The organism is Pantoea sp., assembly GCF_028283705.1.
Classification (GTDB): domain Bacteria; phylum Pseudomonadota; class Gammaproteobacteria; order Enterobacterales; family Enterobacteriaceae; genus Pantoea.
Window position 1 is genome coordinate 1 of record NZ_JAPWKD010000021.1, and the last position, 57671, is coordinate 57671.

47 protein-coding genes, 4 tRNA genes, 1 other RNA gene and 2 pseudogenes are annotated in these 57671 nt (G+C 53.1%); 29 read left to right on the forward strand and 25 right to left on the reverse strand.

Going from position 1 to position 57671, the window contains the following annotated elements:
* A pseudogene (locus PW844_RS18540) lies at positions 1 to 126 on the reverse strand (ArsC family reductase); the annotation flags it as partial.
* A 225-nt stretch (positions 127 to 351) separates the two neighbouring features.
* Here PW844_RS18540 and katG point away from each other — a divergent pair.
* Together katG and ypfM are read left to right on the forward strand one after the other, a co-directional pair.
* Positions 352 to 2517, forward strand: a complete 2166-nt coding sequence (gene katG / locus PW844_RS18545) for a catalase/peroxidase HPI (RefSeq protein ID WP_299455019.1) — start codon at positions 352 to 354, stop codon at positions 2515 to 2517.
* Between the two features lie 369 nt (positions 2518 to 2886).
* Entirely contained in the window at positions 2887 to 2946 is a 60-nt protein-coding gene (gene ypfM / locus PW844_RS29480; RefSeq protein WP_139810981.1) for a protein YpfM, read from the forward strand.
* A 99-nt stretch (positions 2947 to 3045) separates the two neighbouring features.
* On the opposite strand, the gene acrD is transcribed toward ypfM, so the two are convergent.
* The 3 genes from acrD to narQ all read right to left on the reverse strand — a co-directional run bounded on the left by acrD (position 3046) and on the right by narQ (position 8708).
* On the reverse strand, positions 3046 to 6162 hold the full coding sequence (gene acrD, locus PW844_RS18550; RefSeq protein ID WP_299455022.1) for a multidrug efflux RND transporter permease AcrD: 3117 nt from the start codon (positions 6160 to 6162) through the stop codon (positions 3046 to 3048).
* A 196-nt stretch (positions 6163 to 6358) separates the two neighbouring features.
* Positions 6359 to 6991: a response regulator gene (locus tag PW844_RS18555; protein WP_299455025.1), complete on the reverse strand. Its 633-nt coding sequence runs from the start codon at positions 6989 to 6991 to the stop codon at positions 6359 to 6361.
* A gap of 31 nt (positions 6992 to 7022) precedes the next feature.
* Entirely contained in the window at positions 7023 to 8708 is a 1686-nt protein-coding gene (gene narQ, locus PW844_RS18560; protein ID WP_299455027.1) for a nitrate/nitrite two-component system sensor histidine kinase NarQ, read from the reverse strand.
* 239 nt (positions 8709 to 8947) lie between these two features.
* On the opposite strand from narQ, the gene PW844_RS18565 reads away from it, so the two are divergent.
* The 8 genes from PW844_RS18565 to nudK all read left to right on the forward strand — a co-directional run bounded on the left by PW844_RS18565 (position 8948) and on the right by nudK (position 16190).
* A complete protein-coding gene (locus tag PW844_RS18565) occupies positions 8948 to 9220 on the forward strand; it encodes a YdgH/BhsA/McbA-like domain containing protein (protein ID WP_299455030.1) in 273 nt (90 codons plus the stop codon).
* 275 nt (positions 9221 to 9495) lie between these two features.
* Positions 9496 to 10998, forward strand: a complete 1503-nt coding sequence (gene ansP / locus PW844_RS18570; RefSeq protein WP_299455032.1) for an L-asparagine permease — start codon at positions 9496 to 9498, stop codon at positions 10996 to 10998.
* Between the two features lie 189 nt (positions 10999 to 11187).
* Positions 11188 to 11661 (forward strand): ferredoxin-type protein NapF, encoded by a 474-nt coding sequence (gene napF, locus PW844_RS18575; RefSeq protein WP_299455035.1) that lies wholly within the window; start codon positions 11188 to 11190, stop codon positions 11659 to 11661.
* Positions 11648 to 11932, forward strand: coding sequence for a chaperone NapD (locus PW844_RS18580; RefSeq protein ID WP_299455038.1), 285 nt, complete (start codon positions 11648 to 11650; stop codon positions 11930 to 11932). The genes napF and PW844_RS18580 overlap by 14 nt, the downstream gene beginning before the upstream one ends.
* Complete coding sequence (gene napA, locus PW844_RS18585) at positions 11923 to 14409, forward strand: nitrate reductase catalytic subunit NapA (RefSeq protein WP_299455041.1); 2487 nt, start codon at positions 11923 to 11925, stop codon at positions 14407 to 14409. Before PW844_RS18580 ends, napA begins: the two co-directional genes overlap by 10 nt.
* A gap of 11 nt (positions 14410 to 14420) precedes the next feature.
* Positions 14421 to 14852 (forward strand): nitrate reductase cytochrome c-type subunit, encoded by a 432-nt coding sequence (gene napB, locus PW844_RS18590; protein WP_299455044.1) that lies wholly within the window; start codon positions 14421 to 14423, stop codon positions 14850 to 14852.
* Between the two features lie 8 nt (positions 14853 to 14860).
* Positions 14861 to 15445, forward strand: a complete 585-nt coding sequence (gene napC / locus PW844_RS18595; RefSeq protein ID WP_084876245.1) for a cytochrome c-type protein NapC — start codon at positions 14861 to 14863, stop codon at positions 15443 to 15445.
* Between the two features lie 166 nt (positions 15446 to 15611).
* Positions 15612 to 16190 carry a GDP-mannose pyrophosphatase NudK gene (gene nudK, locus PW844_RS18600; RefSeq protein WP_299455048.1) on the forward strand — a complete coding sequence of 193 codons (579 nt, stop codon included), beginning with the start codon at positions 15612 to 15614 and terminating at the stop codon, positions 16188 to 16190.
* Positions 16191 to 16236: 46 nt separating this feature from the next.
* Here nudK and PW844_RS18605 read toward each other — a convergent pair whose 3' ends face one another.
* Both PW844_RS18605 and PW844_RS18610 read right to left on the reverse strand, forming a co-directional pair.
* The gene (locus PW844_RS18605) at positions 16237 to 17796 is read right to left on the reverse strand and encodes an OTU domain-containing protein (RefSeq protein ID WP_299455051.1); all 1560 of its coding nucleotides are present in this window, start codon (positions 17794 to 17796) and stop codon (positions 16237 to 16239) included.
* Between the two features lie 53 nt (positions 17797 to 17849).
* A complete protein-coding gene (locus PW844_RS18610; RefSeq protein ID WP_299455053.1) occupies positions 17850 to 22568 on the reverse strand; it encodes a hypothetical protein in 4719 nt (1572 codons plus the stop codon).
* 458 nt (positions 22569 to 23026) lie between these two features.
* On the opposite strand from PW844_RS18610, the gene PW844_RS18615 reads away from it, so the two are divergent.
* Positions 23027 to 24100 carry a DUF1176 domain-containing protein gene (locus tag PW844_RS18615; RefSeq protein ID WP_299455056.1) on the forward strand — a complete coding sequence of 358 codons (1074 nt, stop codon included), beginning with the start codon at positions 23027 to 23029 and terminating at the stop codon, positions 24098 to 24100.
* Here PW844_RS18615 and ampH read toward each other — a convergent pair.
* The 3 genes and pseudogenes from ampH to tal all read right to left on the reverse strand — a co-directional run bounded on the left by ampH (position 24097) and on the right by tal (position 28436).
* Positions 24097 to 25234: pseudogene (ampH, locus tag PW844_RS18620) on the reverse strand (D-alanyl-D-alanine-carboxypeptidase/endopeptidase AmpH). The gene PW844_RS18615 and the pseudogene ampH overlap by 4 nt on opposite strands.
* Positions 25235 to 25412: 178 nt before the next feature.
* Positions 25413 to 27413: a transketolase gene (tkt, locus tag PW844_RS18625; protein WP_299455059.1), complete on the reverse strand. Its 2001-nt coding sequence runs from the start codon at positions 27411 to 27413 to the stop codon at positions 25413 to 25415.
* Positions 27414 to 27485: 72 nt separating this feature from the next.
* Positions 27486 to 28436: a transaldolase gene (gene tal / locus PW844_RS18630; RefSeq protein ID WP_299455061.1), complete on the reverse strand. Its 951-nt coding sequence runs from the start codon at positions 28434 to 28436 to the stop codon at positions 27486 to 27488.
* A gap of 366 nt (positions 28437 to 28802) precedes the next feature.
* Between tal and maeB the strand changes: the two genes are divergently transcribed.
* On the forward strand, positions 28803 to 31082 hold the full coding sequence (gene maeB / locus PW844_RS18635) for an NADP-dependent oxaloacetate-decarboxylating malate dehydrogenase (protein WP_299455063.1): 2280 nt from the start codon (positions 28803 to 28805) through the stop codon (positions 31080 to 31082).
* Between the two features lie 77 nt (positions 31083 to 31159).
* Here the strand turns inward: maeB and hemF are convergent, their stop codons facing one another.
* Together hemF and amiA are read right to left on the reverse strand one after the other, a co-directional pair.
* Positions 31160 to 32077 (reverse strand): oxygen-dependent coproporphyrinogen oxidase, encoded by a 918-nt coding sequence (gene hemF / locus PW844_RS18640; protein ID WP_299455065.1) that lies wholly within the window; start codon positions 32075 to 32077, stop codon positions 31160 to 31162.
* Positions 32078 to 32112: 35 nt separating this feature from the next.
* Positions 32113 to 32973 carry an N-acetylmuramoyl-L-alanine amidase AmiA gene (amiA, locus tag PW844_RS18645; RefSeq protein ID WP_299455068.1) on the reverse strand — a complete coding sequence of 287 codons (861 nt, stop codon included), beginning with the start codon at positions 32971 to 32973 and terminating at the stop codon, positions 32113 to 32115.
* A gap of 210 nt (positions 32974 to 33183) precedes the next feature.
* On the opposite strand from amiA, the gene PW844_RS18650 reads away from it, so the two are divergent.
* From PW844_RS18650 to PW844_RS18700, 11 genes are all read left to right on the forward strand, one after another.
* Positions 33184 to 33609 carry a GNAT family acetyltransferase gene (locus tag PW844_RS18650; RefSeq protein ID WP_084876235.1) on the forward strand — a complete coding sequence of 142 codons (426 nt, stop codon included), beginning with the start codon at positions 33184 to 33186 and terminating at the stop codon, positions 33607 to 33609.
* On the forward strand, positions 33610 to 34071 hold the full coding sequence (locus tag PW844_RS18655) for a DUF2919 domain-containing protein (protein ID WP_299455077.1): 462 nt from the start codon (positions 33610 to 33612) through the stop codon (positions 34069 to 34071).
* Between the two features lie 64 nt (positions 34072 to 34135).
* Complete coding sequence (locus PW844_RS18660; protein WP_299455080.1) at positions 34136 to 34750, forward strand: RpoE-regulated lipoprotein; 615 nt, start codon at positions 34136 to 34138, stop codon at positions 34748 to 34750.
* A gap of 101 nt (positions 34751 to 34851) precedes the next feature.
* Positions 34852 to 35748, forward strand: coding sequence for a Dyp-type peroxidase (locus tag PW844_RS18665; protein WP_299455082.1), 897 nt, complete (start codon positions 34852 to 34854; stop codon positions 35746 to 35748).
* 193 nt (positions 35749 to 35941) lie between these two features.
* Positions 35942 to 36958, forward strand: a complete 1017-nt coding sequence (locus PW844_RS18670) for a sulfate ABC transporter substrate-binding protein (protein WP_299455084.1) — start codon at positions 35942 to 35944, stop codon at positions 36956 to 36958.
* Positions 36958 to 37791: a sulfate/thiosulfate ABC transporter permease CysT gene (gene cysT, locus PW844_RS18675; RefSeq protein WP_299455086.1), complete on the forward strand. Its 834-nt coding sequence runs from the start codon at positions 36958 to 36960 to the stop codon at positions 37789 to 37791. The genes PW844_RS18670 and cysT overlap by 1 nt, the downstream gene beginning before the upstream one ends.
* Positions 37791 to 38663: a sulfate/thiosulfate ABC transporter permease CysW gene (gene cysW / locus PW844_RS18680; RefSeq protein ID WP_299455088.1), complete on the forward strand. Its 873-nt coding sequence runs from the start codon at positions 37791 to 37793 to the stop codon at positions 38661 to 38663. The genes cysT and cysW overlap by 1 nt, the downstream gene beginning before the upstream one ends.
* Entirely contained in the window at positions 38653 to 39741 is a 1089-nt protein-coding gene (gene cysA / locus PW844_RS18685; RefSeq protein WP_299455091.1) for a sulfate/thiosulfate ABC transporter ATP-binding protein CysA, read from the forward strand. Before cysW ends, cysA begins: the two co-directional genes overlap by 11 nt.
* Positions 39742 to 39813: 72 nt before the next feature.
* Positions 39814 to 40695 carry a cysteine synthase CysM gene (gene cysM / locus PW844_RS18690; RefSeq protein WP_299455093.1) on the forward strand — a complete coding sequence of 294 codons (882 nt, stop codon included), beginning with the start codon at positions 39814 to 39816 and terminating at the stop codon, positions 40693 to 40695.
* A 123-nt stretch (positions 40696 to 40818) separates the two neighbouring features.
* Complete coding sequence (locus PW844_RS18695) at positions 40819 to 41499, forward strand: response regulator transcription factor (protein WP_084876226.1); 681 nt, start codon at positions 40819 to 40821, stop codon at positions 41497 to 41499.
* A complete protein-coding gene (locus PW844_RS18700; protein WP_299455095.1) occupies positions 41496 to 42857 on the forward strand; it encodes an ATP-binding protein in 1362 nt (453 codons plus the stop codon). The genes PW844_RS18695 and PW844_RS18700 overlap by 4 nt, the downstream gene beginning before the upstream one ends.
* Positions 42858 to 42915: 58 nt before the next feature.
* Here the strand turns inward: PW844_RS18700 and crr are convergent, their stop codons facing one another.
* The 3 genes from crr to ptsH all read right to left on the reverse strand — a co-directional run bounded on the left by crr (position 42916) and on the right by ptsH (position 45606).
* On the reverse strand, positions 42916 to 43419 hold the full coding sequence (gene crr, locus PW844_RS18705) for a PTS glucose transporter subunit IIA (protein WP_084876224.1): 504 nt from the start codon (positions 43417 to 43419) through the stop codon (positions 42916 to 42918).
* Between the two features lie 42 nt (positions 43420 to 43461).
* The gene (gene ptsI / locus PW844_RS18710) at positions 43462 to 45189 is read right to left on the reverse strand and encodes a phosphoenolpyruvate-protein phosphotransferase PtsI (protein ID WP_299455098.1); all 1728 of its coding nucleotides are present in this window, start codon (positions 45187 to 45189) and stop codon (positions 43462 to 43464) included.
* 159 nt (positions 45190 to 45348) lie between these two features.
* Positions 45349 to 45606, reverse strand: a complete 258-nt coding sequence (ptsH, locus tag PW844_RS18715; RefSeq protein WP_007889063.1) for a phosphocarrier protein Hpr — start codon at positions 45604 to 45606, stop codon at positions 45349 to 45351.
* Positions 45607 to 45716: 110 nt separating this feature from the next.
* On the opposite strand from ptsH, the gene PW844_RS18720 reads away from it, so the two are divergent.
* A complete protein-coding gene (locus PW844_RS18720; protein WP_299455122.1) occupies positions 45717 to 45992 on the forward strand; it encodes a hypothetical protein in 276 nt (91 codons plus the stop codon).
* Between the two features lie 3 nt (positions 45993 to 45995).
* On the opposite strand, the gene cysK is transcribed toward PW844_RS18720, so the two are convergent.
* On the reverse strand, positions 45996 to 46967 hold the full coding sequence (gene cysK / locus PW844_RS18725; protein ID WP_299455125.1) for a cysteine synthase A: 972 nt from the start codon (positions 46965 to 46967) through the stop codon (positions 45996 to 45998).
* 140 nt (positions 46968 to 47107) lie between these two features.
* Complete coding sequence (gene cysZ, locus PW844_RS18730; RefSeq protein WP_299455127.1) at positions 47108 to 47866, reverse strand: sulfate transporter CysZ; 759 nt, start codon at positions 47864 to 47866, stop codon at positions 47108 to 47110.
* Between the two features lie 228 nt (positions 47867 to 48094).
* On the opposite strand from cysZ, the gene zipA reads away from it, so the two are divergent.
* The 3 genes from zipA (at position 48095) to PW844_RS18745 (ending at position 51388) form a co-directional block, all read left to right on the forward strand.
* Positions 48095 to 49075 carry a cell division protein ZipA gene (gene zipA / locus PW844_RS18735; protein ID WP_299455130.1) on the forward strand — a complete coding sequence of 327 codons (981 nt, stop codon included), beginning with the start codon at positions 48095 to 48097 and terminating at the stop codon, positions 49073 to 49075.
* Between the two features lie 74 nt (positions 49076 to 49149).
* Positions 49150 to 51168, forward strand: coding sequence for an NAD-dependent DNA ligase LigA (ligA, locus tag PW844_RS18740; protein ID WP_299455132.1), 2019 nt, complete (start codon positions 49150 to 49152; stop codon positions 51166 to 51168).
* 1 nt (position 51169) lies between these two features.
* Positions 51170 to 51388, forward strand: coding sequence for a DUF3820 family protein (locus PW844_RS18745; RefSeq protein ID WP_084876217.1), 219 nt, complete (start codon positions 51170 to 51172; stop codon positions 51386 to 51388).
* Positions 51389 to 51418: 30 nt separating this feature from the next.
* Here PW844_RS18745 and PW844_RS18750 read toward each other — a convergent pair whose 3' ends face one another.
* A complete protein-coding gene (locus PW844_RS18750; protein WP_299455139.1) occupies positions 51419 to 52423 on the reverse strand; it encodes a bile acid:sodium symporter family protein in 1005 nt (334 codons plus the stop codon).
* A 99-nt stretch (positions 52424 to 52522) separates the two neighbouring features.
* On the opposite strand from PW844_RS18750, the gene PW844_RS18755 reads away from it, so the two are divergent.
* Positions 52523 to 53443, forward strand: a complete 921-nt coding sequence (locus PW844_RS18755) for a LysR family transcriptional regulator (RefSeq protein ID WP_299455142.1) — start codon at positions 52523 to 52525, stop codon at positions 53441 to 53443.
* On the opposite strand, the gene PW844_RS18760 is transcribed toward PW844_RS18755, so the two are convergent.
* From PW844_RS18760 to PW844_RS18785, 6 genes are all read right to left on the reverse strand, one after another.
* Positions 53440 to 53790: a FlxA-like family protein gene (locus PW844_RS18760; RefSeq protein ID WP_299455144.1), complete on the reverse strand. Its 351-nt coding sequence runs from the start codon at positions 53788 to 53790 to the stop codon at positions 53440 to 53442. The genes PW844_RS18755 and PW844_RS18760 overlap by 4 nt on opposite strands.
* A 154-nt stretch (positions 53791 to 53944) precedes the next feature.
* A non-coding RNA gene (locus tag PW844_RS18765) (RtT sRNA) lies at positions 53945 to 54081 on the reverse strand.
* Between the two features lie 31 nt (positions 54082 to 54112).
* A tRNA-Lys gene (locus PW844_RS18770) sits at positions 54113 to 54188 on the reverse strand.
* Positions 54189 to 54192: 4 nt separating this feature from the next.
* Positions 54193 to 54268, reverse strand: a tRNA-Val gene (locus PW844_RS18775).
* A gap of 41 nt (positions 54269 to 54309) precedes the next feature.
* Positions 54310 to 54385 (reverse strand) — tRNA-Val (locus PW844_RS18780).
* 38 nt (positions 54386 to 54423) lie between these two features.
* A tRNA-Val gene (locus tag PW844_RS18785) sits at positions 54424 to 54499 on the reverse strand.
* A 273-nt stretch (positions 54500 to 54772) separates the two neighbouring features.
* Between PW844_RS18785 and gltX the strand changes: the two genes are divergently transcribed.
* The gene (gene gltX, locus PW844_RS18790) at positions 54773 to 56194 is read left to right on the forward strand and encodes a glutamate--tRNA ligase (protein WP_299455147.1); all 1422 of its coding nucleotides are present in this window, start codon (positions 54773 to 54775) and stop codon (positions 56192 to 56194) included.
* A gap of 60 nt (positions 56195 to 56254) precedes the next feature.
* Here gltX and PW844_RS18795 read toward each other — a convergent pair whose 3' ends face one another.
* Both PW844_RS18795 and PW844_RS18800 read right to left on the reverse strand, forming a co-directional pair.
* Positions 56255 to 56608, reverse strand: a complete 354-nt coding sequence (locus PW844_RS18795) for a YfeC-like transcriptional regulator (RefSeq protein WP_084876212.1) — start codon at positions 56606 to 56608, stop codon at positions 56255 to 56257.
* Between the two features lie 111 nt (positions 56609 to 56719).
* Positions 56720 to 57508, reverse strand: coding sequence for a formate/nitrite transporter family protein (locus PW844_RS18800; RefSeq protein WP_299455151.1), 789 nt, complete (start codon positions 57506 to 57508; stop codon positions 56720 to 56722).
* Between the last annotated feature and the right edge of the window lie 163 nt (positions 57509 to 57671).

Here is a 57671-nt window from a genome sequence, read left to right on the forward strand (position 1 = left end):
CAACAGCGCATCGTCCACGCCATCTACGCGGTAATCATGGAAACGATAATCAATGCCGGAAGCGTCTAAATATCGGCGAGCTTTTTTAATGGTGTCACAATTTTTAATGCCGTAGAGCTGGAACATAGTATTTGACTACTCTTTTAGCGTGAAGATGAAATGCGCGATCGGCCAGGGATTGTAACAAGGTTGCCTGAGGGGATGACAGTGTTCTGTGATCGCACCAGGTAATTAAGCGCTTGTCTGTGACTGTAATAAGCTAATAACTATCAAATCGTTCGATAGAAATGAATATTACCTATTAATTGATGTGTTTTAACCTAGTCGCAAATTAAAAAAGCGGAGAGCAACATGAGCAATTCTAACGAAACAACCCCGTCAGCAGCCAAATGCCCCTTCCATCAGGGCGCCGATTTGCCTGCTGCGGGTGGCGGAACCAACAACCGTGACTGGTGGCCTAACCAGCTGCGTGTCGATTTACTCAATCAGCATTCCAATCGTTCGAATCCCCTCGGTGAAAACTTCAACTATCGCGAAGCCTTTAGCCAGCTCGACTACTTTGCCCTGAAAGCCGACCTGAAAGCGCTGCTCACCGACTCTCAACCCTGGTGGCCTGCCGACTGGGGTAACTATGCCGGTCTGTTTATTCGTATGGCCTGGCATAGCGCAGGGACCTACCGTATGACTGATGGTCGCGGCGGTTCCGGTCGCGGTCAGCAGCGCTTTTCGCCTCTGAACTCCTGGCCGGATAACGTCAGCCTGGATAAAGCGCGCCGCCTGCTGTGGCCGGTGAAACAAAAATATGGTCAGAAAATTTCCTGGGCCGACCTCTATATCCTGGCGGGGAACGTGGCGCTGGAAAACGCCGGTTTCCGCACCTTTGGTTTTGGTGCCGGACGTGAAGATGTCTGGGAGCCGGATCTCGATGTGAACTGGGGTGATGAGAAAACCTGGCTGAGCCATCGCCATCCGGAAGCGCTGGCGAAAAATCCGCTCTCCGCGACAGAAATGGGCCTGATCTACGTTAACCCGGAAGGTCCGAATGCCAGCGGCGATCCGGCTTCTGCCGCTCCGGCTATCCGTGCCACCTTCGGTAATATGGGCATGGACGATGAAGAAACCGTGGCGCTGATTGCCGGTGGTCATACGCTGGGTAAAACCCACGGTGCCGGTGCAGCCAGCCATGTCGGTGCTGAGCCGGAAGCGGCTCCGCTGGAATCACAGGGCTTCGGCTGGCAAAGCAGCTACAACAGCGGTGTCGGTGCGGATGCCATCACTTCCGGTTTGGAAGTGGTATGGACACAAACCCCGACCCAGTGGAGCAACTACTTCTTCGAGAACCTGTTCAAATACGAGTGGGTTAAAACGCACAGCCCGGCAGGCGCTATCCAGTATGAAGCGGTTGACGCCCCGGAAATCATTCCAGACCCGTTTGACCCGGCGAAAAAACGTAAGCCAACTATGCTGGTGACCGACCTGACGCTGCGTTTTGATCCTGAATTCGAGAAAATCTCGCGTCGTTTCCTGAATAATCCGCAGGCGTTTAACGAAGCCTTCGCCCGTGCCTGGTTCAAACTGACCCACCGCGATATGGGGCCGATTGCACGTTACTTAGGCCCGGAAGTACCGAAAGAAGCGCTGATTTGGCAGGATCCGCTGCCGACGCCGTCGCATAACCCGACGCCCGCTGACATCGATAATCTGAAAGCGGCGATTGCCGATGCCGGTCTGTCGGTAGGTGAGCTGGTATCAGTTGCCTGGGCTTCAGCTTCAACCTTCCGCGGTGGTGATAAACGTGGTGGTGCCAACGGTGCCCGTGTGGCGTTAGCGCCGCAGAACAGCTGGGAAGTCAATGCCAGCATTCAGCCTGCGTTGAACAAATTGATCGCTATCCAACAGGCATCCGGTAAAGCTTCACTGGCCGATGTGATTGTGCTGGCGGGCGTTGTCGGTGTGGAGCAGGCAGCACAGGCGGCTAATGTGGCGGTGAAAGTGCCGTTCACCTCGGGCCGCGTGGATGCCACTCAGGAGCAAACTGATGTGGAAGCCTTCGCGCTGCTGGAACCGGGCTATGATGGTTTCCGCAATTACCAACGTGCTGGTACCACTCAGGCGGCAGAAACGCAGCTGATCGATAAAGCACAGCAACTGACGTTGACCCCACCAGAACTGACTGCGCTGATTGGTGGTTTGCGTGTACTGGGTGCCAACTTTGATGGTAGCGAACATGGCGTGTTTACCAGCCGCAAAGGTGTGCTGAGCAACGATTTCTTCGTCAATCTGCTGGATATGGGCAATGAGTGGAAATCGGTTGATCAGGCGAAAGGGCTGTATGAAGGTCGTGAGCGCAGCAGCGGTGCGGTTAAATTCAGCGCCACCCGTGCCGATCTGGTGTTCGGTTCTAACGCCATTCTGCGCGCGCTGGCGGAAGTGTACGCCAGCAGCGATGGCCGTGAGAAGTTGGTCCATGACTTCGTCGCGGCCTGGACCAAAGTAATGAATCTTGATCGTTTCTAAGTTGTAAATCGGGCTTCCGGGAGCGATCCCGGAAGTCTTTTTCCTGATATTGCGCGATAAATCGCGCCGTTACGGATTCTGGCAAAACTCTTGCCGTTTAGTACCAGTAACCGCTTTCATTAGCCCCGTGAATAATTGCCCGCCGCACCATAAGCCTGATCAGAATCTTCCCAATCGAAAAATTGTGCTACGCGTTGTCACCAGGAATTTTCTTCCGCTACGTTAGGGGGTTGCTGAAATGTGCGTCAGTACGCAATTTGAGCAAATTACAGCTTTTGCCAGCTTTTGCCGATACAGATAACAGGTGGAAGCGTATTCACCTGTAGAAAAAAACGGCGTACACTCGGCGGCACAATAAGAGAGGGTATTATGGTTGACACTGAACTGGGGAACTGGAAAGAATTTATTGACGCGATGTTACGTAAGTAACCCGCGAAGAGAAAAGCAGGGCAAATCCCCAACTTGCTGTAATTCTTACCAAACAAAAATAAGGCAGCCATTAATCAGGCTGCCTTAATTTTTTATCGCTTAATCATGCGGCTTGTCTTTCAGCGGGAAGCGGCGACGCACCAGTACAAAGAACAGCGGCACAAAGAAGATCGCCAGTACGGTCGCGGAAATCATCCCGCCCATCACCCCCGTCCCCACCGCGTGCTGGCTGCCGGAACCGGCACCCGCGCTGATTGCCATGGGCAGCACACCAAAGATAAACGCCAGTGAGGTCATCAGGATCGGGCGCAGGCGCTGGCGTGAGGCCTCCAGCGTGGCTTCAATCAATTCACGTCCTTTGCTGTTGATCTCGTTAGCGAATTCGACAATCAGAATGGCGTTCTTCGCCGACAAGCCAATCACCGTCAACAGCCCGACCTGGAAATAGACATCGTTTTCCAGCCCGCGTAGCCAGGTGGCGATCAGCGCACCCACCACGCCGAGTGGCACCACTAGCATCACCGAGAACGGAATGGACCAGCTTTCGTACAGCGCCGCCAGGCTCAGAAACACCACCAGCAGTGAGATAGCATATAACGCCGGAGCCTGCGAACCAGAGAGTCGTTCCTGATACGAGGCACCGGTCCACTGGAAGCCGATGCCGAGCGGTAACTGGCTGACCAGCTTCTCCATCGCATCCATTGCCGTACCACTGCTGACGCCGTTTGCAGCTTCACCAATAATCTCCAGCGAGGAATAGCCGTTATAGCGCTCCAGTCGTGGAGACCCCACTTCCCAGTGGCTGGTGGCGAAGGCAGAGAAAGGCACCATAGTGCCGCTGCTGTTGCGCACATACCATTTATTGATGTCATCCGGCAGCATGCGGAATTCCGGCGCCGCCTGCACGTAAACTTTCTTGATGCGACCCCGGTCGATAAAGTCATTCACATAGGTTGAACCCCAGGCCGTGGTCAGGGTGTCATTGATGGTATCCACTGAGACGCCCAGTGCCTGCGCTTTGCGCTGGTCAACATCAATCTGCAACTGCGGGCTGTCGTCCAGACCGTTATGGCGCACGCGGGATAATGCCGGATCGCGGGCCGCTTCGCCCAGTAATTTATCACGCATCGCCATCAGGGCTGTATGACCAATCCCGCCATGATCCTGTAGTTCGAGGTCGAAACCCGATGAACTGCCAAGACCGGTAATGGCGGGCGGGCTGCTGGCGATAACGTTGGCTTCTTTGATTTTACGGAAAGCCTTAGTGGCGCGGTCAATGATGGCAAAGGCGGTGCGATCGGCACCAGGGCGTTCGTCCCAATCTTTCAGGCGGATAAACATACGTGCCACGTTCTGACCGTTACCACCTGGACCGGCACCGATAGTGGAAAACACCGACAGGACATTATCTTTTTCGGCGGCCATATAATAATTCTCCACCTTCGCCACCACCTTAGAGGTTTGTTCGAGAGTGGCCCCCGCCGGGAGTTGTACCTGGGTCAGGAACACGCCACGATCTTCCTGTGGCAGAAACGAGGTCGGCAGGCGGATAAACATAAACGCCATCAGGCCAATGATCGCCAGGTAGAGCAGCATCCAGCGACCACTTTTTACCAGAATACGCGCCACACCACGTTCATAACGTCCAGCGTTGGCGTTGAAGTGGCGGTTAAACCAGCCGAAAAAGCCACGCCGACCGTGATGTTGACCTTTTTCGAGCGGTTTAAGCAGGGTGGCACAGAGCGCAGGCGTGAGGATCAACGCCACCAATACCGACAAAATCATCGCGGAAACGATAGTGATGGAGAACTGACGGTAAATCGCACCGACGGTGCCACCAAAAAAGGCCATCGGCACAAACACCGCCGATAACACCAGCGCAATACCGACCAGCGCCCCTTGAATCTGTCCCATCGATTTACGCGTTGCCGCACGTGGCGAGAGACCTTCCTCGCTCATGATTCGCTCGACGTTCTCTACCACCACGATGGCATCATCCACCAGCAGACCAATCGCCAGCACCGTGGCAAACATGGTGAGGGTGTTGATACTGTAACCACAGGCATACAGCACGGCAAAGGTACCTAGCAGTACCACCGGTACGGCGATAGTGGGGATTAACGTTGCCCGGAAGTTTTGCATGAACAGATACATCACCAGGAACACCAGCAGAATCGCTTCCAGCAGGGTTTTCACCACGTCGGTGATCGAGGCTTTAACGAACGGGGTGGTTTCATAAGCGACTTTCGCCTCCAGCCCGTGTGGGAAGTACTGCGACAGCTCGGCAATGCGGGCGCGTACCAGTTTGTCGGTATTCATCTCATTGGCGCCGGAGGCCAGTTTAATGCCGAGACCGGAGGCAGCCTGGCCGTTGTAGCGACTGAGATAGTCATATTTCTCAGCCCCCATGGCCACATCCGCAACATCGCCCACCGTCACCACCGAACCATCGGCATTGGTTTTTAGTGTAATGGCTTTGAACTGTTCCGGGGTTTGCAGCATTGACTGGGCATTGACCGTGGCGTTAAGCGCCTGTTTTTCCACTGAGGGCAATCCGCCCAACTGGCCGACAGCCACCTGAGCGTTCTGAGATTCAATGGCGCTGACGACATCATCCGTGGTCAGCGCATACGCGTTCAGCTTGTTCGGGTCGAGCCAGATACGCATGGAATATTGCGAGCCGTAGGCATCGACTTCACCGACACCATCAATACGGCTGAGCGGATCTTCAATGTTACTGGCGACATAATCTGAAATATCCTGTTTGTCCATACTTCCATCGGTAGAAACAAACGCAATCATCAGGATGTTGCTGTCACCGGTTTTATTCACCGTTACGCCCTGGGATTGCACCGCCGATGGCAACTGTCGCAGAGCGGTTTGTAACTGGTTCTGCACCTGCTGGCGTGCTTCGTCCGGGTCTGTACCCGCAGTAAAGGTCAGGGTGATTTGTGCCTGACCGGTGTTGCTGCTGTTCGATGACATGTACATCAGATTGTCGATGCCAGTCATGTTCTGCTCGATCACCTGAGTCACGGTGTTTTCCAGCGTTTCGGCTGAGGCACCGGGGTAATTGGCGGTAATGCGCACGTTAGGTGGCGCGAGGTCGGGATACTGCTCAATCGGCAGGGCGATAATCGCCAGCGTACCGCATAAGCAAAGTAGAATCGCCAGAACCCAGGCAAAAATGGGGCGGTCGATAAAAAAATTCGACATGGAACCGACACTCCTCAGCTGCGTATTTTTTACTTTTATTATCAGAAGCGTGAACCCTGCTCGGGTTCACGCTGGCGGAGTGGAAGCGCTATCCTGGGACATCTCCTGCCGCAGCTTACTCTACGCGGCGCAAATTAGAGAATCGTGGAGAAATTATGGAGAAAGTGTAAATCTCCCGACGGATTTTTGAGATGTGCTAGACATTGCGGCTTTCCAGCCAAAGCACAGTGGCAGCCACGCGCGAGCGCACGTCCAGCTTGCGCAGCATATTACGGATGTGCACCTTCACCGTTTCTTCCGAGATGTGCAGGGTGCTGGCAATCTCTTTATTTGACAATCCACGTGCCACTTCCTGCAACACATCCAGTTCGCGTTCGGTTAACAGACGGAATGGGTTAGAACTGTGGGGGCGGTTAGCCAGATATTCAACGACCACCTCGCTGAACACATTTTCACCTTGTGCGCCGCGCAAAATTTGCTGCAGCAGCTGCTCGGGTTCACTGTCTTTCAGTAAGTAACCGTCGGCACCAGCATCGACCATGGCGTAGATATCATTACGGGCATCTGAGACGGTGAGCACCAGGATGCGTGCTGAGATGTCCTCATTACGCAGTGCCTTCAGCGTATCCAGCCCCGACATCCCTTTCATATTGAGATCGAGCAGAATGACGTCAGGTGCCAGGCGGCGCGCCTCTGCCAGCGCCTCGGTGCCATTATTGGCCTCGGCGACCACCTGTAACTTCGGCTCCAGAGCCAGTAACTGGCGAATGCCACGGCGCATAAGGGGGTGGTCATCAACGATCATAATTGTCAGAGTTTGCAGGTCCATATTCTCTCCAATAAACGGTCCATGTAGCCTGTTATTCCAGCAGGTGCATCGGGCGTGGCGGGAAACGTAATGTTACCCGTGTGCCGTGTTCCTGCGGGGTAATCAGCAGCGTGCCAGACAGGCGCGCTGCTCGTTCTGCCATTATTGTCAGGCCATAGTGGCCTGGCGGTTCTTCCGTACTGCGTATACCTTTGCCATCATCTTCAATCGTTAACAGATGGTCCTCATCGGCAACACGCTGGTAGCGAATCGTAATCTGCTGTGCTCCCGCATGGCGGATCGCATTGAGCAGTGCTTCGCGGGCAATCTGCAACACATGCACTTGCTGCTGTGCATCCAGGCTCTGCAATCCGGGTTGATAATCAAACTGGATTTCCGCCTGGGATTGCTCCTGCAGGGGGACGATCATGGCCTGCATCGCGGCCACCAGATCGGCCTGTTCAATGGTCAGACGGAAAGTGGTCAGCAGCTCGCGCAGTTGCTGATAGGCATCAGCCAGCGCGCGATCAAATTCGCTGATGATACTTTGCGCCTCTGGCTGGCTGCCATCAACCGTTCGTCGCAGCAGAGTAAGCTGGATGCGCAGAAAGGAGAGTGACTGCGCCAGCGAATCGTGAAGTTCGCGCGCGATGGTGGCACGTTCCTCGATCAGCAGCATTTGCTGATATTGCTTCTGCGTTTGCCAGATCCACAGGGCGCGCGCCAGCATATTGGCAAGGCTTTGCATTAATTCATCGGAAGCGGGCTTAACCGATTGCCAGCGCAACTCCCCGAGCAGCTGTTCATCCTGCTGCAATGCCAGATGTTGCCATACCAGTGACTCATCACTGCTTCCGGCCTGAAAGGTCAGATTTTCGCTCTCCAGCACCACCACGCGGAAACCTTCGCGTAACTTAAGTTGCTGGAGCAGCCCCTGAAAAACATCAGGGTCGAGCGCGCTGCTGGTGAGGATCTGTGAGCTTTCATACAGCAACGACAGCATCCGATTAGCCTGTGTCAGGCTCTCGGTTTTCTCCTGCACCGCATCTTCCAGCAGACGATAATGTGACTGTAAACGCGATGCCATCCCGGTGAAAGCCTGCGCCAGCACACCGAGTTCGTTGGGTTGATCCACCGGTAAGGGCGGAAAACTAAACCGGGTTTTCTCAACATACTGGCTGGCGGTGACCAGCGAATCCAGCGGACCGACCACATTGCGGCGAATAAAACGGATGGTCCACAGCGCCAGCCCGACAATCGCCAGAAAGCCAGACAAACTGCTGGCAACCACCAGGTGCATTTTCAGCTCGGCATAATGTTGCACCGCCAATACAAAACGATTGATTTCACCCACATAGCTCGCCACTTGTTGTTGATAAACCTGCAGGTGTTGCGGCTGTAAGCGCTGCTGTAACTCTGGCCAGCTGTCCCGCAGGTAGTGATAACGATTAGTGACTTCAGCCGGTACCCAGGGGCGATCCAGACCGCTTAATGCCGGTGACTCCAGTGTCTGCTGATAGAGCTGGATATGATGTTCCAGCTGTTGCGGATCGCGTGCGCTGTCCCAGGCGAGGCGATAAACCTGCATGCGTAGTGAGCCAGCCGCATTGACTGTCTCGGCATCGCGCAGGCTGCTGGAAAGGGTCATCAGCGCCAGCCCGGAGGTGAGAAGCGAAAGCAGTACAATGGCGCTGAGTGCGCGAGCAATGGTACGTGTTACGGGACGTTTCACTATCACGATTAAAAACCCTGTTAAGAACGCGGGATTATAAAGCAGTGCAACCGCATCGGCGACGATATCTCGCCACATCAGGTTACTCTTTGTGCAAAAAGTAACCATTCTTTACCTTTCCCTGGATGAATCTGAGATGGCGGGCGAAATATTAAACAAATTTACCGCTGGCTCAATCTGGTTTGCGTTCGCGGGTTAATACTTTAGGGGTAGTCATTTTCCCAGAAAAACACAGGAGCATCCCCATGAAGACACGATATGCCGTTCTGGCTGGTGCACTGCTAGCCACCTTAAGTTTCAGTAGCCTGGCCGCCACCGCATTGAACGCGGAGCAGGCACAAAATATGCAAAGTATGGGCAGCGTTTCCGTCAGTGGCGTGAGTGGTTCGCTCGACGATGCCACCCGCCAGCTGTCGCAAAAAGCCACTGAGATGGGTGCCAGCCATTACCGTGTTATCGGTGTGCAAAATCCTGGCGACTCCAGCATGTGGAGTGGCACTGCCGAGATTTACCGTTAATTTCCCTCAGGTTTTCTCCCTGTAGCAACCCCGACCGGCCAGATCCTTTGGCCGGTTTTTTTGTGCACGACAACGGATAATTGCAAATCATCCCGTGCAGACTAGCGGTATATTTTGCTTCATTCATGCAGAACGGGTAGGATTCATCGCCGTAATTTCCCGGTTGGTTGTGTGGCATCGTTCTGCCCCCTGCTTCCGGGTGTTACCCCATTTCGCACCGCGCTACGCAAACGTTTGGTAAGCGGTGATTGATGGTCAGGACAAACAGGAAAGCTATGAAACCTACTAAAAAAACCGCAGCCGAACAGCGCGCTGCGAAACGACGCTGGCTTAATTCCCACGACACCGGTTACCACAAAGCAATGGGTAATCGTCAGGTTCAAATGATTGCTATTGGTGGCGCTATCGGTACCGGTCTGTTTTTAGGTGCAGGTGCGCGTCTGCAAATGGCGGGGCCGGCACTGGCGCTGGTGTATCTGGTGTGCGGTATCTTCTCTTTCTTCATCCTCCGTGCGTTGGGCGAACTGGTATTACATCGTCCTTCCAGCGGTAGCTTCGTCTCCTATGCACGTGAATTCCTTGGTGAAAAAGCGTCTTATGTGGCGGGCTGGATGTACTTTGTTAACTGGGCGATGACCGGGATCGTAGATATCACGGCTGTCGCACTGTATATGCATTACTGGGGCGCGTTTGGTGACGTACCGCAGTGGGTATTCGCCCTGGGTGCACTGGCCATTGTCGGCACCATGAACATGATCGGCGTGAAGTGGTTCGCCGAGATGGAGTTCTGGTTTGCGCTGATCAAGGTGCTGGCGATTGTGGTCTTCCTGATCGTTGGCGTGGTGTTCCTTGGCAGCGGTAAGCCGCTGGATGGCAATGCGACCGGCTTCCATTTGATCACCGATAATGGCGGCCTGTTCCCGCATGGTCTGCTGCCCGCGCTGGTGCTGGTGCAAGGGGTGGTGTTTGCTTTCGCCTCGATCGAGCTGGTCGGCACCGCTGCCGGTGAATGTAAAGACCCGAAAACCATGCTGCCGAAAGCCATCAATAGTGTGATCTGGCGTATCGGTCTGTTCTACGTTGGTTCGGTGGTGCTGCTGGTGCTGCTGCTGCCGTGGAATGCTTATCAGGCGGGGCAAAGCCCGTTCGTGACGTTCTTCTCCAAACTCGGTGTGCCCTATATCGGTAGCGTGATGAACATCGTGGTACTGAGTGCTGCACTCTCCAGCCTGAACTCAGGTCTGTACTCCACCGGTCGTATTCTGCGTTCTATGTCGATGGGCGGCTCGGCACCGAAGTTTATGTCGAAGATGAGCAACCAGCAGGTGCCCTTCGCGGGTATTCTGGTCACCATCGCCGTTTACGTCGTCGGTGTGGTGCTGAACTACTATGTTCCGTCGCAGGTGTTTGAGATCGTACTGAACGTGGCATCACTGGGCATCATCTCTTCGTGGGGATTCATTGTGGTTTGCCAGATGCGTCTGCGCAAAGCTATCAAAGAAGGTAAAGCGGAAGATGTCAGCTTTAAATTGCCATGGGCACCAGTCACCTCGTGGTTGACGCTGCTGTTCCTGGTCAGCGTGCTGGTACTGATGGCGTTTGACTATCCGAACGGTACCTACACCATCGCATCCATCCCGTTGATCGCGGTTATACTGGTACTGGGCTGGTTTGGCGTGCGTAAGCGCGTCAATGAAGAAGCGCTGAAAGCGCATGATCACCATCATGAGGGTGAGGAAGAAGTTTCGCGTACATTAGCAGAAGATTCTCCACGCTAAGTTTTTTGATGTGACAGTGCAATGGGCCGTCCAGTGGGACGGCCTTTTTTTTGCTCATTTCTCAGCCATGCGATCAATCGTGCGGCGATTTGATCCCGCATCGGGAATTACACCTTTCGAGTGATATAGCCCTCTTTAGTGTCAGGTTATTTTACGCATCTTACTTTTTACTCCGAAACAGGTGTTCAAATGGTGCTGTCACGACGCGAATTCTTTACCGGACAGCGCAAAGCTGTCACGGGGGCGATCGCGCTGCCCTGGTGGCGTCATCAGGCAGGTTGTGATGGATGTGGCCGCTGTGTGGCTGCCTGCACCACGCAAATTGTGCAGCTGGCGGCAGGCGCGCAGCCACAACTCAGCTTTCAGCATGGCGAATGCACCTTCTGTGGTGCCTGCGCAGATGCCTGCCCGCAACCGTTGTTTCATCCACGCGATCATCAGCCGTGGCAGCAGCGCATCCATATCAGTCGCGATTGCATCACCTTTCAGGGCGTTAACTGCCGCAGTTGCCAGGAAAGTTGTGAACAGCAGGCGATTCGCTTTCGTCTCACCGCCAATGGCATCGCCCAACCGGAAACCATGCCGCAGCTTTGCACTGGCTGTGGCGCATGTATCGCACCTTGCCCGGTGTCAGCCACAGGATTAGATCATGAATACAAATAACAGCTGGCACGTCTGTGGCCTGGTGATTCAGGCACGCCCAACGGTCGTTGCTGCGGTCAGCCAGACGCTGCTGACGTATGCCGATAGCGAGATCGCCGCACAAGACGCGGTACGCGGCACATTGGCCGTCACCCTTGGTGCCGCCGACAGCGCGACGCTGCTGCGCAATATTGAAGCCACCCGCAACATTCCCGGCGTGCTGGCGGTGTCTCTGGTGTATCACCAGCAGGACGAATTTGAACAACCCGCAAAGGAAGCATTATGCAACTAAGTCGTCGTGATTTTATGAAGGCCAACGCGGCGGCGGCTGCCGCGACTGCTGCTGGATTAGTGATTCCCACCGTAACCAAAGCGGCCACTGCGCTCGCCGCGCCCATTCGCTGGGAAAAAGCGCCTTGTCGTTTTTGCGGCACCGGCTGTGGTGTGCTGGTGGGCACCCAGGATGGCCGGGTGGTTGCCTCTCAGGGCGATCCGCAGGCGGAAGTTAACCGCGGGCTTAACTGTATCAAAGGCTACTTCCTGCCAAAAATCATGTACGGCAAAGATCGTCTGACTCAGCCACTGTTGCGCATGACCGATGGCCGTTTCGATAAAAATGGTGAGTTCACGCCGGTCAGCTGGGATCAGGCGTTCGACATCATGGAAGAGAAGTTCAAGGCAGCGCTGAAAGCGAACGGGCCGGAATCGATCGGTATGTTCGGCTCCGGCCAGTGGACGCTGTGGGAAGGTTATGCCGCCTCAAAGTTAATGAAAGCTGGCTTCCGCAGTAATAACCTCGATCCGAACGCACGTCACTGTATGGCGTCGGCGGTGGTGGGCTTTATGCGCACTTTCGGTATGGATGAACCGATGGGCTGCTACGACGATATCGAGCAGGCCGATGCCTTCGTGCTGTGGGGATCTAACATGGCCGAGATGCACCCGATCCTCTGGTCGCGATTAACCGCGCGCCGCCTCAGCAATGAAAACGTCAGAGTCGCGGTGCTTTCCACCTATCGTCATCGCAGCTTTGAGCTGGCCGACAACGGCATGGTGTTCACGCCGCAAACCGATCTGGTGATCCTCAACTTTATTGCCAATTACATCATCCAGAACGGCAAGGTGGATGAAACCTTCCTGCAAAACCATGTGAATTTGCACCGGGGGGCGACCGACATCGGTTATGGCTTGCGTCCGACCGATCCCCGCCAGGCGAAGGCGAAAAACCCGGACAGCGGTGACTCAACCCCGATCAGTTTCGATGAATACGCGAAATTTGTCTCTGAATATACGCTGGAAAAAGCCAGTGAAATGAGCGGGGTGGAGAAAGATCAACTGGTGATGCTGGCTGAGCTGTATGCCGACCCTAACGTCAAGGTGGTGTCGTACTGGACTATGGGGTTCAACCAGCATACACGCGGCGTGTGGGCCAACAATCTGGTTTACAACCTGCATCTGCTGACGGGCAAAATCTCGCGTCCCGGCACCGGGCCTTTCTCACTGACCGGGCAGCCATCAGCCTGTGGTACCGCACGCGAAGTCGGCACCTTTTCCCACCGTCTGCCTGCCGACATGGTGGTGACCAACGACAAACATCGTGCACTGGCAGAAAAACTGTGGAAGCTGCCAGCGGGCACCATCCCGGCGAAAGTGGGTTATCACGCAGTGGCGCAGGATCGTGCACTGAAAGATGGCAAGATCAATGCCTATTGGTCCATGTGCAACAACAATATGCAGGCCGGACCGAACCTGACTCAGGAACGTATGCCGGGCTGGCGTGATGAACGTAATTTCATTGTGGTGTCCGATCCTTATCCGACTGTCAGCGCGCTTTCCGCCGATCTGATTCTGCCGACCGCCATGTGGGTAGAGAAGGAAGGTGCCTATGGAAACGCTGAACGCCGTACGCAATTCTGGCATCAACAGGTTAAAGCGCCGGGTGAAGCAAAATCCGACCTGTGGCAGCTCGTCAACTTTTCCAAACGCTTCCGCGTGGCGGAAGTGTGGCCGGAAGAATTGATCGCCCGGCAACCGGAGCTGCGCGACAAAACGCTGTATGACGTGTTGTACGCCAACGGCCAGGTCAATCAGTTCCCGCTGAGTGAAGTCGCGGATGATCAACTCAACGATGATGCGCGCACCTTCGGTTTCTATCTGCAAAAAGGGTTGTTCGAAGAGTACGCCAGTTTTGGTCGTGGTCACGGTCATGATCTGGCTCCGTTCGATACCTATCATCAGGCACGGGGTCTGCGCTGGCCGGTCGTTGATGGCAAAGAGACACGCTGGCGTTATCGCGAAGGGCATGACAGCTATGTCAAAGCGGGGGAGGGGGTGCGCTTCTACGGTAAGCCGGACGGTAAAGCGACCATTTTCGCCCTGCCGTATGAGCCGCCTGCTGAATCGCCGGATGCTGAATACGATCTGTGGTTCTGTACTGGCCGCGTGCTGGAACACTGGCACACCGGCACCATGACGCGTCGTGTCCCGGAGCTGCACCGCGCCGTGCCGCAGGCGCTGCTGTATATCCATCCACTGGATGCTAAAGCGCGCGGTTTGCGTCGTGGCGAGAAAGTGCGCGTGGTATCACGTCGTGGTGAAGCCCTGGCCACCGTCGAAACCCGCGGCCGCAACCAGCCACCGCAGGGACTGGTGTTTACGCCTTTCTTCGATGCCGGGGTGCTGGTGAACAACATCACGCTGGACGCCACCGATCCACTGTCGAAGCAAACTGATTACAAAAAATGCGCCGTTAAGCTGGTGAAAATTTAAGGCAGGATGCAATGAAACCTCTTATCACATTTCTCTCATTGGCCGCCCTGATCCTGGGCGGCACGGTCTGGGCCGCGAATGGCGTAGACCTGAATCAGTCACCCGAGGTAACGGCGACGCAGCAGGGTACGATCCATCAGCCCAAAGAGCAGAGCCGCAAGCCGCTGAATTATGTCAATCAACCACCGGTGATCCCGCACAGTGTGGATGGCTATCAGGTGACAAAAAACATCAACCGTTGCCTGCAATGCCATGGCACGCAGAGCTACCTGACCACGGGTGCGCCACGCGTCAGCCCGACACACTTTACTGACCGTGATGGGTTAGTCAGCAGTTCGGTATCACCGCGTCGCTACTTTTGTCTGCAATGCCATGTTCCGCAAACCGATGCCAAACCGGTGGTAGAAAATACCTTCCGCCCGGCTGAAGGCTTTGGGCAGTGAGGTTAGCGATGAAACAGATGATTATCCGAATCTGGCGCTGGTGGCGGCGACCCAGCCGCCTGGCAATCGGCACCTTGCTGCTGATTGGTTTTGCTGGTGGCATCATTTTCTGGGGTGGTTTTAATACCGGGCTGGAGATGACTAACCGCGAGCAGTTTTGTATTGGCTGCCATGAAATGCGCAATAACGTCTATCAGGAGTATATGCAGACGGTGCACTACAACAACCGTAGCGGCGTGCGTGCCACCTGCCCGGATTGCCATGTGCCACACGAGTGGGGACCGAAGATGTGGCGTAAATTACAGGCCAGTAAAGAGGTTTACGCCAAGGTGTTCGGCATTGTTGATACGCCCGAGAAATTTGAAGAGAAACGTCTCGAACTGGCGCAAAACGAATGGCGCAGGATGAAGAACAACAATTCGCAGGCCTGCCGTAACTGCCATAACTTTGAATATATGGATTTTACCGCGCAGAAGACCGTGGCGGCGAAGATGCATACCAAAGCGGTGGAGGAAGGTAAAACCTGTATCGATTGCCACAAAGGTATCGCCCACCATTTACCGGATATGAAAGAGGAAAAGAACGGGTTTTAATCTGTGATTCCTTTTGACCGCGCGATAGAACGCGTCGCTGCCCAGTTCAACGGTCCGTAGCGGCGCGATTTATTGCGCGTTTTGACTGTTAATACAATTAAGATAGTTTTCCCGCTGGCTTCGGCCTATCATGCCAGGCTCCCTCGAAATTTGCTGTGGAGTGGTCATGCCGTTAAAGATCAACATCATCAAAGAGAAGTTGCTGTCAGAAAATTGGTTTGTACTGCGCAACTTTACCTACGAAATCACCCGCAACAATGGCGAAGTGCTGCGCCACAAACGTGAAGTCTACGATCGTGGCAACGGTGCCACTATCCTGCTGTATAACCGTGAAAAAAACAGCGTGGTGTTGATACGCCAGTTCCGTATCGCCACCTACCTTAATGGCAACCAAAGCGGTGAGCTGATTGAGGCCTGCGCCGGGTTGCTGGATGATGACACCCCAGAAGATTGCATCCGCAAAGAGGCGATTGAGGAGACCGGCTATCAGGTAGGCGAAGTAGAAAAACTTTGGCAGGCTTACATGTCACCGGGTGGCGTCACTGAAATTGTGCACTTTTTCGCGGCGGAATATAGCGAGGCGCAACGCACGAATAACGGCGGCGGCGTAGAGGACGAAGAGATCGCGGTACTGGAGCTGCCTTTTCCGGAGGCGATGGCGATGGTGAAGAATGGTCGTATTTGTGACGGAAAAACCATTATGTTGCTGCAACATGCGCAGATAGCGGGCTGGCTCAAAGCCTGATGGGGAAAATAAAAGCAGGGAAGATTCCCTGCTTTTGTCATAATAATTACTGGGGATGATGTTCATCCAGAAAATTAAAATAAACTAAATTCTGTTGTAGCACGGTGTTGTACCAATCCCGATGAGCATCGGTAGATTCCTTATCCGCTAACTCATATAAGTGATCCAGCGGAAAGTTTGTAATGAATAATTCTCGTGGGTTAATCGGATAGTCGGTGTGGAATTTACTGATCAATTGCCGCGGCAGATAATTCCCCTGCCACATAATGATTTTTTGAGCTTCATGGACCATCGCATACCAGTTATCTATATGTTTTTTAAAATAAATAAGTTCACCCGCCCCCTCAAGTTCTTCATTATCAATAAAGGAAACTCGTTCATCGAATTTAGCTAAGAGTTCTAAATCCATGCAGAAGGTGGAACCCTCTTTTGTAGTACAGGGGATGCCATTGAGTGAACCATAGTTATCAGGTAGTGGATTCTTGTTTTTAGCAATGAATACCTCGGTCGTTTTATTCAGATCACGGGAAGAATAACCTAAATTTTGCAGGTCTCTGCTGCTCAGTTTTTTTAAAACTGTCTCTGGTTCAGCAATGCCACCAACCAGAACACGGATTAAGTCATTTTCGCTACCACTGAACTTGCTCCAGTCCATAAGTTTTTTCTCAGCAGTGGCTTTGATCGACTCCCATAATGTAATAAATCTTTTATTTTCTGCATAATACTCTACATTCTCCTGTTCAGTGGCAGCGTAATCTTTATATTCGTCCCAGTTTTCTTCAATATGTCGGGCGGTTCGCTCCCTGACTTCTGCGTAATTTTCTTCATCATTACTCATGGCCAATGCAATAGCGCGGAATAAGCAATTCCCGTCATTTTTAACATCGATGGTGCTTTCTCTGCGACCGATAAGCTGATAATGTTCATGCCCCTCTTTTCTGACCCGGCGCAGACGTATTATCCGCATTGGATCATCAGTTTGCCCAATCGTATAAAGATAAACTCGATTATCCCGTGCCGTGTTATCTTCAACATCCAACTGGACATTGTACTCACTCGCAACACCATAAATGGCCAGGTCCATGCCATTATTGTTCCAGTACCCATCAGTTCGGATATTTTTCAGTGTTGTTGCTTTTATTTGTTCCGCTTCATTGCCAGAAAGTGCAGCACCATCATTTTTTTTGCTGGCGGAAATAATTGATTTTTTGATAATGGATTTTCTTGCGGTGTTTTTTAGTATGCTACTAACCGTTGTCTCTCCGACATGTTCAGAGGTGTTTTTAACTTTTTTGGTTGGTTCACTGAAGGCTTCAAAAAACAACTTAGGCATGGGGCGTTTAATGGCATCCTCTGGTTTGTATGGTAAGTTTTGCTCATGACGCAGAGACTGGAAATCAGGCACTTTAACTCTTGACCTGGGGTGTTGAGAACCCAGGCCTGATGAACGATTCGACAATAACGTTGTAGTATGCCGATTATCAGATTGTAAAACACGATTGGTGACATGAGTAATTGTGGGGAGTTTTTTAGTTATTTCATTATTATGTTGATGCAGCGTGGATATCGCACTTTTTCGGTAAGATTCTATACGGGTACTTAACATATCAATCTCCATATTAAATAATAAGCTGCTTAGGTTGCTCTGGATATAAGGTATCAATGCTCATTATCTGTCGTTTGTAGACCCAATAATATTTTTGTACGAATTGGAAAGTTAGAGTGTTGTGTAGATGGCCCTGGCTGATCTGGTGGCGGCATAGAGTATGAGGTTGTTATGGCATTCAGCACATTATCAGCCTCACTGAGTATCGGGGGGGGCAATCGTTTGGTAGCAGGATGATCTATGACACCCCGAATATCGGGTCCAGGTGAGACGACGGTTGATTTATAAGTGGAGGCACCGAGAGACTGAATTCGTACCGGGTTAAACCTTCCTGTACTATCATGCTGTAATACCAGCGTCTTCCCTGTGACGGCCTCTTTTAGCATCGCTGAAGGTATTATTTGTGCAATGCTACCCTGGTTGCCAATATTCCCCGGTTGAGTGTCCAGAGGCTGGCCAGAGCGTTCGGAATCTTTACCTGGTTTATATAAATGACCGCGTTTTTTGTCATCTATTACAATGATTTTTTTACCCGTTGATGCGGAGGCTGCGCTAATAATCGCACTTTGTAATGGCTGAACTGAAGGTTTATCTCGATGCAAATTTCTCGGGCGGTGCTGTGTGAGCAGTCGCAGTGAATCTTCAACGCGTATACACCAGGCATTATTCTCACGTTGACGTATGAGTGCTCCCTGTTTTGTTGCTAAATCCTGTGCTTGTACGGCAGGATTGAACTGTTCACGTGGATGATGAATTTTTTTCATGGCCTGAATGGCTGAAGATACGTTAGCACTAACTTCTTTGTGGCTGACCGGTTGCCGGAATTTTTCGGAATAATGTTGCAGGCTGAATGCATGCATGGGTGCATTACAGAGTGGAAACTCAGGGGGGTGGCTCGGCATATTATGCATATAACTGCCTTTTTGGATATCCATAGCTGAGATTATTTCAACATCGTAACGTTCGGTGATGGTGGCAACCGTTGCGTTTCCAGAGCCTTCATTGGGTATTGTTAGTGGTTGTACATCCAAAAGTGGAGTGAATTGAATATGCTGTATCTGAAACTCAGGACAGTATTTCTCCCGGATTAATTCATTTATTTTTTTATAATCAATATATCCATATTTATCAATAATGTCGCAGAGTTTGAACCTGATCATTGTGAGGCCTGGGTTTGATGACTGAATATTTTCTGTTTCAGCCTCTTCACCCGTGGGATAAGAAATGGTGGTAGTGCGTGTTTCTGTGACGTTGGTGTTGATATAAACAAAGACCGGTCTGTGCATTTCTATCCAGTAATTGGAACACTGCGAAAGAGCAAAGAAAAATATTTCCCATTTTCGGGCTAATCTTTCATAGTGATCTTCAGTGTTGGCTCTATCTATCATTTTTTCATAGTCATTTTGTGCATCATTTTCTTCGCAGTCAGCCCGATACATAGCCATATCATATTCTGCCTGTGTGGAAAATAATCCCAGGTTTGCAGCGGTATATGCCTGAATGGCTTGATCCAGTTCCTCCTGAGCAATGATTTTTTTATCCTCAGCATTTATTTCATCCTCCCGCCAGGTCAATGCATCGGCCAGGAGAGGCTCAAGTAAGGTAATAGAATAGAGTAGAGAGTCAGAAATATGGTTTTTTTGATTCGTGGACTGGATGAATTTCCTGGAACTTTCAGTATTGATTCCTCCCATGTCCTCCAGAATAAAATACTCCAGCAAATCTGCTTCAGTAAGTTTTTGCCCTGTTTTGGCAATGCGTGAAGGGATTCCTCTTTCATAAATGTCATCAACAATTTTCCGATAAATCTCGCCAGACGATAATTTGATTTCCTGACTTTGTAGATTTCTGAAAAAATTGAGGCATTTTAGTAAGTAATTTACATGGTTGTTTTCATCACTCGATATTGTTCTCCGTAGATCACAGAAAATTTTACTAATGTCTTTACAATGATCTTCCCCGCCTTTCGCCAGTAACGTTAGTAACTCTTTCCTGACATGAGCAAACTGATCTTCGGTAAATTTCTGACCGATGAGTTTATCATCTTTGCCGTTGCCAGTTTTACAAAGATCTTGTAAAACAAGACGTGGAATCGCTCCTTCTATAAGCTTGCAGGCTGTTTTAGTATAACGATCTCCCTCTTTAATGCCTGGATCGAAAGCGAAAAGTGCCGCATCCAGTTCAGTGGTGATTAAGCCATTTATCTGGGTAATCAACCCGTTGGTCAGTGCGTTGAGAAAATCATGAGGCTGAGCGGTGCCGGTATCTGTGGGTAATTCCAGAACATCGGCCGCTGCGAAAGATCTTTTCAGTATCAAAGAAAGAATCTGGCAGATACGCTCCTCATTGGTGACATCAGCAGCAATGGATTCGCCCAGAGTTTTAATGATATTTTTCTGGCAGTCAGAATCTACCCTGATACCCATTCCCGCAGCTTTAACAAAAAAATCACGGGTTGTAGTTTGCGGGTAGGTTGACAGAGATTTTTGGATTTCTGCCAGTTCCTGCGTTACTGGTGAGGTTCCATTGTTGATTAATGTTTCCATTTCATCACTGGAAAATAGTTCTTTGATAGCCCGTTGAATCTCCAGCTCAGATTCAAGAGTGAATGGATTGTTTTCCATCAATGCCAGGGCGACATTCACGTATATTGCAATTTCGTAGCTAATATCTGCGTTAGCAACTAATTCATTCAATCGATTAATATGTGCATGTGCTGAAAATGTTTCATCCAGCATCTTATCGAGAAATTTATGTAAAATGTAGAAATGGTCAATTTCTTTGACCAGTGTTTCAGTCAGCAGAGTATTGTGCGTTATCGCATGGTACTTAAAAAAATGAGACGGACGCAGTGCATTGTTCTGAAGATCAAAAGATAATTTTTCGGACAATAAATTAAGGGTTGTCGCAATATCGACTTTGAATTGCGGCAATTTGATATCTGGGTCGATATATCTGTTACGTGATAGAAGGAAATCCATCACTATTTCTTTGATTTGTGTTTGCTGCTCTGCGGAGATATTCAGTTTATCGATCAGATACGGATCGAGATGCAAGCCTTGCTGATAACGCTTTTCTAATCTGGCAGGGTTCAGCGCGCTGACGATGTTTTCTTCAATGTTTAGCAGGAATTCGCTGATGGGAGGGATGTCGTAAACATTGGTTCCGGTTACTGCCAGTAATAGCCGTTCCCGCATTCTCCAGTTGAGGGCGGGAGGAAGAAGGCGACTGATTGCCAGCATGATACCGCGATCATAACCACTGCCCATGTTGTGTTGGTGTGCGGCGAAAAACGCATCGACTTCCTGCGGGTCAGGATAATAACTCCTCATCAACTGATATAATAACGTTGTATCGGCGATGTTTTCCGCAATCACCTGACTGGCATCCAGCATCGAAGCCATACAAATAAAGTCATAGCATTCATTTGGATTATATAGCAAATTAGGTGATACCTGTTCTGCTATTTCATGAAGGTCTATATCATTAGCAACCATATCCTGAAAGTTATCATCTCGGGTCATTAATGATTTAAAGGTCGTGTCAACACCAGTATTTTGTAATCGATCCAAAGCATTGAAAAAAAGATCCTGATACAGAATATGGACTTCACCAAACTCGACTCGGTTTTCAATACGACCTTTTAGATCATTGAGTATCCTGGGTATCCGATACAATATATTGAAGCTCTCACTGATGCGGTTAAGTATCGTTCCATGTTTCAGCCTCTTCAGTTCTGCACGATTCTCTTTATATTCGGTGAGCAAATCATCGATTTCATTTTTTAATACATCAAGCTTAAATAGGGTTGGTAAGTTGTTTAACTCCCGCCATAACTCGCAGCCACTGACGGTTTCATTCAATACTTCCTGTAATCCTAAATTATTAATAAGTGAATCAATTACCTCACCGGTGGTTTTACCGTCATAGTCGATTTCGCACAATTGATGAAAGTATTTTGTCTCGATGGGAGCACAAAGCAGCTGCAATTTATCCAGAAAATCCTTTTGTGTGCTATTAAGGACCGTAAAGAATTTGTTGTTGTTAGTGGATAGCATTTCCCTGACTTCATTTTCAATGTCTGTCCATAGATCAAATTGAGTTAAGAAAGTTTCCAGATGGGGGTTACCCAGGATAAACTCCCATAATCTGCGATAATTTTGTCTGTGCCCACAGATTGACGATAATGATAAGACATCATCCCAAAACACATCTAAGTGATTTGTTTGTCTGTCGGCACAAACAGCGGAGACGGTGTTAAAGAGTCGTTTTAATTTTTCATTATCTGTTTTTGCTAATTTTTTATTGATGATTTTTTTATTTCTTTCCCAGGAATATTTTGCTTTCTGACGTATCTTTTTTCTCAATCCTTCTTTCTTATTCGAAATGTCATCACACTGACTGGCAAATCTTCTGATGTGATATGAATTTGATTCAGCCAGCTGCTCGGTGAATGTGGGTAGTTGTTCGATGAGTCGCTCATTATCACGAAACTGTTGAATAACCTGTCTCGCTGAAATATCAGAGCATTTACTGGGTTGCGGATGATATATCGTTTTTTTAGACCGGATTGGTAGTTTTATACGAGCAGGTAACAGGCTATTGGGTTGTGCTAAAGATACACCCAAGGAAGACATCGGTCGGTTAATAAGGTCCCGCGGGGCAGAGAGATTGCTTATTGAATTTATATTGGTGGAAATTTCCTTTCTGCATATTTGTTGAGTGACTGGAGGTTTGATTGTGAGGGTATTAACTGCGCTGCTACTTAGCATGTTTCATCCTTGTCCCTGATGATAGATTGTTACTCTGGCACTCTTTCCCTGCCAAATAATTAAAGGAGGGAATTCTGCCATCCCTTGATCACAATGTTTTTTTACCCGTGCCAGTAGGATAATGAAGTGATGTTGATACTGCGACTGAGCCAAACTTATTTATCGTAACATATCAATTTATGACGTTTTTGTGACGACGGCGGATATTCTCAATAATCAGCGTCACGAAAATGAGGATCTTCTGCATCAACCCGGGCAATTGTGCGACAAATCCGATTGAGCAGAATTCATTCGCCAAGGATGATGGCTGCTCAGTTTTATCCGCACAGATCGCTCAAAGCGACGTCTTTATCGGCAGTTAGCACCGCTTTTCGGGCCAGGTCACAGATTAGGTCCGGTGTCAGCGTTGTCATTGCGCTATCATCTTCTCTCTAAGAATTTGGGGATCGGTTTTTTAGATGTCGTATTGGATGAAATCGCTGCTTTTATTGCTTTTTCTTTTTGCTGCGGGAGTGCAGGCGGATCCACTGCAAAAGTCATTTTCTGACTGGCAGCTGACCTGTAACAATGCGGCTTTTTGTGTAGCTCGCAGTTTTCCTGGTGATAATGGATTGGTCATGACAATATCGCGGCACGCTGGCGTGAACGATCGCCCGTTGCTACGTATCGACTACGGCAGTGCTTATAGCGGTGAATTGCCGGGTGCTCCGTTGCAGGACAATTTGCTGCTGGACCAGCGACGGCTGAAACCCGATCTCAAAAACTGGAGCGTAGAGCCGCACCATCTGGCGACCAGCAATGCCATCGCCATTGATGAATTTCTGGCGCAGACGCTGGATGCCGATACTCTCCAGCTCACCTGGCAAGCCAAAGCCTCTATCTCGCTGCACGGCATGAAAGCCGCGTTGCTGCTGATGGATGACGTGCAGGGCAGGGTGAACGGTTTAAGTGCCTGGGTGAAACGCGGCGACCGCGTCATATGGGATGTACCGCCACAACCGCCATTGCCCCGTCTGCCCGACCCCTTACCCCAGCCTGCGGCACTCACCCGTGATGAAACCAGTGGGTTGATTGATTACGGCACCTGGCGCATCAACACCGATAGTTGCTCACTTGATCCGATACGACGAGAAGTCAGCGTTGCACCGCTGACAGACAGTAAAGCGCTGTTGCTCATCAGCTGCGAAACCGGGGCCTACAATGTTATCGATCTGGCATTTGAAGTGACGCGCAGCCAACCGTATGTGGCGCGTGGTCTGACCCTCACCCTGCCGTTTACTCCCCCCTCACGCACGGATAATCAGCTGGATTTGGTGAATGCGGAATACGATGCCAGCAGTGGCTTACTTTATACTTTCAGTAAGGGACGTGGTCTGGGCGATTGCGGTACGGCGACACGCTGGCAGTTTGATGGCAGTGAATTTGTGCTGGCGGAGTATGCGGAAGAAAAAACCTGTGATGCCTGGCACAGCAGTGACGACTGGCCCACCCTGTGGGTCAGCCAGTCGCAAAATGCACCACAATCGCGTTAACGCATCACCTGCACCATCATCGGTGAACCGCTCTGGTTACCCACCAGTTCGGCCAGCATATCGTTGACGCCATCGCTCATCGGCGTGAAGCGCGTCAGCGGCGAACGCGTCACCACCACGAACACCCCAACATTATGCTGCGGCACCATCGCCATATAGGTGATGAAACCACCACCGCCGCCGGTTTTCTGAATGATGCCCGGGTGGCCGTTTTTCGGTCCCATATAGACCCACCCCATGCCCAGCGCATCGGCCCGACCCGGAACATCCATTCCTTCCACTTTATTCAGCTGGTCACGACGATAGATCAACGTTTGCAGCCGGTCGATTTGCGCGGTGCGCTGATTCACGGCGGAGTTAAGGAATTGCTGCATCCAGCGCCCCATATCCTCTGGCGTTGAATAAAACGCCACCGCTGCCTGTCGCTGCCAGAGTGTTATTACACGGGCTGGTCCCTTTCTCGGCAATCATCAGACGCTGACACTGATCCGGTGACGGGGTAAAGGTGGTGTCCTTCATCCCTAACGGGCGCGTGATAAGTTGCTGGAACAACGCCGGATAAGGTTTACCCGCCGCCTGCGACAGCGCATCACTCAGCAGGTCATAACCGAGGTTTGAATAAGACGCGTCCACACCAGGGGCGACTTTGAGCGAAGCGCGAGACAGCCATTGCCAGCGGTCGCTACGTGTCGGCCAGTTGAACACCGGACGATGCGGTTTGCCACCCGGTTGCTCACGCGGCAGGCCGCTGGTGTGGGTTGAAAGGTTAATCAGGCGAATGGGTTGGCCGTTGTAGCTGGGGACACGCATTCCCGGAGGCGCGTATTTGCTTAACGGGTCCTCCAGGCGAATCTGGCCGCGTTCCGCCATTTTCACCATCACTTCGCTGGTCATCAGCTTACTCAGCGAGGCAATGCGGATCAGTGAATCCTGCTGTGGCCGGACGTTACTACCCGGTCGGGTTTCGCCAAAGCTGGCGAAAACGCGTTGATTGCCATCAATAGCGACCAACGCCATCCCCACGGCACCACTGCCGTAAAAGATGTGTTCGGCATAACGATCAACGATCTGTGAAGCCAGCAGGGGATCCGGGGCGGTCTGCGCCATGCTTTTTAAAGGAAGCAGTGAAACCATTAATGTCAGCAACCAGGGTGTATGTTTTTTCAACGGTAAGACGTCCGGCAGAAGAAGCGGAGAAAAGTCTTATAGTAATCAGTTTGAACGAGGCGGGAAGGGGGCAGGGCAGGTTTTTTTCTGTATCAGGCTGTGATCAAAAACGGCCCTGACGCCGTGAGACGCAGGGCCGAATCGATTAGTGAGGCTTGAGTAAGGCTTCGGTATGGCTCACGATGTTTTCCACGGTGAAGCCAAATTCCGGGAACAGTTTACCGGCAGGTGCAGACTCACCAAAGGTGGTCATACCGACTATCGCACCCTCCAGGCCGACATATTTGAACCAGTAATCGGCAATGCCGGCCTCGACGGCGACGCGCGCTTTCACACCGGAAGGCAGCACTGACTCGCGGTATGCCGCATCCTGTTTATCAAACACGTCGGTGGAGGGCAGAGAAACTACGCGGATTTTATGCCCGTTAGCGGTGAGTTTGTCCGCCGCACCCAGGGCAATCTCGATTTCCGAACCGGTGGCGATAATGACAGCCTCCGGCGTGCCATCGCAATCCTGCAACACATAGCCGCCACGGGCGATATCTGCGACCTGCTGTGGGCTGCGTTCCGGTTGCAGCAGATTCTGACGCGACAGGATCAACGCGGTCGGGCCGTGATGACGTTCCACCGCTGCCTTCCATGCCACCGTGGTTTCCACCTGATCACACGGACGCCACACGCTCATATTGGGCGTCAGGCGCAGGCTGGCGAGCTGCTCCACCGGCTGGTGCGTAGGACCATCCTCCCCCAGACCAATCGAATCATGGGTATAGACCAGCACCTGGCGCGCCTTCATCAACGCCGCCATACGCGCAGCGTTACGGGCATACTCCACAAACATCAGGAAGGTGGCGGTGTAGGGCAGAAAGCCACCGTGATGGGCGATGCCGTTACCAATCGCCGTCATCCCGAATTCACGCACTCCGTAATGAATGTAGTTCCCGGCAATATCTTCCTTGATCGATTTCGAACCGGACCAGATCGTCAGGTTACTCGGCGCAAGGTCAGCGGAACCACCGAGGAACTCCGGCAGTAGCTTGCCAAACACTTCGAGGGTGTTTTGCGATGCTTTACGGCTGGCAATTTTCTGCGGATTGGCCTGCAACTGATCGACAAATGCCTGCACATCGCTTTCCCAGTTGGCGGGCATCTCACCGCTCATGCGGCGTTTAAATTCTTTTGCCAACTCAGGATAGGCAGCCTGATAAGCCGCCATTTTGTCGTCCCAGGCTTTTTCACGGGCGGCACCGGCCTCTTTGGCGTCCCATTGCTGATAGATCTCTTTCGGAATTTCAAACGGCGGATAATTCCAGCCGAGTTGCTTACGGGCCAGCGCCACTTCCGCTTCGCCGAGTGCAGCACCGTGCGATTCTTCTTTACCGGCTTTATTCGGCGAGCCAAAACCGATGATGGTGCGACAGATGATCAGCGAGGGTTTGTCGGTGACGCTCTGCGCCTCTTTGATGGCACTGGCGACGGCGGCTGGATCGTGCCCGTCAATATCGCCAATCACATGCCAGTTATAGGCTTCAAAACGTTTGTGGGTATCGTCGGTAAACCAGCCTTCGGTTTCACCATCAATCGAAATACCGTTGTGATCGTAAAAGCCGATCAATTTGCCAAGCCCCAGGGTGCCCGCCAGCGAGCTGACTTCGTGCGAGATCCCTTCCATCAGGCAGCCGTCACCCATGAACACATAGGTGTAATGGTCAACGATGTCATGTCCAGGCTGATTAAACTGAGCGGCTAATGTGCGTTCAGAAATCGCCATTCCTACTGCATTAGCCAGCCCCTGACCCAGCGGTCCGGTGGTGGTTTCAACGCCGGGGGTGTATCCCAGTTCCGGGTGGCCCGGCGTTTTTGAATGCAGCTGGCGGAAGTTTTTCAACTCTTCCATCGGCAGGTCATAGCCGGTGAGATGCAGCAGGCTGTATAGCAACATCGAGGCGTGGCCGTTGGAGAGGATAAAGCGGTCACGATCCGCCCAGGCGGGATTGGTCGGGTTGTGTTTCAGGAAATCGCGCCACAGCACCTCGGCGATATCCGCCATGCCCATAGGGGCTCCGGGGTGACCTGAATTTGCTTTTTGTACCGCATCCATGCTCAGGGCACGAATTGCGTTAGCCAACTCTCTGCGTGAAGACATAGGGTGCTCCCTTGTGATTTGGCAAAAATAAGGACGGGCAGACGCCCGTCCGGCATGATGTGAGGATAATGACTAGAGGCGCGCAGCCAGCACGTCCTCCAGTTTTTGCTGGTCTACAGCAAACTGACGGATACCATCAGACAGTTTTTCCACTGCCATCGGATCCTGATTATGTTCCCAGCGGAACTCCGCTTCTGACAGCGGGGCAGGCTGATGGAAGCCCTCGGTGGATGGCTCCAGTTTACGCTCCAGCGGGGCATCGCTGTTTGCCAGCTCCTCCAGCAGGTTCGGGGAGATGGTCAGACGGTCACAGCCCGCCAGTGCCAGGATTTGCTCCACTTTACGGAAGCTGGCACCCATGATGACGGTGTTGTAGCGATGCTTTTTGTAGTAATCAAAAATACGGCGTACCGATTTCACACCCGGATCCTCATCGACCACATACGGATCAAGCGGTTTACGGCTGTTGTACCAGTCATAAATACGGCCGACGAACGGCGAAATCAGGAACACCCCGGCTTCAGCACAGGCGCGGGCCTGGGCGAAAGAGAACAGCAGCGTCAGGTTGCAGTTGATGCCGTTCTTTTGCAGTTCTTCGGCGGCGCGGATCCCTTCCCAGGTCGAAGCCAGTTTGATCAGAATGCGTGAGCGGTCGATGCCGTTTTCTTCATACAAACGAATCAGTTTTTCCGCTTTGGTGACACACATGCCACGATCGAAGGAGAGGCGAGCATCCACTTCGGTCGAGACACGGCCTGGTACGCTTTTCAGAATTTCCATACCGAGGTTGATCGCCACTTTATCGCTGGCGTTGATGATTTGCGTTTCTTTACTGCCGCCCTGTTTTTTCGCGTAGTCGATGGCATCATCAATCAGGTGCTTATAAGCATCGAGTCCGGCGGCTTTGAGGATTAACGAGGGATTGGTGGTAGCATCTTCCGGGTGGTATTGGCGAATGGACTCGATATCGCCACTGTCCGCCACCACGGTGGTGAACTGTTTCAATGCATCTAGCTGGTTCATCGCTTAACTCCTTGATTAGCAATAATTATGGCAAATAAAAAACCTCAGGCAGCTCTGGCTTTGTTGCGCCATTTCCAGGTGGGGTCCGGTCCAACACCTTGCTACAGACGCCAGGTGAAGAAAATGCGTTTTCTCTGATTGTGACGCCGGGATGCCCACCGCACGCGGTTGTGATTGAGGGCTTGCCTGAAAGGTGTCAGCTGCGCGTTTTACCACTCCTAAGCATAGCAGCCTGTGGCAGACCCGTTGATCCTGCTGTGGCAATCTGTGCCCTTGCCAGTCGTACATTCTTTGAGCGCCTTCACCCTCTTTTGTGCCGTTGATTTCTATACTGAACGCTTATCTCTCCGCGCAACAGGATGCCCAATGGACGAACAACTGAAGCAAAGCGCTCTCGAGTTTCACCAGTATCCCACTCCCGGAAAAATTCAGGTGTCACCCACCAAACCACTGGCGACCCAGCGCGATCTGGCGCTGGCCTATTCTCCCGGCGTGGCTGCACCCTGCCGGGAAATTGCCGCAGACCCACTGGCGGCACACAAATACACCGCGCGTGGCAATCTGGTGGCGGTGATCTCCAATGGCACTGCGGTGCTGGGGCTGGGCAATATCGGCGCACTGGCCGGTAAACCGGTGATGGAAGGCAAAGGGGTACTGTTTAAGAAATTTGCCGGAATTGATGTGTTTGATATCGAAATCGACGAACGGGACCCGGATAAGCTGATTGAGGTGATCGCGGCGCTGGAGCCGACCTTTGGCGGCATCAACCTGGAAGATATCAAAGCGCCGGAATGCTTCTATATCGAGCAGAAGCTGCGTGAACGGATGAAGATCCCGGTGTTCCATGACGATCAGCACGGCACCGCGATTATCTGTACTGCGGCGGTGCTCAATGGTTTGCAGATCGTCAAAAAAGCCATCTCTGATGTGCGGCTGGTGGTGTCAGGAGCGGGGGCGTCGGCCATTGCCTGCCTGAATCTGTTGGTGGCGCTGGGGATGCAACGCCATAACATTGTCGCGTGTGACTCGAAAGGGGTGATCTGGCGCGGACGTGATACCGATATGGCGGAAACCAAAGCCGCCTATGCCGTTGAGGATAATGGGAAACGCACGCTGGAGGAGGTGATTGCCGGTGCGGACATTTTCCTCGGCTGCTCGGGACCGCAAGTGCTGACGCCGCAGATGGTACAGCAGATGGCGCAGGATCCGCTGATTCTGGCGCTGGCCAACCCGGAGCCGGAAATCATGCCACCGCTGGCGAAGGCGGTCCGGCCCGACGCGATTATCTGTACCGGGCGTTCTGATTTCCCCAATCAGGTGAATAACGTGCTGTGTTTTCCTTTTATTTTCCGTGGTGCGCTGGATGTCGGTGCCACTGCCATCAATGAGGAGATGAAGCTGGCGGCAGTGCACGCCATCGCGGCGCTGGCGCAGGCTGAGCAGAGCGATGTGGTGGCCTCGGCCTATGACGATCAGGATCTGAGCTTTGGCCCGGAATATCTGATCCCCAAACCTTTTGACCCACGTCTGATTGTGCAGATCGCGCCAGCGGTTGCTAAAGCGGCGATGGACTCCGGTGTGGCGACGCGGCCGATTGAAGATTTTGATGCCTATCGCGAGAAACTCACCGAGTTTGTTTATAAAACCAACCTGTTTATGAAACCGATCTTCTCGCAGGCGCGTAAAGATCCGAAGCGTGTAGTGCTGGCGGAAGGGGAGGAGGTGCGGGTGCTGCATGCTACCCAGGAACTGGTGTCGCTCGGGCTGGCGAAACCGATCCTGATTGGACGCCCGAATGTCATCGCCATGCGTTTACAAAAGCAGGGGCTGAAGATCGAGGCGGGCAAAGATTTTGAGGTGGTGAATAACGAATCCGATCCGCGCTTTAAAGCTTACTGGAGTGAATATTATCAGATCATGAAACGGCGTGGCGTGACGCCAGAGATGGCGCAGCGCGCGGTGATCGGCAATCCAACACTGATCGGTGCCATCATGGTCCATCGTGGCGAAGCCGATGCGATGATTTGCGGTACGGTGGGCGATTATCATGAACATTATGAGGTGATCGAGAAGGTGTTTGGCTTCCGCCCTGATGTGCGGGTGGCCGGGGCGATGAATGCGCTGCTGCTGCCGAGCGGCAACACCTTTATTACCGATACCTACGTCAATGAAGATCCGACGCCGGAACAGCTGGCGGATATCACTCTGATGGCGGCGGAAACGGTGCGGCGTTTTGGTATCGAACCGCGTGTGGCGTTGCTGTCGCACTCCAGTTTTGGCACCTCCAATGCGCCTGGGGCGCGCAAGATGCGTGACGCGCTGGCGCTGATTCAGCAGCGAGCGCCGGATCTGGAGATTGACGGCGAGATGCACGGCGATGCGGCACTGGTGGAAAACATCCGCCGCGAGCTGATGCCGGACAGCCCACTCAAAGGCACGGCTAATCTGCTGATTATGCCCAATGTCGAAGCGGCGCGTATCAGCTACAACCTGCTGCGTGTTTCCTGCTCGGAAGGGGTGACCGTCGGACCGGTGTTGATGGGGATCAGCAAACCGGTGCATGTGCTGACGCGTATCGCGTCAGTACGCCGCATTGTCAATATGGTGGCGCTGGCGGTGGTGGAGGCACAGACCGAACCGCTGTAAATACGCAAATTGCGCGATAAATCGCGCCGCTACGATTCTCTGCGATTTTGTAGCGGCGCGATTTATCGCGCGTGTTTTCACGGATGTTTCAGCCAATCCTTCACCGGCAGAAAATCACGATACAACGCAGCTTCCGGTGAGTCAGCTTCCGGCTGATAATCATATTCCCAGCGCACCAGCGGTGGCATCGACATCAGGATCGATTCGGTGCGTCCGCCGGTTTGCAGGCCAAACAGCGTGCCGCGATCCCACACCAGATTGAACTCGACATAACGCCCACGACGATACAGCTGGAACTGGCGCTCACGCTCGCCCCACGGCAGCGCTTTGCGTTTTGCTACAATCGGGCGATAGGCTTGCAGGAAGCCATTGCCCACCGCCTGGGTAAAGGCAAAGCAATGGTCAAAATCAGGGGTGTTGAGATCGTCAAAGAACAGGCCGCCAATGCCGCGCTGCTCGTCACGATGTTTCAGCCAGAAGTAGTCGTCGCACCACTTTTTATAACGCGGGTAGACATCCGCACCGAACGGCTGGCACAGATCAAACGCGGTCTGATGCCAGTGCAGCGCATCTTCTTCAAAGCCGTAAAAAGGGGTGAGATCGAAACCGCCACCGAACCACCACACCGGATCGGCACCTGGTTTTTCGGCAATAAAGAAACGCACATTGGCGTGGCTGGTCGGGACATACGGATTTTCCGGGTGGATCACCAGCGAGACGCCCATCGCTTCAAAACTGCGGCCTGCCAGCTCCGGGCGGTGAGCGGTGGCAGAGGCAGGCATTTGATCGCCATGGACGTGGGAGAAGTTAACACCGGCCTGCTCAAACAGCGCGCCGTTGCGTAATACGCGGCTGCGGCCACCGCCGCCGCCCGGGCGCTGCCAGCTATCTTCGGCAAAATCGGCGGCACCATCTTCCGCCGCCAGCTGGGCGCAGATGTCATCCTGGAGCGCCAGCAGAAAGGCTTTGACGCGGGAAATATCGGGATTGCTCATGAGTCACTCGTTCCGGAAATTTGCCGCGATTATACCTAAGCCTGACGCCGATCGTACTCCTCAAAGTAATTGACGATACCATCCGCGATGGCGCTGGCAATTTTTCGGCGAAACGCTGGGGTGCCAAGCAACTGCTCCTCATGCGGGTTGGTAATAAAGGAGGTTTCCACCAGCACCGACGGAATCGAGGGTGATTTCAGCACAGCGAACGCCGCCTGCTCAGTGTGCTGGCTGTGCAAATGATGCACCGGACGGATCTGATCCAGCACATGTTTGCCGAGCGTCAGGCTGTTGCGAATGGTATCGGTCTGTACCAGATCGAACAGGATTTGGTTCAGATACTGATCTTTCTGCGCCACTTCCACTCCGGCGACTTTGTCAGCATCGTTCTCTTTCTGCGACATATAGCGCGCCATCGCGCTGCTGGCTCCACGATTTGACAGGGCAAACACCGAAGCGCCATTGGCGTCCGGGCTGGTGTAACCATCGGCGTGAATAGACATGAACAGGTTGGCACCATGCTGATGGGCAATTTCCACCCGCTGATACAGGGGGATAAAGTAATCCGTATCACGCGTCAGGCGGACTTCAACCCGGGGATGATCCTGCAACAGCTGGCGCACGTTGTTGGCGATATCCAGCACGATGTGTTTTTCTTCGGAACCTTGTTCGCCAACCGCACCGGAATCAATCCCGCCGTGGCCCGGGTCGATCATCACAATACGTTTGCCGTTTTTCGCTGGCGGCGCGGGTTTGTTGTGGCGCGGCAGCAGGTGCAAATCGGCACTCTCTTCTTTTGCCTGCACCAGACGCGGCGATAGCACCGCCAGCGCCAGTCCGGACAGCAGCAGCTGACGACGATTCGTTAAACGTTTGAGCAGTGAAATTTTTTTCATCAATGAATCCCTGACAGGCTTACCTGAAAAGTGTTATATCGTAACATCCTGACGGGTGCGACCCCGTAACTATTTCAGGGCTTTACTTTGTATTTCAGGTCGCGAACAGGAATTTCGTCGCTTTTTTCTGCCACTGAACGGTGCGAGGGTTGCGCCCGCTAAAGAATACGTGATAATCAGCGAATTGTGCCTAACTGCAGGGTAACGCCGATGGAAATCCGCTCATTCCGCCAGGAAGATTTTGAAGAAGTGATCACGCTCTGGGAGCGTTGCGATCTGTTACGCCCGTGGAATGACCCTGAGCTGGACATTGAACGCAAAATGAACCATGACCCGGAACTGTTTCTGGTGGCCGAAGTCGGTGGCGAGGTGGTGGGTACGCTGATGGGCGGCTACGATGGTCATCGTGGTGCGGCTTATTATCTGGCGGTGCATCCTGATTATCAGGGGCGTGGCTTTGCCAACGCGCTGATGAATCGTCTGGAAAAGAAACTGATTGCGCGCGGCTGCCCGAAAATCCATCTGATGGTGCGTGAAGAGAACGACCAGGTGGTGGCCTTCTATGAAAAGCTCGATTACGAGCCAGTGGATTCACTGCTGCTGGGCAAGCGCCTGATTGAAGACCGTGAGTATTAAGTGGTTACGCTGAAATACCCGCCAGAAGAATACGATGCAAAAGGGCAGCTGCGGCTGCCGTTTCTTTTCTGGCTGATCCTGCTGTTACAGGCACGCACCTGGCTGATTCTGGTGATGGCCGGGGCATCCCGGCAGCAGGGGAATGACCTGCTGGCGTTGTTCTATCCCGATCGGCAAAGTTTCTGGCTGGGTCTGGCGCTCGGCATTCCGGCGGCTATCGGGCTGCTGCTCACCGGTTATCGTCAACGTTGGCCGCGCCTGTGGCAAAGCTGGCGTCTGGTACTGAGCCTGTCATTGCTGATTAACCTGTTGTGGCAGGGCGTTAACCTGTTGCAGGGCGCGATGCCCGATTCGCCATTCCCGCTGCTGCTAACGCTGTTCGACCTGCTGGCGCTGTACTGGCTGCAAACCCATCGACGCCTGTGTGACTGCTTTTTGCCTGAACATCAGCATCACGAATAAACTTTTTGTCGCTTTGCGACTCCAACAGGCACGCCAAACCGGCAAACAAGATCAAGGAGTTTTCATGAAAGTTGTTCGTCCCGCGCTGCTGGCGACGGCTCTGGTGCTGGCAGGTTGTGCCAGCTCTGCGTCTTCGGGTTCGGCTGATGAAAGCCACTGGTATAACCCCCTGAGTTACCATTGGTCGGCGCTTAATCCGCTCAGCTGGTTCGGTGGTTCGTTGATGGTAAGCGAGCAGGGTGTCGCCGGGCTATCCAGTAGCACCGCCATGACGCAAACGGCTATCGATAAAGCGCTGAATGGCGATTACAAGCTGCGGCAGGGCATGCGCACCCAGAATGGCCAGGTGGTGGAGTTCTGGCAGGCACTGGATGGTGACAAGGTCAAACTGGTGATCAACGGGCAAAGCAGCGTTGAACGTATTGAGGTACTGGACCCGAGCGCGAAAAGTGCAGACGGCAGCAAAATCGGCGACCCGTTCAGTGCCAAATTCACTAAGGCGTTTGATAACTGCAAAATGGTGCCGGGTCTCGATAGCCGTGATGTGGAGTGCCGTGCGCCGAATAGCCAGCACATCGCTTATATCTATAGTGGCGAATGGCACGGTCCTGAAGGGCTGATGCCGTCGGATGATACGCTGAAAAACTGGAAAATCAGCAAGATCGTCTGGCAACGCTAATCCCTCAAAAAAGTGCGGTGATACGGGCTATCGCCGCCACTTTCCGGTATGATACGGACGAAAAAAACGCCGTTTAACCCCCATTGCCGGAGAGCATGTCGATGTCTCAATTTCAGAGCGGGATTCTGCTGGAACACCGCCGTTTCGCCATTTGGCTGGAAGCCCGCGTCACGGGTGATCTCGATGCGCTGCGCCTGGGCAGCAAAACCTTCCTGCAACACCTCGATGCACTGCAACAAAAATTCGCTGATGCCGGGTTGGGCGCGGTGATCGCCTTCGGTGATATGCTGTGGCGCGACTTGCAGGGTGCGGATTCTGCACCAGAACTGAAAGCCTTTAGCGCGCTGGGCAAAGGCATTGCGCCTGCTACGCAGCGTGATTTGCTGATCCATATTCAGTCGCTACGCCACGATGTGAACTTCTCTCTGGCGCAGGCTGCGCTGGTAGCGTTTGCCGCTGCTGTCGACATCGAAGAAGAAACCCACGGTTTTCGCTGGGTGGAAGAACGCGATCTCTCCGGTTTCGTCGATGGCACCGAGAATCCGCAAGGCGAACAGCGTGAGCAGGTAGCGATTATCGCCGCTGGCCCGGATGCAGGTGGCAGCTATGTCTTCACCCAGCGCTGGGAACATAACCTGAAGCTGTGGAACCGCATGGCAGTTGACAAGCAGGAAGCGGTAATGGGGCGCACCAAGGCGGAGAATGAAGAGATTCCCGGCGATGAGCGCCCGGTGACCTCGCATCTCAGCCGCGTCGATCTTAAAGAAGAAGGCAAAGGGCTGAAGATTTTGCGTCAGAGCCTGCCTTACGGCACTGCCAGCGGCACCCATGGTCTGTTCTTTATTGCCTACTGCAATCGCCTGCATAATATTGAACAGCAACTGTTGAGCATGTTTGGTGAGCGTGATGGCAAGATGGACGCCATGCTGCGGTTTACCAAACCGGTCACCGGCAGCTACTTTTTTGCTCCATCGCTTGACGTGTTACAGGCGCTGTAATGTCCTCCCGGACGGCGGTGATGCCGTCCGTTCGTTATCCCGCCAGATGCATATACTTCCCCGTCGTCTTATGCCTTTTTAGACTTTGAAATCAGCAAACGATATATAAAACCGTTACTGGTTTGCCTCGAGTTATAAATACACTGACAACATCTAATGGCATCAGCCGTAACTCCACATTTCCAGGTGCAGCATGACACTTCCCGTTTTTAAAAAGTTGGTTGGCGGTATCGCGCTTTCGCTGGCAATGGCGGGGGCTGTGCAGGCGACAGAGCTGCTCAACAGCTCGTATGACGTCTCGCGCGAACTGTTTGTCGCCCTGAATGCGCCTTTTGAGCAGCAGTGGGATGCCAGCCATCCGGGTGACAAGCTGACGATTAAACAATCTCATGCCGGTTCATCAAAACAGGCGCTGGCGATCCTGCAGGGTTTGCGCGCCGATGTGGTGACTTATAACCAGGTGACGGATGTGCAGGTGCTGCACGATAAAGGTCAGCTGATCCCGGCCGACTGGCAAAGCCGCCTGCCGAATAACAGCTCGCCGTTTTACTCCACCATGGCGTTCCTGGTGCGTAAGGGCAACCCAAAGAATATTCACGACTGGGCCGATCTGGCACGGGCTGACGTGAAACTGATTTTCCCGAATCCTAAAACCTCCGGCAATGGCCGCTACACCTATCTGGCCGCCTGGGGCGCTGCGGATCAGGCAGATGGCAAAGACCAGGCCAAAACCGAAGCCTTTATGACGCAATTCCTGAAAAACGTCGAAGTGTTTGATACCGGAGGCCGTGGTGCCACCACCACTTTCGCCGAGCGCGGCCTGGGTGACGTGCTGATTAGCTTCGAGTCAGAAGTGAATAACATCCGTAACCAGTACGCTAAAGATGGCTACGAAGTGATTGTGCCGAAGACTAACATCCTCGCCGAGTTCCCGGTTGCCTGGGTGGATAAAAACGTCGCGCACAATGGCACGACGGATGCGGCGAAAGCCTATTTGAATTATCTCTACACACCGGAAGCACAGAAAATCATTACCAGCTTTTACTATCGTGTGAACAACCCGCAGTTGATGGCAGCCCAGCAGGATCGCTTCCCGCAGACCCGTCTGTTCAATGTCGATGAGGCATTTGGTGGCTGGGATAACGTGATGAAAAACCATTTTGCCAGCGGCGCTGAGCTGGACAAATTGCTGGCAGCGGGGCGCGGTTAATGTTTGCCTCAACGCAAAAACGGGTACTGCCCGGATTCGGTATCAGCCTCGGTACCAGTCTGCTGTTTACCTGCCTGATTCTGCTGCTGCCGATCAGCGCGTTGCTGATGCAGCTGTCGAAAATGACGCTGGCGCAGTACTGGGAAGTGATCACCAATCCACAGCTGGTAGCGGCGTATAAAGTGACGCTGCTGTCTGCCGGGGTGGCTTCCCTCTTCAATGCGGTGTTTGGCATGCTGATGGCGTGGATTCTGACCCGCTATCGCTTTCCTGGCCGTACTCTGCTCGATGGCCTGATGGATTTACCCTTCGCCCTGCCCACGGCTGTGGCTGGCCTGACGCTGGCGGGTTTGTTCTCGGTTAATGGCTGGTATGGCCAGTGGCTGGCTCAGTTCGATATCAAAGTTTCTTATACCTGGCTCGGTATCGCGGTGGCGATGGCCTTCACCAGCATTCCGTTTGTGGTGCGTACCGTGCAACCGGTGCTGGAAGAGTTAGGGCCGGAATACGAAGAAGCTGCCGAAACCCTCGGTGCGACACCGTGGCAGAGCTTCCGCCGCGTGGTGCTGCCAGAAGTGGCTCCTGCGTTGCTGGCCGGGACCGCGCTGTCGTTTACCCGCAGCCTCGGCGAGTTTGGTGCGGTGATCTTTATCGCCGGTAATATCGCGTGGAAAACGGAAGTGACCTCGCTGATGATTTTTGTGCGTTTGCAGGAGTTTGATTATCCGGCCGCCAGCGCCATCGCCTCAGTGATCCTTGCCGCCTCGTTGCTGCTGCTGTTCGCCATCAACACCCTGCAAAGCCGCTTTGGCCGTCGTTTAGGAGGTCACTGATGGCAGAGATTTCGCAAATCAATCGGGTTGATCGTTCGCCGATTAACTGGGGCAAATGGCTGCTGATTGGCATTGGCGCGCTGGTTTCCATCATGTTGCTGGTGGTGCCGATGGTCTCCATCTTCTGGGAAGCGCTCAATCAGGGTCTGGGAACTGCCCTCAGCAATCTGAAAGACGGCGATATGCTGCATGCCATCTGGCTGACGGTGATGGTGGCGTTGATCACCGTGCCGGTTAACCTGGTGTTCGGTACGTTGCTGGCGTGGCTGGTGACGCGTTTTAACTTCCCTGGCCGCCAGTTGCTGCTGACGCTGTTCGATATTCCTTTTGCCGTCTCCCCGGTGGTCGCTGGCCTGATGTATCTGTTGTTCTGGGGTATCAATGGTCCGGCGGGTGGCTGGCTGGATGCGCACAATATCCAGATTATGTTTGCCTGGCCGGGCATGGTGCTGGCGACCATTTTCGTGACCTGTCCGTTTGTGGTGCGTGAACTGGTGCCAGTCATGCTCAGCCAGGGCAGTAACGAAGATGAAGCCGCGGTGCTGCTAGGCGCATCCGGCTGGCAGATGTTCCGCCGCGTCACGCTGCCGAATATTCGCTGGGCGTTGTTGTACGGCGTGGTGCTGACCAATGCCCGTACCATCGGCGAATTTGGTGCGGTCTCGGTGGTATCGGGATCGATTCGCGGCGAAACCTATACCTTGCCGCTTCAGGTTGAATTACTCCATCAGGACTACAACACCGTTGGCGCATTTACCGCCGCCGCGCTGCTGACCCTGATGGCGATAGTGACACTGTTTCTGAAAAGCGTGGTGCAGTGGCGTTTAGAGCATCAGCGGAAACGCCAACAGGAGGAAAATCATGAGCATTGAGATTAAACAAATTAACAAATCGTTTGGCCGTACACCGGTGTTGAACGATATCTCTCTGGATATTCCTTCCGGCCAGATGGTGGCGCTGCTGGGTCCATCCGGTTCGGGTAAAACCACGCTGCTGCGTATCATCGCCGGTCTGGAGCATCAGAACAGCGGTCAGATCCAGTTCCACGGTAAAGACGTCAGCCGCCTGCATGCGCGCGATCGCCAGGTGGGGTTTGTCTTCCAGCACTACGCGCTGTTTCGCCATATGACGGTGTTTGACAACATCGCGTTTGGCCTGACGGTGCTGCCACGCCGCGAGCGTCCCTCCAGTGCGGAAATCAAACAGCGCGTGACCCGTCTGCTGGAGATGGTGCAGTTGAGTCATCTCGCCAGCCGTTTCCCGGCACAGTTGTCGGGCGGTCAGAAACAGCGCGTCGCACTGGCGCGTGCGCTGGCCGTAGAACCGCAAATTTTATTGCTGGATGAACCCTTCGGCGCGCTCGATGCCCAGGTGCGTAAAGAGCTGCGTCGCTGGCTGCGTCAGCTGCACGAAGAACTGAAATTCACCAGCGTGTTCGTCACCCACGATCAGGAAGAAGCGATGGAAGTCGCGGACAGCGTAGTGGTGATGAGCCAGGGCAATATTGAGCAGGTCGGTACACCGGACGAAGTGTGGCGCGATCCGGCCACCCGCTTCGTGCTGGAGTTCCTCGGTGAAGTTAACCGCTTTGATGGTGAAGTGCATGGCTCGCAATTCCATGTTGCGGCACATCGCTGGCCGCTGGGCTATACCCCGGCGCATCAGGGCCCGGTAGAGCTATTCCTGCGTCCGTGGGAGATTGATGTATCGCGCCAGAGCAGCCTGGAGACGCCGCTGCCAGTGCAGGTGCTGGAAGTCAGCCCGCGCGGACATTTCTGGCAGCTGGTGGTACAACCCGCTGGCTGGCAGAGCGAACCTTTTACCCTGGTGTTTGATGGTGAGCAATCCGCCCCGATTCGCGGTGAACGTTTGTTTGTTGGCCTGCAACAGGCCCGACTTTACCAGGGCACAACACCGCTGCGCACGGTTGCCTTTGCCGAGAGCGCCTGATATTTTTGACACTCCTTCGGGCGGGACTTTCCCGCCCGATTTCTTTGCCCCTCTTTCTCCGGGAATCTGACCGTGACCACACTGGAAAATACCATCGGTAATACGCCGTTGATTAAGTTGCAGCGCCTGACGCCTGACAACGGCAGCGAGATCTGGCTAAAACTGGAAGGTAATAATCCTGCGGGTTCAGTCAAGGATCGTGCCGCCTGGTCGATGATTCATCAGGCGGAACTGCGTGGTGAAATAAAACCGGGTGATACGCTGATTGAAGCCACCAGTGGCAACACCGGTATCGCGCTTGCGATGATCGCGGCGATGAAAGGCTATCGTCTGCGCCTGTTGATGCCGGAAAACATGAGCCAGGAGCGCCAGGACGCGATGCGCGCCTATGGTGCGGAGCTGGTGCTGGTCACACGCGAACAGGGAATGGAAGGGGCGCGTGATTTGGCGCAGGAGATGGCGGCACGCGGTGAGGGCAGGGTGTTGGATCAGTTCAATAACCCCGATAATCCTCTCGGCCACTATCTCACTACCGGCCCGGAAATCTGGCAGCAGAGCCAACAACGCATGACCCATTTCGTCTCCAGCATGGGGACGACAGGCACCATCACTGGCGTGGGCCGCTATCTGCGCGAGTCTGCGCCAGCAGTGAAAATTATTGGTTTGCAACCGCAGGAAGGCAGCAGCATTCCCGGTATCCGTCGCTGGCCGAGTGCCTATTTGCCCGGTATTTTCCGCCCGGAACTGGTGGATGAAGTGATGGATATGACGCAACAGGAAGCGGAAGAGACCATGCGTGCGCTGGCGCGGCGTGAAGGTATTTTCTGTGGTGTCAGTTCTGGCGGTGCGGTAGCCGGGGCATTGCGTATTGCAGCGGCTCAGCCGGGCAGCGTAGTGGTGGCGATTATTTGTGATCGCGGCGACCGTTACCTCTCCACCGGTGTTTTCCACTAAACTATTCTCTTGCACAAATTCGTTGCGCGATAAATCGCGCCGCTACGTAAGGATCGAGTAAAACCGGCTGCGTTCGGGACGAACTCAGGACAAAATAGCGGCAATTTTGTACGAGAGATAAAGATGAAAATTCTGCTTGTTGATGACGATTTAGAGCTTGGTACTATGCTGAGCCAATACCTGATTGCGGAAGGCTTTGATGCACAACTGGTTTTAACCGGAAGTGCCGGAGTTGAAGGTGCGCTTTCAGGCAATTACACCGCCATGATTCTCGATATCATGCTGCCGGATATGAGTGGAATTGATGTGCTGCGCCAGGTGCGTCAGAACAGCCGTCTGCCGGTGATCATGCTGACGGCCAAAGGCGACAATATCGATCGCGTGATTGGTCTGGAGATGGGTGCGGACGATTATGTACCAAAACCCTGCTACCCGCGTGAACTGGTGGCGCGTCTGCGTGCGGTGCTGCGTCGCTTTGAAGATCAGACGCCGTTGCCCGATAAAAAAGAAGTGCTGCGCTGGGGCGATTTGAGCCTCAATCCCGCTACCCGTATCACCGAATGGCAGGGCAAAGCTTTTGACCTGACTGCTTCAGAATTCAATCTGCTCGACCTGCTGATGCGTGCTCCGGATCGTGTGGTATCGAAAGATGAACTGTCCGAGAAAGGGCTGGGCCGTCCGCGTGAAGCTTATGACCGTAGCGTCGATGTGCATATCAGCAATATTCGTCAAAAGCTGGCGGCGTTAACCGCAGACAACGTCAACATTGAAACCGTGCGCAGTATTGGTTATCGCATTCGATGAAGCAGCACAGCTATCGTGGTCGGATGTTCTGGAAGATCCTGCTGGGCTTCTGGATCGTTTTTGTGATTATCAGCCAGCTGCTGTGGCTCGGTTTTTCCCTCTCCGGTAATCGCCATGAACCCCCTGAAATCGTGGCGATTCGGCGCATTGTCAATTTGCAGATGGCGTCGGCAGTGTCGGTGCTGGAACGCGGTGGGCCAAGTTCACTCGACGATATGATGGCTGACTGGGAACCGAATGATCGACAGTTCTTTTCGGTGATTCAGCACAACAAACCGGTCTCAACCCAGAACGCGCCACCGGAAGGGTTTAATGAACCCTTTCACGGCCCTTTTCCGGATGTGATTGTACGCTGGGTCAAAGGGTCTGACGGCAAAGAGTACGAGCTACGCTACGACGTGAAAGGCCTGCGTGAGGATAGCTCAATGGGCGTGGGCGGCCCGCGTCGTATCCTGAATATTCCTGAGCCGATGTTTACCTTCGCTGGTGCGTTGGGGCTGCTGTTTAGCCTGCTGCTGGCGTGGAACCTGACACGTCCGATGCGTCAGCTGCGTGAAGGTTTTGCCCGCGTGAGTAGCGGTGATTTGAGCGTGCGTCTCTATCCGGTGATGCGCAAGCGTCATGATGAGTTGTCCAGCGTGGCACAGGATTTTGACGCCATGGTGGAACGACTGGATACGCTGGTGAAAGCGCGTGAGGAGTTGTTGCATGATATTTCCCACGAATTGCGTTCGCCGCTGGCGCGTCTGCAACTGGCAACCGGTCTGGCGCGCCAGACGCCGGAAAGCGTAGAAACCTCTTTGAACCGTATCGATGAGGAAGCGCGTCGCCTCGATAAGATGATTGGCGAGTTGCTGACTTTGTCGCGTGCCGAGCACGAAAGCATGCCTGGGGAGCAGTATTTTGACCTCACCGGTCTGCTACATGCGGTGGTGACCGATGTCCGCTATGAGGCGCAGATTCCGGGCGTGAAAGTCGATTTTCAGGTTGATGAAAATGCCGACTATACCGTGCACGGCAATGCGGAGCTGATTCGCCGTGGGGTGGAGAATGTGCTGCGTAACGCGCTGCGTTTCTCCCATCGTGGTCAGCATATACAGGTGCGTTTGCAGGCGGAGAACCAGTGGCTGGCGATTCGCGTACGCGATCAGGGGCCGGGTGTTGATGATGAGAAGCTTTCCAGTATTTTCGACCCCTTCGTGCGGGTGAATTCACCGCTGATGGGCAAAGGTTACGGTCTGGGGCTGTCCATCGTTCGTAAGGTGATCCTGGCACATCACGGTGAAGTGCAGGCGGTTAATCGCCCGGAAGGGGGCCTGGAACTGACGTTGAAGTTGCCACGCTGGAAGCAGAATTGAGTGGCTGTTAAATAAAAACGGCACCCATTGGGTGCCGTTTTACTATCCAGACTGCGAATTATTTCTTGATGCGAATCACCGGGGTTTCACCCACGGTAACCGGACCAGAGAGTTTGATCAGGTCTTTGATCTCATCCATGTTAGAGATCACAACCGGCGTCAGCGTGGACTTTGCTTTCTCTTCCAGCAGCGGCAGATCAAATTCGATCACCACGTCGCCTTTTTTCACTTTCTGGCCTTCTTCAGCGATACGTTTGAAGCCTTCACCTTTCAGTTCAACCGTGTCGATACCGAAGTGGACAAACAGCTCGATGCCGTTGTCAGACTCGATTGAAAATGCGTGGTTAGTCTCGAAAATTTTGCCGATAGTCCCATCAACCGGGGCAACCATTTTGTTGCCTGAGGGTTTGATGGCGATACCGTCACCGACAATTTTCTCCGCGAATACCACATCTGGTACGTCTTCAATATTCACGATTTCGCCTGACAGAGGCGCTACGATTTCAATAGTTCCGGAAGCGCTTTCTGTTTTGTCGCCAAAAAGTTTAGAAAACAAACCCATGATCTTCTCCTAAGCAGTAATTTGGGGCCAGCGTCTCGCGGATCAGCAGAGTGTTTTTTCTTTGATGAACTTGTTAACCAGGCTCATCAAATCATCTGCTGTGGGTTGAGCCAGAGCCTGCTCCGCCAATGCCTTCGCATCTTCAAAATTGGTATTACGAATAATTTTCTTGATGCTCGGGATTGAAATGGCACTCATGCTGAATTCGTCCAGCCCCATTCCCAGTAACAGTAGTGTAGCACGTTCATCACCAGCCAGCTCACCACACATGCCGGTCCATTTCCCTTCGGCATGTGATGCATCGATCACTTGCTTGATGAGGCCCAGAACGGAAGGCGACATTGGGTTATAGAGGTGAGAAATCAAATCATTACCACGATCGACCGCCAGAGTATACTGCGTCAGGTCGTTTGTCCCAATACTGAAGAAATCGACTTCTTTCGCCAGATGGCGGGCAATCACTGCGGAAGCCGGTGTTTCTACCATGATGCCCATCTCGATGGTTTCATCAAAGGCTTTACCTTCCTCACGCAGCTGCGCTTTCAGCATGTCCAGTTCTGCTTTCAGGAAGCGAACTTCTTCCACGGAAATGATCATCGGGAACATGATGCGCAGTTTGCCAAACGAAGAGGCACGCAGGATCGCGCGCAGCTGGGCGTGCAGAATCTCTTTGCGGTCCATGGCGATACGAATCGCACGCCAGCCGAGGAACGGGTTTTCTTCTTTCGGCAGGTCCATGTAGGGCAGATCTTTGTCGCCACCGATATCCATGGTACGGACGATGACGGCCTGTGAGCCCATGGCTTCAGCCACGGCTTTGTAAGCCTGGAACTGTTCTTCTTCAGTCGGCAGTGAATCGCGGTCCATAAACAGGAACTCGGTACGATACAGGCCCACACCTTCGGCACCGTTACGCTCGGCACCGGCTACATCACGGACAGTACCGATGTTGGCGCACACTTCAACCTGATGACCATCCAGCGTGATCGCCGGCAGATCTTTCAGTTTCGCCAGTTCATGTTTTTCAGACAAATATTGCGTCTGGATGGCTTTCAGCTCTTCCAGTACGTCTGCTGTCGGGTTGATGTAAACTTTGTTGTTTACGCCATCCAGAATCAGAAAATCGCCATTGTTCACCGTGGTGGTCACGCTACCGGTGCCAACAATCGCAGGCAGTTCGAGAGAACGCGCCATGATGGAGGTGTGAGAGGTGCGGCCACCGAGATCGGTGATAAAGCCCAGTACCTTTTTCAGGTTCAGCTGCGCGGTTTCTGATGGTGTCAGATCTTTCGCCACCAGAATGGATTCTTCTTCGATGGCGCTCAGGTCAACGATGTGCAGGCCAAGGATGTTTTGCAGCAGGCGTTTACCGATGTCACGTACGTCAGCCGCACGTTCTTTCAGGTATTCGTCATCCAGTTCTTCCAGCGCTTTCGCCTGGCCTTCAATGACGGAGTGGGCAGCAGCATCAGCAGTCGCGCGATCTTTCTTGATCAGGTCGATGATTTCCTGCTCCAGCTCTTCGTCTTCCAGCAGCATGATGTGACCTTCAAAGATCGCCGCTTTTTCTTCACCGAAGGTTTCACCGGCTTTGATTTTGATGGCTTCGAGCTGAGAAGCAGCTTTGCTGCGTCCATCAAGGAAGCGCTGTACTTCCTGCTCAACCTGGTCATCAGAAATCTTTTTACGGTTGATGACGATCTCATCTTCCTTCAGCAGCAGTGCTTTGCCGAAAGCGATACCCGGTGATGCTAAAATGCCTGAAATCATAACTCTACCTTTATAATCACGATGGCTCGTTGACCCGATGCATTGCCATTGTCGCGGATAAGTCAATCTACGGAAGCAATAACGCGGACAGGTTGTCCGCGATCAAGATGTTTGCACTCAATGGGGCAAAGGAGTCGGTTTAGTTACAAACTGAGCGGATTACTCCAGCTCAGCCATCAGTTTTACCAGGTGTTCAACCGCTTGCTGCTCATCTTCACCTTCGGCAGACAGCGTAACAACCGTACCCTGAGTGAGACCCAGTGTCTGCAGTTTGAACAAGCTTTTCGCGCTGGCGGATTTGCCATTGGAAGTCACGGTGATTTCTGACTGGAAAGCCTTGGCTTCTTTAACGAACTGAGCTGCAGGACGAGTGTGGAGGCCGTTCGGTGCGGTAATGGTAACTTCTTGCTGGAACATTCTATTTCCCCAACTTTATCAGGTTTGGTGTTATGGATCTAAAGTCTAGCCTGGAGCCGTAACTTTAGCCTGTGTAGGTGCGCGGGTCAGGCATCACAGATGACCAAAAAATGCGCATGAATGAGAGCGTCATTTCAGGTGAAGGATCAAAAGCAGAGATGATCGCTCCATCTGCCCATTATGCCGTGATTCGCCGTATCGCCAAATCAGTAAATCGATTCAGCTTGATCCACTTCAAAGCCCGATTAATTTCAGGCATCGAAATAATTGGCTGCTTAAATACCAGACCCTCGTCACTGAAAGCAATCTGCCAGGTGGTAAAAGTGAGATCTGAGCCACAAAAAAGCACCCATTCGGGTGCTTTTTTCGCCACTTTCAGACTTTGACCGTCACTGTTGCAGCTCTTTTTCGGTGAACAGATCAGCAAAAAGCGCAGTGCTAAGGTAACGCTCGCCAGAGGACGGCAGGATCACCACAATGTTTTTGTTGGCGAATGCTTCGTCTTCCTGCAACTTCAGCGCGGCGGCGACGGCTGCACCTGAGGAGATACCGGCGAGGATGCCTTCTTCTTCCATCAGACGACGTGCGGTGCTGATCGCTTCGTCATTGGTGATGGCAACAACCCGGTCAACCAGTTTCAGGTCAAGGTTACCTGGGATGAAGCCAGCACCGATACCCTGAATTTTGTGCGGACCCGGTTTGATCTCTTCACCAGCCAGCGCCTGAGCGATTACCGGGGAATCGGTGGGTTCGACTGCCACCGAAATCAGGTCTTTCTTCCCTTTGGTGTTTTTGATGTAGCGGCTGACACCGGTCAGCGTGCCGCCAGTACCGACACCGGCGATAAACACGTCCACGGCACCATCGGTATCTTCCCAGATCTCCGGGCCGGTGGTTTTTTCATGGATTTCCGGGTTAGCCGGGTTGCTGAACTGCTGCAGCAGGACAAATTTATCCGGGTCGCCGGCAACAATCTCTTCCGCTTTGGCGATGGCACCTTTCATGCCTTTCGCACCTTCGGTCAATACCAGATTGGCACCCAGCGCTTTCAAAAGTTTACGACGTTCGATCGACATGGTTTCCGGCATGGTCAGCGTCAGCTTGTAACCACGCGCGGCTGCCACATAGGCCAGGGCAATACCGGTGTTACCGCTGGTGGGTTCAACCAGTTCTACGCCAGGTTTCAGGATGCCGCGTTTTTCTGCGTCCCAAATCATATTGGCACCGATACGGCATTTGACGCTGAAGCTCGGGTTACGGGACTCGACCTTCGCCAGAATGCGGCCGTTACCGATGCGGTTCAGTCGAACCAGCGGCGTATGACCAATTGTCAGCGAGTTGTCTTCATAGATCTTACTCATAGCTCGTCCTTAACTGTATGAAATATTGGGAACCCTCAGAGCATACCTTTTCTGCCTGAGTGCGGAAGGAAAGAAATCGTATATCTATATAGCCCACAACCATAAGCCCCATGCAAAAAAGCATAAGGCTCTTTGATGGATTAATGACGCTGATGTTGCAGGCGATAACGATCCACCCACATTGCCGTGGCACCACATACGGCGACCGGCATAATGGCCAGATTGACAATCGGGATCATGGTGAACAGGCTCACCAGCGCACCAAACTGCATATTGGCGGTTTTATGCTGGCGTAACGCACTGCGCATGCGGGCAAAACTCACTTTGTGGTTATCAAAGGGATAATCGCAGTATTGCACTGACAACATCCAGGCGCTGAACAGGAACCATAAAAGTGGTGCCACGGTTTGACCAAAGCCCGGGATAAAGTGGAGCAACAGTAGACCAAATGCGCGTGGCAAATAGTAACCCAGCTTCTGTATTTCACGTTTCATGATGCGTGGGACGTCTTTCAGCATGGCGACCCAGCCGCTATCGGGCAGCGGATTCCCGGTTAAACGTCCTTCCAATTGCTCCGCCAGCAGGCCACAAAAGGGGGCAGCAATTAAGTTGGCAATGGTGGAGAAGAAGTAACTGAATATCAGCACAATCGAAATCACGGTCAGTGGCCATAGCAGATAGCTGAGCCACTGTAGCCAGTCTGGAATGTGCGCCATGAATTGCGGAATCCAAAGCCCGAGGCGCTTAAACAGCCAGATAAAGGCACCACCCAGCAGCAGAATGTTGACCAGCAGGGGGATAATGACGTAACGGCGAATGCCAGGCAGACGCACCAGTTTCCATCCCTCGGCGAAGTAATGGATACCATTAAATGATGAGACCGAATTCTCAGCGGGCATAACGGGTCTTTCTCCATATGTGTGCGGGCGCAAACATCATAACCTGGCTTTTCCTGGCTTTTTATCGGCAACCGGGGCGCTTTGTGCGAAAAAACAGCAAAAAAGCGTGGGGGAGCTATCTTATTTGTCAGAAAATACTGCACAGACTTGCACTTGTGTAGCTGGGCAAATACAGTTAGAGGGTAAAGTTTGCCGTGGTGGCAAGGTATTGGAACAACAGAGAATACAATGATGCAGGATTTGCGTCTGATATTAATCGTTGTTGGCGCGATCGCCATAATAGCGCTGCTACTTCACGGACTGTGGACCAGCCGTAAAGAGCGCTCTTCTGTGTTTCGCGATCGCCCGCACAAACGTCTGAAACAACGCGAAGAAGCGGATGATGATCTGCTGAGCGACGATGATGAAGGCGTCGGCGAAGTTCGTGTTCGTCGCGATCATGACACGCACGATGAACCTGAGTTTGGCGGCTATCCGGATAATAAGCCTGCCAGCGCGCCGCGTGCGCCGGAACCTGTTCGTCAGCCTGCACCGCGTCAGGAAGCGCCAGTCGCGCGTGATCCGCTGTTTGATGCGGAGCCTGAAGTGCGCCAGCAGCCTGAGACGCCGGTAGCACCAGTGGCACGGCCGGCACCGCAGCCTCAGCCGATTCAGGCCGATCCGTTGCTGGATCAGGATCCGCTCGCCGCCACACAACCGGCACCTGAATTCCAGGCTGCTGAACAACCTGAGCCGCATGCAGCTGCGCCGGTTGCCCATGAAGAAAAACAGCCGCAGCCTGCTGCAGCTGGCAGTAAGAAAGAAGCAGTGCTGGTACTGCATGTTGCTGCCCATACGGGTGGCGTACTGAATGGTGAAGCGTTGTTGCAGGGAATTCTGCAGGCAGGCTTCCAGTTCGGTGAAATGAATATTTTCCATCGCCACCTCAGCCCGGCAGGCAGTGGTCCGGTGTTGTTTAGCCTGGCCAATATGGTGAAGCCTGGATCGTTCAATCCGGATGAGATGGGCGATTTCAGCACCCCTGGCGTTTCTATCTTTATGATGGTGCCTTCTTACGGGGATGCGAACCAGAACTTCAAACTGATGCTGCAATCTGCGCAACGCATCGCGGATGACGTGGGTGGCGTGGTGCTGGATGATGAGCGTCGTATGATGACGCCGCAAAAGCTGGAAACCTACAAAGCGCGTATTCGTGAGGTTATCGGCTGATAACCTGCACAGGCGTTAAAAAATCTCTACTTATAACCCCCGCCTGTCGGGGGTTTTTTATCGGATGAGGCACTATGAAATCGGTTCAGGAGCAGATCACCGCGCTGCGCACCACGTTACGTCACCACGAATATCTCTACCATGTGATGGATACGCCGGAAGTCCCGGATGCAGAGTATGACCGATTAATGGCGCAGCTGCGTGAGCTGGAGGGAGTGCATCCCGATCTGGTCACGCCGGATTCGCCGACGCAACGTGTAGGTGCTGAGCCACTGGCGGCTTTCGACCAGGTACGCCATGAAGTGCCTATGCTGTCGCTGGATAATACTTTCGACGAAGCGGGCTTCCTCGCCTTTAACAAACGCGTTCAGGATCGTCTGAAAAGCAGCGATGATCTGGTCTACTGTTGTGAGCTCAAGCTGGATGGTCTGGCGGTGAGCCTGCTGTATGAAGAGGGCGTACTGGTGCGTGCCGCGACCCGTGGCGACGGCACCACCGGGGAAAATATCACCGCCAATGTGCGTACCATTCATGCGATTCCGCTGCGTTTGCGGGGTGACAACATTCCGGCGCGTGTTGAAGTCCGTGGTGAAGTCTTTATGACGGAAAGCGGTTTCGAAAAACTCAATGAGGAAGCGCGTCGCACCGGAGCCAAAGTTTTTGCCAACCCGCGTAATGCGGCCGCAGGTTCACTGCGCCAGCTCGATCCGCGTATCACCGCTAAGCGCCCACTGACCTTTTTCTGCTACGGCCTTGGCCTGCTGGAAGGCGGTGAAATGCCGGCCAGCCACCTTGGGCGTCTGGAGCAGTTTAAAGCCTGGGGCTTACCCGTCAGCAACCGTATCCGTCTGGCTAACAATGCCGATCAGGTGCTGGAATTTTATCGTCAGATTGAACAGGATCGCCCCACGCTGGGTTTTGATATTGATGGTGTGGTTATCAAGGTCGATTCGCTGGCATTGCAGGAGCAGCTGGGCTTTGTCGCACGTGCACCGCGCTGGGCCGTAGCGTTCAAATTTCCCGCCCAGGAGCAGTTGACCTTCGTGCGCGATGTTGAGTTTCAGGTAGGTCGTACCGGGGCCATCACGCCGGTGGCGCGTCTGGAGCCGGTGCAGGTCGCCGGGGTGATCGTCAGCAATGCGACGTTGCATAACGCCGATGAAATCGCCCGACTCGGGCTGCGTATTGGCGACAAAGTCGTGATTCGTCGCGCAGGCGATGTCATCCCGCAGGTGGTGAATGTGGTGGAATCCGAGCGTCCGGACGATACGCGTGAAATCGTGTTCCCCAGCCACTGTCCGGTATGTGGTTCTGATGTTGAGCGTGTCGAAGGCGAAGCAGTAACACGCTGTACCGGCGGGTTGATTTGCGGTGCCCAGCGCAAAGAAGCGCTGAAGCACTTTGTATCGCGCCGTGCGCTGGATGTTGATGGCATGGGTGACAAAATCATCGACCAGCTGGTGGAAAAAGAATACGTCAAAACCCCTGCCGATCTGTTCCGTCTGACGGCGGGTAAACTCACCGGGCTGGACCGTATGGGGCCGAAGTCGGCGCAGAATGTGGTCGATGCACTGGAGAAAGCCAAATTCACCACGCTGCCACGCTTTCTCTATGCGCTCGGCATACGTGAAGTCGGCGAAGCCACGGCCGCTAACCTGGCAAACCATTTCGGCGAGCTGGAAAAGGTGATGGATGCTGATCTGGATGCGCTGATTGCGGTACAGGATGTCGGCAAAGTGGTCGCCAGCCACGTACGTAATTTTATGGATGAGGAAAGCAACCGTGAGGTTATCCGCGAGCTGACGGAACAGATGGGCGTACATTGGCCGCAGGTTGAAGTGGTCAATGCTGAAGAAATTGATAGCCCGTTCGCCGGCAAAACTGTGGTATTAACCGGCTCGCTGTCGCAGATGAACCGTGATGATGCGAAGGCGCGACTAACGGCGCTGGGTGCTAAAGTCAGCGGTAGCGTGTCGAAGAAAACCGACTTATTGATTGCCGGTGAAGCTGCGGGTTCTAAGCTGGCGAAGGCCCAGGAACTGGGCATTGCGGTGATTGACGAAGCAGAGATGATTCGCCTGCTCGGAGCCTGATATGGAAAAGCAGCAGCTGATTGAGATCGCCAACACGCCGATGCCATTTGGCAAATACAAAGGCAGAATGCTGATCGACCTGCCAGAGCCGTATCTGTTGTGGTTTGCCCGTGGCGGTGAGTTTCCCGCCGGTAAACTCGGGGAGCTGATGCAGATAACGCTGGCGATCAAGATCGAAGGACTGGAAGGTCTGGTGAAGCCGCTGAAACGCAGTGAATAAAAGAACAAGGCCCGCATGCGGGCCTTTTTATCAGGATTTTTGTGCTTCAGCCTGTTGCTGCTGCGCCAGATGTTTTTCGTTGCTGGTTTTATAGCGTTGTGCGATGAATGAACAGACCATCAGCTGTACCTGGTGGAAGATCATCAGCGGTAGCACGATAATCCCCACGCTGCTGGCCGGGAACAGGATATTGGCCATCGGCACGCCGTTTGCCAGACTCTTTTTCGAGCCGCAGAACAATACCGTAATCTCATCAGCACGTTTGAAGCCGAACAGACGTGAAGCTCCGAGGTTGATCAGCAGAACCACCACCAGCAGCAGCAGGCTGCCCGCCAGGATCCACAGCAGGGTATCCACGCCGACACGATTCCAGATGCCGTTAACCACCGCTTCACTAAAGGCGGAGTAAACCACCAGCAGAATCGAGGTCTGATCGGTTTTGCCAATCAGGCTGCGATGTTTTTCTACCCAACCACCAATCCAGCGGCGTGAGATGTGACCCAGCACAAAAGGCACCAGCAATTGCAGCATGATTTTGCCAATCTGCTCCAGACCGTTGCTCGGTGCATCACTGTGCACATTCATCACCAGGTTAACCAGCAGCGGTGAGACAAAAACACCCAGCAGGCTGGAGGCAGAGGCGCTGCATACCGCCGCGGCGACGTTACCGCCAGCCATTGAGGTAAAGGCAATCGCCGACTGCACGGTAGCAGGCAAAATACACAGATAAATGAAGCCAGTATAGATATCGGTGCTCACATCAACCGGATGCCACCACACCAGCAACAGGCCGAGGATCGGGAACAGCACAAAGGTGCTGCACATAATCCATAAATGCAGCCGCCAGTGGCTGCTACCGGCGATGATTTTTTCGCGTGACAGCTTAGCGCCATGCATAAAGAACAGCAGGGCGATGGCGGCGGTGGTCAGCCATTCGAAGAAATCGACAAACCCGCCTTTGGCCGGTAAGAAGCTGGCCAGCAGCACGGTGATGATGAGTTTGACCATCATCGGGTCGAGTCGTAAAAATCCCATTGTTACAATCCGGTTAAGCAAAAAATGATGTTGCTGATTGTGCGCTAGCTGGGTTTAGAAATAAAATTGATTTATTGCATCAATCTATGAGCGCTATCGATGAATTACACGTTACGCCAGTTGCGCACCTTTGTCGCCGTTGCGAAGTACGGCAGCTTCAGCCAGGCGGGGCAGGTGATTGGCCTTAGTCAGTCGGCGGTCAGCCACAGTATTAAAGAGCTGGAGGCGGAGATGGGAGTGCGGTTACTGGATCGTACCACCCGTGAGGTGCAACTGACCGAGGCCGGGCAGCAATTGGCAACGCGGCTTGAGCGGCTGCTGGAGGAGCTAAACACCACGGTGCAGGATGTGCGCAGCTATGGCGAACAACGCAGTGGGACGGTACGGGTCGCTGCCAGCCAGACACCGTCTGCCCATCTGATGCCACAATGCCTCGCCAGCTGTCAGCAACACTATCCAGACATTCGCGTGATTCTGCATGATCGTGCCCAGCAATGGGTGCTGCAAAGCGTGCGTAACGCTGAGGTCGATTTTGGCCTGATTATTGGGCCGATCAGCGATAGCGATTTTGATTATCAGACCATCATGAATGAACCATTTTTGCTGCTATGCCGGGAAGATGATGTGCTGGCTCAGGATACTCAGCCGCAATGGGCGATGTTAGCGGGGCGAACGATGGTGTTGCAGGATTATGCTTCCGGCAGCCGTGCGCTGATTGATGCCGCTTTGCAGCAGCAGTCGATTGCGGTGAATGTGGTGCAGGAGATTGGTCACCCGGCGACGCTGTATCCGATGGTTGAGGCAGGAATTGGCATCAGTATCTTACCGGCGCTGGCGTTACCGTTGCCTTCCGGACGGAAACTGACGGTGCGGCGGCTGTATCCTGAAATCAATCGCAGCCTGATGTTGATTAAGCGCAGAAACCGCTCGCTGACACCCGCGGCAGAAGCCATCTGGCAGGAAGTGCGTCAGCAGGCAGAGCTGCTGACGCAACAACGTTCCCTCAAACCAGCGTTTTAAACGTAAACGTTGATTTGATTGGTATCGGTAGGACGGTTGATTCCATCAGCCTTGGTGCTGGTGGAAGAGGAGGTATCTTGCTTTTGTTGCTGCTCCTGCTGTTGCTGTGCTTTTTGCGTCGCCTGCTGCTCGATTTGCGTGATCTGCGCCTCAATCATCTGAATCTGCGACTGAATCATTTGCTCCTGCGCTGATTTTTGCTCATCAGTCAGGGTGTCATCACTGGACAGATCTTTGAGTTCTTTGGTGAGACTCTGGATTTGTTTATTCAGGCTGGCAATTTGTGAGGTATTGCCGGCACTGCTACTACTACTGACACTGCTGGACACACTTGAAATGGTACTCATGGTTTTCTCCTTGCAATAGTTCACAGTCGTTATCGGCAAGGGGATAAAATCACATGAGGGCACGAAGTGTTAAGGTTGCGAAAGGAATTTGCAAAGGGGCTGACGAGGTTTTCGTCGCATAGCAAAAAGGCGCCTTTAGGGCGCCTTTCTACATTGGTGGGTCGTGCAGGATGTGCCTCGGCCCATCCGGGGCCTCGCCCTGCGGGTGATGCTGACGCATCAGCCTGAATCGCTCCCGGCGATTCAGTCGAACCTGCAGCAGGTTCTCATCCTGCACTTTGCAGGCATAGCAAAAAGGCGCCTTTAGGGCGCCTTTCTACATTGGTGGGTCGTGCAGGATTCGAACCTGCGACCAATTGATTAAAAGTCAACTGCTCTACCAACTGAGCTAACGACCCGAAGTGGTGGGTGATGACGGGCTCGAACCGCCGACCCCCTCCTTGTAAGGGAGATGCTCTACCAACTGAGCTAATCACCCACTTCGGTACTACTTAACAAGAGTGTCATCTGACTAAGATATGGTGGGTGATGACGGGCTCGAACCGCCGACCCCCTCCTTGTAAGGGAGATGCTCTACCAACTGAGCTAATCACCCATATCTTATCTCTTGTTCACTGCGGGCCACCTTAAGAGTGGTGGGTGATGACGGGCTCGAACCGCCGACCCCCTCCTTGTAAGGGAGATGCTCTACCAACTGAGCTAATCACCCCCGCTGTGTGGAGTCGCATTATAGGGATCCTTCGAAGTGAGTCAACGCTTTTTAAAACATAAATGTGCGTTCGCTTTAAAATTAAACATCCTGCAGGGCTTTTAGCCAATGTGCTGGTTTTATTAGCAGAAAACTGGCTCTCTCCGGCAGCACCCACCGCGACAATCATTGAGGAATCACGGTCAGCTGCTAGAATATGCCCACTGTTTTTTCGCGTTAACCTGTTTTTTGTCATCCAGACAACGAACCTCCGCGCATTTAAGGCAATGCTGAATGAAAATCAAAACTCGCTTCGCACCCAGCCCCACTGGCTATCTGCATGTGGGCGGTGCTCGTACTGCTCTTTACTCCTGGCTTTATGCTCGTCATAACAAGGGCGAATTTGTTCTGCGTATCGAAGATACCGATCTGGAGCGATCCACACCGGAAGCCATCGAAGCCATTATGGATGGCATGAACTGGCTGAGCCTCGACTGGAACGAAGGTCCTTACTACCAGACCAAACGCTTTGATCGCTACAACGCGGTGATCGATGAGATGCTGGTGGCTGGCACTGCTTATAAATGTTACTGCTCCAAAGAGCGCCTGGAAGCGTTGCGTGAAGAACAGATGGCGAAGGGTGAAAAGCCGCGTTACGACGGCCGTTGCCGCGACAGCCATGAACATCATGCTGCTGACGAACCTTGTGTGGTGCGTTTCCGCAACCCGCAGGATGGCTCTGTCATTTTTGATGATCAGATTCGTGGACCGATTGAGTTCAGCAACCAGGAGCTGGATGACCTGATCATTCGTCGTACCGATGGTTCGCCGACCTATAACTTCTGTGTGGTGGTGGACGACTGGGATATGGGTATCACCCACGTTATCCGAGGCGAAGACCATATCAACAACACGCCGCGTCAGATCAACATCCTGAAAGCGATTGGTGCTGAAGTTCCTGTGTACGCGCACGTATCAATGATCCTCGGTGATGACGGTAAAAAGCTGTCCAAACGTCATGGCGCGGTAGGGGTGATGCAGTATCGTGATGATGGCTACCTGCCGGAAGCGCTGCTCAACTATCTGGTGCGTCTGGGCTGGTCACATGGCGATCAGGAAATCTTCAGCGTGGCGGAAATGACCGAACTGTTTACCCTCGATGCGGTGAGCAAATCGGCCAGTGCCTTCAATACTGAAAAATTGCAGTGGCTGAACCATCACTACATTAATACCCTGCCGCCGGAATATGTGGCGACGCATCTGCAATGGCATATTGAACAGCAGAACATCGATACCCGTACCGGTCCGGAACTGGCGAAACTGGTTACCCTGCTGGGCGAGCGTTGTAAGACTCTGGTAGAGATTGCGGCATCCTGCCGTTACTTCTATGAAGAGTTCGATGCCTTTGATGCCGACGCCGCGAAGAAACACCTGCGTCCGGTTGCGCGTCAGCCGCTGGAAGTGGTACGTGACAAACTGGCTGCCATCAGCGACAACGACTGGACCGCAGAGAATGTGCATCACGCCATTCAGGGCGCAGCAGACGAACTGGAGCTGGGGATGGGCAAAGTCGGTATGCCGTTGCGCGTTGCCGTGACCGGTGCGGGTCAGTCTCCGGCGCTGGATGTGACTGTCCAGGCTATTGGCCGCAGCCGCAGCGTGGCACGTATCGAAAAAGCGCTGGCCTTTATTGCCGAGCGCGAGGCCCAGGCATAATGTTCTGCGTTAACCTCTGACAGGCATAAAAAAAGCCGGAAGCATCTGCTCCCGGCTTTTTTATTTTTCCTGAATTCCCAGCCGTTGTAACACGCCTCGAATCCCTTCCCGTAGCAGAAGCGCCACCAGTTGTTCCTGTTCGGCTGCTGTCATTTGCTGGACAGAATTTATTAATAACGCAGGTAACGTATTTTGCTGTGCACCGTAATGAGCTGCCGGTTCGTTCGCATGGCGGGTGGATTGGATAAAGCTTTTCACGCGTTCATCGATATGGATCAATCGTGCCTTACCGCCCTGTACACCGGGCTTGGGCGTGGTTGTCCAGTTTTCGCGTTTAATCCATTTGTTAACAGTCTGCCGACTGTAGCCCGTTTCCAGCGCGAGTTCTTCGGGTGTTAGCCATTCCTTTTTCACGACGCTTTCCCTGTTAAATACATTAGCTCTACATATTACAACAAAACGTTACAGGAAAAAGTAACCACGAAGGAAAATGCCTCCTGCCATCCGGCAAAAGGCATAAATCGATTAAGAGGCTTCGGTTGCTGCCGCTTGTGCGGGACGGAAGGCGATGAAGTAGGTCAGGCCGACAAAAATCGCACCGCCAACCCCGTTGCCCAGGAACACCGCAACGAAATTCGGCAGGTATTCAGCCCAGCTAAGCTGTCCGGCAAAAATCGCGGCAGGCACGATAAACATGTTTGCCACCACGTGCTGAAAGCCAATCGCGACGAATGCCATCACCGGGAACCACATGCCGAAAATTTTTCCCACCACATCTTTACTGGCGAAGGCCAGCCAGACGGCAAGACACACCAGCCAGTTACAACCGATGCCAGAGATAAAGGCATGCAGGAAGTCGGCATTCACTTTGGCCGTAGCAATCGCGACGGTTTTCTTCAGGTAGTCGCCTTCTGTCATGCCGAGCATATGACCAAAGAACCAGGCGACAGCGATACTGCCGAGAAAGTTAGCAATGGTGACCCAGAACCAGTTACGCAGCACGCTAAAGCCACTAACGCGACGTGCGAACCAGGCAATCGGCATGGTCATCATATTACCGGTCAGCAGCTCACCACCGGCCAGCACGGTCAGAATCAGCCCGACGGGGAACACTGCCGCACCGAGAAATCCGCCAAAGGAACCCCAGTCGGCAGGGAGTTGGTTAATCACATGGAGATCGAGCAGAAAGCCGGTTGCAATAAATGCACCCGCCATAAAGCCGAGAATCAATAAAGTTGAAACGGATGCCTGGCTTTTTACCACGCCAGACTGAATCGCCAGCTGGGCGATCTCTTTTGGTGTATGCAGCGACATAAACTCACTTTTCTTTTATTGGCAAAGGGAAGGTGCTAACCGGCAAAAGGTTAAACCCTGGTCGGTGACCGGTTAATTAGCGTGCTAAGTTTACACTCCCTTTTAACGAAAACAAGATTTCTCCTAACATGATTAACGCATGGTTAACCTTGTGGGTTATGAA

Excerpts from the sequence above, each read along its gene's own strand:
- katG (WP_299455019.1), top strand. The coding sequence starts at position 352 with ATGAGCAATTCTAACGAAACAACCCCGTCAGCAGCCAAATGCCCCTTC.
- acrD (WP_299455022.1), bottom strand. The coding sequence starts at position 6,162 with ATGTCGAATTTTTTTATCGACCGCCCCATTTTTGCCTGGGTTCTGGCG.
- PW844_RS18555 (WP_299455025.1), bottom strand. The coding sequence starts at position 6,991 with ATGGACCTGCAAACTCTGACAATTATGATCGTTGATGACCACCCCCTT.
- PW844_RS18565 (WP_299455030.1), top strand. The coding sequence starts at position 8,948 with ATGAAGACACGATATGCCGTTCTGGCTGGTGCACTGCTAGCCACCTTA.
- ansP (WP_299455032.1), top strand. The coding sequence starts at position 9,496 with ATGAAACCTACTAAAAAAACCGCAGCCGAACAGCGCGCTGCGAAACGA.
- napF (WP_299455035.1), top strand. The coding sequence starts at position 11,188 with ATGGTGCTGTCACGACGCGAATTCTTTACCGGACAGCGCAAAGCTGTC.
- PW844_RS18580 (WP_299455038.1), top strand. The coding sequence starts at position 11,648 with ATGAATACAAATAACAGCTGGCACGTCTGTGGCCTGGTGATTCAGGCA.
- napA (WP_299455041.1), top strand. The coding sequence starts at position 11,923 with ATGCAACTAAGTCGTCGTGATTTTATGAAGGCCAACGCGGCGGCGGCT.
- napB (WP_299455044.1), top strand. The coding sequence starts at position 14,421 with ATGAAACCTCTTATCACATTTCTCTCATTGGCCGCCCTGATCCTGGGC.
- napC (WP_084876245.1), top strand. The coding sequence starts at position 14,861 with ATGAAACAGATGATTATCCGAATCTGGCGCTGGTGGCGGCGACCCAGC.
- nudK (WP_299455048.1), top strand. The coding sequence starts at position 15,612 with ATGCCGTTAAAGATCAACATCATCAAAGAGAAGTTGCTGTCAGAAAAT.
- PW844_RS18605 (WP_299455051.1), bottom strand. The coding sequence starts at position 17,796 with ATGTTAAGTACCCGTATAGAATCTTACCGAAAAAGTGCGATATCCACG.
- PW844_RS18610 (WP_299455053.1), bottom strand. The coding sequence starts at position 22,568 with ATGCTAAGTAGCAGCGCAGTTAATACCCTCACAATCAAACCTCCAGTC.
- PW844_RS18615 (WP_299455056.1), top strand. The coding sequence starts at position 23,027 with ATGTCGTATTGGATGAAATCGCTGCTTTTATTGCTTTTTCTTTTTGCT.
- tkt (WP_299455059.1), bottom strand. The coding sequence starts at position 27,413 with ATGTCTTCACGCAGAGAGTTGGCTAACGCAATTCGTGCCCTGAGCATG.
- tal (WP_299455061.1), bottom strand. The coding sequence starts at position 28,436 with ATGAACCAGCTAGATGCATTGAAACAGTTCACCACCGTGGTGGCGGAC.
- maeB (WP_299455063.1), top strand. The coding sequence starts at position 28,803 with ATGGACGAACAACTGAAGCAAAGCGCTCTCGAGTTTCACCAGTATCCC.
- hemF (WP_299455065.1), bottom strand. The coding sequence starts at position 32,077 with ATGAGCAATCCCGATATTTCCCGCGTCAAAGCCTTTCTGCTGGCGCTC.
- amiA (WP_299455068.1), bottom strand. The coding sequence starts at position 32,973 with ATGAAAAAAATTTCACTGCTCAAACGTTTAACGAATCGTCGTCAGCTG.
- PW844_RS18650 (WP_084876235.1), top strand. The coding sequence starts at position 33,184 with ATGGAAATCCGCTCATTCCGCCAGGAAGATTTTGAAGAAGTGATCACG.
- PW844_RS18660 (WP_299455080.1), top strand. The coding sequence starts at position 34,136 with ATGAAAGTTGTTCGTCCCGCGCTGCTGGCGACGGCTCTGGTGCTGGCA.
- PW844_RS18665 (WP_299455082.1), top strand. The coding sequence starts at position 34,852 with ATGTCTCAATTTCAGAGCGGGATTCTGCTGGAACACCGCCGTTTCGCC.
- PW844_RS18670 (WP_299455084.1), top strand. The coding sequence starts at position 35,942 with ATGACACTTCCCGTTTTTAAAAAGTTGGTTGGCGGTATCGCGCTTTCG.
- cysT (WP_299455086.1), top strand. The coding sequence starts at position 36,958 with ATGTTTGCCTCAACGCAAAAACGGGTACTGCCCGGATTCGGTATCAGC.
- cysW (WP_299455088.1), top strand. The coding sequence starts at position 37,791 with ATGGCAGAGATTTCGCAAATCAATCGGGTTGATCGTTCGCCGATTAAC.
- cysA (WP_299455091.1), top strand. The coding sequence starts at position 38,653 with ATGAGCATTGAGATTAAACAAATTAACAAATCGTTTGGCCGTACACCG.
- PW844_RS18695 (WP_084876226.1), top strand. The coding sequence starts at position 40,819 with ATGAAAATTCTGCTTGTTGATGACGATTTAGAGCTTGGTACTATGCTG.
- PW844_RS18700 (WP_299455095.1), top strand. The coding sequence starts at position 41,496 with ATGAAGCAGCACAGCTATCGTGGTCGGATGTTCTGGAAGATCCTGCTG.
- crr (WP_084876224.1), bottom strand. The coding sequence starts at position 43,419 with ATGGGTTTGTTTTCTAAACTTTTTGGCGACAAAACAGAAAGCGCTTCC.
- ptsI (WP_299455098.1), bottom strand. The coding sequence starts at position 45,189 with ATGATTTCAGGCATTTTAGCATCACCGGGTATCGCTTTCGGCAAAGCA.
- ptsH (WP_007889063.1), bottom strand. The coding sequence starts at position 45,606 with ATGTTCCAGCAAGAAGTTACCATTACCGCACCGAACGGCCTCCACACT.
- PW844_RS18720 (WP_299455122.1), top strand. The coding sequence starts at position 45,717 with ATGCGCATGAATGAGAGCGTCATTTCAGGTGAAGGATCAAAAGCAGAG.
- cysK (WP_299455125.1), bottom strand. The coding sequence starts at position 46,967 with ATGAGTAAGATCTATGAAGACAACTCGCTGACAATTGGTCATACGCCG.
- cysZ (WP_299455127.1), bottom strand. The coding sequence starts at position 47,866 with ATGCCCGCTGAGAATTCGGTCTCATCATTTAATGGTATCCATTACTTC.
- zipA (WP_299455130.1), top strand. The coding sequence starts at position 48,095 with ATGATGCAGGATTTGCGTCTGATATTAATCGTTGTTGGCGCGATCGCC.
- ligA (WP_299455132.1), top strand. The coding sequence starts at position 49,150 with ATGAAATCGGTTCAGGAGCAGATCACCGCGCTGCGCACCACGTTACGT.
- PW844_RS18745 (WP_084876217.1), top strand. The coding sequence starts at position 51,170 with ATGGAAAAGCAGCAGCTGATTGAGATCGCCAACACGCCGATGCCATTT.
- PW844_RS18750 (WP_299455139.1), bottom strand. The coding sequence starts at position 52,423 with ATGGGATTTTTACGACTCGACCCGATGATGGTCAAACTCATCATCACC.
- PW844_RS18755 (WP_299455142.1), top strand. The coding sequence starts at position 52,523 with ATGAATTACACGTTACGCCAGTTGCGCACCTTTGTCGCCGTTGCGAAG.
- PW844_RS18760 (WP_299455144.1), bottom strand. The coding sequence starts at position 53,790 with ATGAGTACCATTTCAAGTGTGTCCAGCAGTGTCAGTAGTAGTAGCAGT.
- gltX (WP_299455147.1), top strand. The coding sequence starts at position 54,773 with ATGAAAATCAAAACTCGCTTCGCACCCAGCCCCACTGGCTATCTGCAT.
- PW844_RS18800 (WP_299455151.1), bottom strand. The coding sequence starts at position 57,508 with ATGTCGCTGCATACACCAAAAGAGATCGCCCAGCTGGCGATTCAGTCT.